This window comes from Thermocrispum agreste DSM 44070, assembly GCF_000427905.1.
GTDB lineage: Bacteria > Actinomycetota > Actinomycetes > Mycobacteriales > Pseudonocardiaceae > Thermocrispum > Thermocrispum agreste.
The window spans coordinates 690,778-747,384 of sequence record NZ_KE386603.1; the positions used below are offsets into that span (position 1 = coordinate 690,778).

At 69.8% G+C, this 56,607-nt stretch carries 57 protein-coding genes and 3 pseudogenes (2 of these 60 cut by a window edge); 44 read left to right on the forward strand and 16 right to left on the reverse strand.

Annotated features, from left to right (window positions below; genetic code table 11):
- The 18 genes and pseudogenes from ffh to YWY_RS0113355 form a co-directional block, all read left to right on the forward strand.
- On the forward strand, positions 1–371 hold the end of the coding sequence (ffh, locus tag YWY_RS0113270) for a signal recognition particle protein (RefSeq protein ID WP_028847998.1). Its footprint begins 1,189 nt before the window's first position; the window shows 371 of its 1,560 coding nt (coding positions 1,190–1,560); its start codon lies beyond the left edge, outside the window; the stop codon is at positions 369–371.
- Between the two features lie 31 nt (positions 372–402).
- On the forward strand, positions 403–1,491 hold the full coding sequence (locus YWY_RS0113275; protein ID WP_211227531.1) for an amidohydrolase family protein: 1,089 nt from the start codon (positions 403–405) through the stop codon (positions 1,489–1,491).
- Complete coding sequence (locus YWY_RS0113280) at positions 1,488–2,249, forward strand: CPBP family intramembrane glutamic endopeptidase (protein ID WP_028848000.1); 762 nt, start codon at positions 1,488–1,490, stop codon at positions 2,247–2,249. The genes YWY_RS0113275 and YWY_RS0113280 overlap by 4 nt, the downstream gene beginning before the upstream one ends.
- A gap of 175 nt (positions 2,250–2,424) precedes the next feature.
- On the forward strand, positions 2,425–2,988 hold the full coding sequence (rpsP, locus tag YWY_RS0113285) for a 30S ribosomal protein S16 (RefSeq protein ID WP_028848001.1): 564 nt from the start codon (positions 2,425–2,427) through the stop codon (positions 2,986–2,988).
- Positions 2,985–3,224: an RNA-binding protein gene (locus YWY_RS0113290; RefSeq protein WP_028848002.1), complete on the forward strand. Its 240-nt coding sequence runs from the start codon at positions 2,985–2,987 to the stop codon at positions 3,222–3,224. The genes rpsP and YWY_RS0113290 overlap by 4 nt, the downstream gene beginning before the upstream one ends.
- Before the next feature lie 29 nt (positions 3,225–3,253).
- Positions 3,254–3,760: a ribosome maturation factor RimM gene (gene rimM / locus YWY_RS0113295; protein WP_028848003.1), complete on the forward strand. Its 507-nt coding sequence runs from the start codon at positions 3,254–3,256 to the stop codon at positions 3,758–3,760.
- 2 nt (positions 3,761–3,762) lie between these two features.
- The gene (gene trmD, locus YWY_RS21940) at positions 3,763–4,530 is read left to right on the forward strand and encodes a tRNA (guanosine(37)-N1)-methyltransferase TrmD (RefSeq protein ID WP_051310213.1); all 768 of its coding nucleotides are present in this window, start codon (positions 3,763–3,765) and stop codon (positions 4,528–4,530) included.
- Positions 4,531–4,703: 173 nt separating this feature from the next.
- Positions 4,704–5,063, forward strand: coding sequence for a 50S ribosomal protein L19 (gene rplS / locus YWY_RS0113305; protein ID WP_028848004.1), 360 nt, complete (start codon positions 4,704–4,706; stop codon positions 5,061–5,063).
- A 32-nt stretch (positions 5,064–5,095) separates the two neighbouring features.
- Positions 5,096–5,911 carry a signal peptidase I gene (gene lepB, locus YWY_RS21945; protein WP_156899235.1) on the forward strand — a complete coding sequence of 272 codons (816 nt, stop codon included), beginning with the start codon at positions 5,096–5,098 and terminating at the stop codon, positions 5,909–5,911.
- Between the two features lie 247 nt (positions 5,912–6,158).
- Positions 6,159–6,896, forward strand: a pseudogene (gene lepB / locus YWY_RS21950) (signal peptidase I); the annotation flags it as partial.
- An 11-nt stretch (positions 6,897–6,907) separates the two neighbouring features.
- Complete coding sequence (locus YWY_RS0113320) at positions 6,908–7,732, forward strand: ribonuclease HII (protein WP_028848005.1); 825 nt, start codon at positions 6,908–6,910, stop codon at positions 7,730–7,732.
- A complete protein-coding gene (locus YWY_RS0113325) occupies positions 7,729–8,052 on the forward strand; it encodes a DUF2469 domain-containing protein (RefSeq protein ID WP_028848006.1) in 324 nt (107 codons plus the stop codon). Before YWY_RS0113320 ends, YWY_RS0113325 begins: the two co-directional genes overlap by 4 nt.
- A gap of 899 nt (positions 8,053–8,951) precedes the next feature.
- On the forward strand, positions 8,952–9,353 hold the full coding sequence (locus tag YWY_RS0113335; RefSeq protein WP_051310276.1) for a YraN family protein: 402 nt from the start codon (positions 8,952–8,954) through the stop codon (positions 9,351–9,353).
- On the forward strand, positions 9,353–10,870 hold the full coding sequence (locus YWY_RS0113340) for a YifB family Mg chelatase-like AAA ATPase (protein ID WP_028848008.1): 1,518 nt from the start codon (positions 9,353–9,355) through the stop codon (positions 10,868–10,870). The genes YWY_RS0113335 and YWY_RS0113340 overlap by 1 nt, the downstream gene beginning before the upstream one ends.
- 20 nt (positions 10,871–10,890) lie before the next feature.
- The gene (dprA, locus tag YWY_RS21955; RefSeq protein WP_084609239.1) at positions 10,891–12,105 is read left to right on the forward strand and encodes a DNA-processing protein DprA; all 1,215 of its coding nucleotides are present in this window, start codon (positions 10,891–10,893) and stop codon (positions 12,103–12,105) included.
- A 442-nt stretch (positions 12,106–12,547) separates the two neighbouring features.
- Positions 12,548–12,709, forward strand: a pseudogene (locus tag YWY_RS24155) (site-specific integrase); the annotation flags it as partial.
- Positions 12,710–13,177: 468 nt separating this feature from the next.
- Positions 13,178–14,065 (forward strand): tyrosine recombinase XerC, encoded by an 888-nt coding sequence (locus YWY_RS23760; RefSeq protein ID WP_245566689.1) that lies wholly within the window; start codon positions 13,178–13,180, stop codon positions 14,063–14,065.
- A complete protein-coding gene (locus YWY_RS0113355) occupies positions 14,037–14,972 on the forward strand; it encodes a FliA/WhiG family RNA polymerase sigma factor (protein ID WP_084609241.1) in 936 nt (311 codons plus the stop codon). Before YWY_RS23760 ends, YWY_RS0113355 begins: the two co-directional genes overlap by 29 nt.
- Before the next feature lie 21 nt (positions 14,973–14,993).
- On the opposite strand, the gene YWY_RS23765 is transcribed toward YWY_RS0113355, so the two are convergent.
- A complete protein-coding gene (locus YWY_RS23765) occupies positions 14,994–15,557 on the reverse strand; it encodes a M23 family metallopeptidase (RefSeq protein WP_156899256.1) in 564 nt (187 codons plus the stop codon).
- A 951-nt stretch (positions 15,558–16,508) separates the two neighbouring features.
- Between YWY_RS23765 and rpsB the strand changes: the two genes are divergently transcribed.
- The 5 genes from rpsB to YWY_RS21965 all read left to right on the forward strand — a co-directional run bounded on the left by rpsB (position 16,509) and on the right by YWY_RS21965 (position 20,483).
- Entirely contained in the window at positions 16,509–17,324 is an 816-nt protein-coding gene (rpsB, locus tag YWY_RS0113360; RefSeq protein ID WP_028848010.1) for a 30S ribosomal protein S2, read from the forward strand.
- A 30-nt stretch (positions 17,325–17,354) separates the two neighbouring features.
- On the forward strand, positions 17,355–18,170 hold the full coding sequence (tsf, locus tag YWY_RS0113365) for a translation elongation factor Ts (protein WP_028848011.1): 816 nt from the start codon (positions 17,355–17,357) through the stop codon (positions 18,168–18,170).
- Positions 18,171–18,253: 83 nt separating this feature from the next.
- The gene (pyrH, locus tag YWY_RS0113370) at positions 18,254–19,012 is read left to right on the forward strand and encodes a UMP kinase (protein WP_028848012.1); all 759 of its coding nucleotides are present in this window, start codon (positions 18,254–18,256) and stop codon (positions 19,010–19,012) included.
- A 12-nt stretch (positions 19,013–19,024) separates the two neighbouring features.
- Positions 19,025–19,582 (forward strand): ribosome recycling factor, encoded by a 558-nt coding sequence (frr, locus tag YWY_RS0113375; protein WP_028848013.1) that lies wholly within the window; start codon positions 19,025–19,027, stop codon positions 19,580–19,582.
- A 49-nt stretch (positions 19,583–19,631) separates the two neighbouring features.
- Entirely contained in the window at positions 19,632–20,483 is an 852-nt protein-coding gene (locus tag YWY_RS21965) for a phosphatidate cytidylyltransferase (protein ID WP_245566672.1), read from the forward strand.
- 41 nt (positions 20,484–20,524) lie between these two features.
- On the opposite strand, the gene YWY_RS21970 is transcribed toward YWY_RS21965, so the two are convergent.
- The gene (locus YWY_RS21970; protein ID WP_038045064.1) at positions 20,525–20,977 is read right to left on the reverse strand and encodes a PadR family transcriptional regulator; all 453 of its coding nucleotides are present in this window, start codon (positions 20,975–20,977) and stop codon (positions 20,525–20,527) included.
- Between the two features lie 316 nt (positions 20,978–21,293).
- Between YWY_RS21970 and rlmN the strand changes: the two genes are divergently transcribed.
- A complete protein-coding gene (rlmN, locus tag YWY_RS0113390) occupies positions 21,294–22,421 on the forward strand; it encodes a dual-specificity RNA methyltransferase RlmN (protein WP_038045065.1) in 1,128 nt (375 codons plus the stop codon).
- A gap of 307 nt (positions 22,422–22,728) precedes the next feature.
- Complete coding sequence (locus YWY_RS25045) at positions 22,729–23,202, forward strand: helix-turn-helix domain-containing protein (protein WP_084609245.1); 474 nt, start codon at positions 22,729–22,731, stop codon at positions 23,200–23,202.
- Between the two features lie 893 nt (positions 23,203–24,095).
- Here the strand turns inward: YWY_RS25045 and YWY_RS0113400 are convergent.
- Complete coding sequence (locus YWY_RS0113400) at positions 24,096–24,686, reverse strand: ClpP family protease (RefSeq protein ID WP_028848015.1); 591 nt, start codon at positions 24,684–24,686, stop codon at positions 24,096–24,098.
- Entirely contained in the window at positions 24,686–25,300 is a 615-nt protein-coding gene (locus tag YWY_RS0113405; RefSeq protein ID WP_028848016.1) for a ClpP family protease, read from the reverse strand. The genes YWY_RS0113400 and YWY_RS0113405 overlap by 1 nt, the downstream gene beginning before the upstream one ends.
- A gap of 759 nt (positions 25,301–26,059) precedes the next feature.
- Between YWY_RS0113405 and YWY_RS0113410 the strand changes: the two genes are divergently transcribed.
- Together YWY_RS0113410 and YWY_RS24800 are read left to right on the forward strand one after the other, a co-directional pair.
- Positions 26,060–26,851, forward strand: a complete 792-nt coding sequence (locus tag YWY_RS0113410) for a siderophore-interacting protein (RefSeq protein ID WP_038045066.1) — start codon at positions 26,060–26,062, stop codon at positions 26,849–26,851.
- 169 nt (positions 26,852–27,020) lie between these two features.
- Positions 27,021–27,149 (forward strand): hypothetical protein, encoded by a 129-nt coding sequence (locus YWY_RS24800; protein ID WP_281168991.1) that lies wholly within the window; start codon positions 27,021–27,023, stop codon positions 27,147–27,149.
- A gap of 570 nt (positions 27,150–27,719) precedes the next feature.
- On the opposite strand, the gene YWY_RS0113420 is transcribed toward YWY_RS24800, so the two are convergent.
- On the reverse strand, positions 27,720–28,631 hold the full coding sequence (locus tag YWY_RS0113420; protein WP_028848018.1) for an EamA family transporter: 912 nt from the start codon (positions 28,629–28,631) through the stop codon (positions 27,720–27,722).
- A 51-nt stretch (positions 28,632–28,682) separates the two neighbouring features.
- Here YWY_RS0113420 and YWY_RS0113425 point away from each other — a divergent pair, with 51 nt between their 5' ends.
- Positions 28,683–29,180 carry a MarR family winged helix-turn-helix transcriptional regulator gene (locus YWY_RS0113425; RefSeq protein ID WP_038045068.1) on the forward strand — a complete coding sequence of 166 codons (498 nt, stop codon included), beginning with the start codon at positions 28,683–28,685 and terminating at the stop codon, positions 29,178–29,180.
- A gap of 16 nt (positions 29,181–29,196) precedes the next feature.
- On the opposite strand, the gene YWY_RS0113430 is transcribed toward YWY_RS0113425, so the two are convergent.
- Entirely contained in the window at positions 29,197–30,483 is a 1,287-nt protein-coding gene (locus YWY_RS0113430; RefSeq protein WP_028848020.1) for an ArsB/NhaD family transporter, read from the reverse strand.
- The gene (locus YWY_RS0113435; RefSeq protein ID WP_028848021.1) at positions 30,480–30,962 is read right to left on the reverse strand and encodes a CBS domain-containing protein; all 483 of its coding nucleotides are present in this window, start codon (positions 30,960–30,962) and stop codon (positions 30,480–30,482) included. Before YWY_RS0113435 ends, YWY_RS0113430 begins: the two co-directional genes overlap by 4 nt.
- Before the next feature lie 251 nt (positions 30,963–31,213).
- Here YWY_RS0113435 and YWY_RS0113445 point away from each other — a divergent pair, with 251 nt between their 5' ends.
- Together YWY_RS0113445 and YWY_RS0113450 are read left to right on the forward strand one after the other, a co-directional pair.
- The gene (locus YWY_RS0113445; RefSeq protein ID WP_028848022.1) at positions 31,214–32,170 is read left to right on the forward strand and encodes a HAMP domain-containing sensor histidine kinase; all 957 of its coding nucleotides are present in this window, start codon (positions 31,214–31,216) and stop codon (positions 32,168–32,170) included.
- Between the two features lie 8 nt (positions 32,171–32,178).
- Positions 32,179–32,823 carry a response regulator gene (locus YWY_RS0113450; RefSeq protein ID WP_038045300.1) on the forward strand — a complete coding sequence of 215 codons (645 nt, stop codon included), beginning with the start codon at positions 32,179–32,181 and terminating at the stop codon, positions 32,821–32,823.
- 7 nt (positions 32,824–32,830) lie between these two features.
- On the opposite strand, the gene metX is transcribed toward YWY_RS0113450, so the two are convergent.
- The 4 genes and pseudogenes from metX to YWY_RS0113470 form a co-directional block, all read right to left on the reverse strand.
- Entirely contained in the window at positions 32,831–33,970 is a 1,140-nt protein-coding gene (gene metX, locus YWY_RS0113455; RefSeq protein WP_028848024.1) for a homoserine O-acetyltransferase MetX, read from the reverse strand.
- Positions 33,967–35,265, reverse strand: a complete 1,299-nt coding sequence (locus tag YWY_RS0113460) for a bifunctional o-acetylhomoserine/o-acetylserine sulfhydrylase (RefSeq protein ID WP_028848025.1) — start codon at positions 35,263–35,265, stop codon at positions 33,967–33,969. The genes metX and YWY_RS0113460 overlap by 4 nt, the downstream gene beginning before the upstream one ends.
- A 177-nt stretch (positions 35,266–35,442) precedes the next feature.
- Positions 35,443–35,880 (reverse strand): annotated as a pseudogene (locus YWY_RS21980) (hypothetical protein).
- A 60-nt stretch (positions 35,881–35,940) separates the two neighbouring features.
- Complete coding sequence (locus YWY_RS0113470; protein ID WP_028848026.1) at positions 35,941–36,195, reverse strand: DUF2631 domain-containing protein; 255 nt, start codon at positions 36,193–36,195, stop codon at positions 35,941–35,943.
- Between the two features lie 142 nt (positions 36,196–36,337).
- On the opposite strand from YWY_RS0113470, the gene dxr reads away from it, so the two are divergent.
- The 8 genes from dxr (at position 36,338) to map (ending at position 44,587) form a co-directional block, all read left to right on the forward strand.
- The gene (dxr, locus tag YWY_RS0113475) at positions 36,338–37,510 is read left to right on the forward strand and encodes a 1-deoxy-D-xylulose-5-phosphate reductoisomerase (protein ID WP_028848027.1); all 1,173 of its coding nucleotides are present in this window, start codon (positions 36,338–36,340) and stop codon (positions 37,508–37,510) included.
- Between the two features lies 1 nt (position 37,511).
- Positions 37,512–38,750: a M50 family metallopeptidase gene (locus tag YWY_RS0113480; RefSeq protein WP_028848028.1), complete on the forward strand. Its 1,239-nt coding sequence runs from the start codon at positions 37,512–37,514 to the stop codon at positions 38,748–38,750.
- A gap of 70 nt (positions 38,751–38,820) precedes the next feature.
- A complete protein-coding gene (ispG, locus tag YWY_RS0113485) occupies positions 38,821–39,978 on the forward strand; it encodes a flavodoxin-dependent (E)-4-hydroxy-3-methylbut-2-enyl-diphosphate synthase (protein ID WP_028848029.1) in 1,158 nt (385 codons plus the stop codon).
- A 363-nt stretch (positions 39,979–40,341) separates the two neighbouring features.
- Positions 40,342–40,491, forward strand: coding sequence for a hypothetical protein (locus tag YWY_RS24930; protein ID WP_211227532.1), 150 nt, complete (start codon positions 40,342–40,344; stop codon positions 40,489–40,491).
- A gap of 4 nt (positions 40,492–40,495) precedes the next feature.
- A complete protein-coding gene (locus YWY_RS24935; protein WP_028848030.1) occupies positions 40,496–40,840 on the forward strand; it encodes a hypothetical protein in 345 nt (114 codons plus the stop codon).
- A gap of 126 nt (positions 40,841–40,966) precedes the next feature.
- The gene (locus YWY_RS0113500) at positions 40,967–41,821 is read left to right on the forward strand and encodes a GNAT family N-acetyltransferase (RefSeq protein ID WP_028848031.1); all 855 of its coding nucleotides are present in this window, start codon (positions 40,967–40,969) and stop codon (positions 41,819–41,821) included.
- 59 nt (positions 41,822–41,880) lie between these two features.
- Entirely contained in the window at positions 41,881–43,674 is a 1,794-nt protein-coding gene (locus YWY_RS0113505; protein ID WP_038045069.1) for a penicillin-binding transpeptidase domain-containing protein, read from the forward strand.
- 61 nt (positions 43,675–43,735) lie between these two features.
- Positions 43,736–44,587: a type I methionyl aminopeptidase gene (map, locus tag YWY_RS0113510; RefSeq protein ID WP_038045070.1), complete on the forward strand. Its 852-nt coding sequence runs from the start codon at positions 43,736–43,738 to the stop codon at positions 44,585–44,587.
- A 54-nt stretch (positions 44,588–44,641) separates the two neighbouring features.
- On the opposite strand, the gene YWY_RS0113515 is transcribed toward map, so the two are convergent.
- On the reverse strand, positions 44,642–46,033 hold the full coding sequence (locus tag YWY_RS0113515) for a mycothione reductase (protein ID WP_028848034.1): 1,392 nt from the start codon (positions 46,031–46,033) through the stop codon (positions 44,642–44,644).
- 118 nt (positions 46,034–46,151) lie between these two features.
- Here YWY_RS0113515 and YWY_RS21990 point away from each other — a divergent pair, with 118 nt between their 5' ends.
- The gene (locus tag YWY_RS21990; protein WP_051310216.1) at positions 46,152–46,976 is read left to right on the forward strand and encodes a S1 family peptidase; all 825 of its coding nucleotides are present in this window, start codon (positions 46,152–46,154) and stop codon (positions 46,974–46,976) included.
- Positions 46,977–47,006: 30 nt separating this feature from the next.
- The gene (locus YWY_RS0113525; protein WP_038045071.1) at positions 47,007–47,444 is read left to right on the forward strand and encodes a GNAT family N-acetyltransferase; all 438 of its coding nucleotides are present in this window, start codon (positions 47,007–47,009) and stop codon (positions 47,442–47,444) included.
- Here the strand turns inward: YWY_RS0113525 and YWY_RS0113530 are convergent, their stop codons facing one another.
- Complete coding sequence (locus YWY_RS0113530; protein WP_028848036.1) at positions 47,445–48,614, reverse strand: 8-amino-7-oxononanoate synthase; 1,170 nt, start codon at positions 48,612–48,614, stop codon at positions 47,445–47,447.
- Positions 48,615–48,684: 70 nt separating this feature from the next.
- Between YWY_RS0113530 and YWY_RS0113535 the strand changes: the two genes are divergently transcribed.
- Positions 48,685–49,389, forward strand: a complete 705-nt coding sequence (locus YWY_RS0113535; protein ID WP_038045308.1) for a PIG-L deacetylase family protein — start codon at positions 48,685–48,687, stop codon at positions 49,387–49,389.
- 16 nt (positions 49,390–49,405) lie between these two features.
- Here YWY_RS0113535 and YWY_RS21995 read toward each other — a convergent pair whose 3' ends face one another.
- A complete protein-coding gene (locus YWY_RS21995) occupies positions 49,406–50,953 on the reverse strand; it encodes a DEAD/DEAH box helicase (RefSeq protein ID WP_084609247.1) in 1,548 nt (515 codons plus the stop codon).
- A gap of 525 nt (positions 50,954–51,478) precedes the next feature.
- On the reverse strand, positions 51,479–51,700 hold the full coding sequence (locus tag YWY_RS0113545) for a hypothetical protein (protein WP_028848038.1): 222 nt from the start codon (positions 51,698–51,700) through the stop codon (positions 51,479–51,481).
- A gap of 690 nt (positions 51,701–52,390) precedes the next feature.
- Between YWY_RS0113545 and YWY_RS0113550 the strand changes: the two genes are divergently transcribed.
- Positions 52,391–52,618 carry a hypothetical protein gene (locus YWY_RS0113550; RefSeq protein WP_028848039.1) on the forward strand — a complete coding sequence of 76 codons (228 nt, stop codon included), beginning with the start codon at positions 52,391–52,393 and terminating at the stop codon, positions 52,616–52,618.
- Positions 52,619–53,148: 530 nt separating this feature from the next.
- Complete coding sequence (locus YWY_RS0113555; RefSeq protein WP_051310217.1) at positions 53,149–54,054, forward strand: serine protein kinase RIO; 906 nt, start codon at positions 53,149–53,151, stop codon at positions 54,052–54,054.
- Between the two features lie 494 nt (positions 54,055–54,548).
- Here YWY_RS0113555 and YWY_RS0113560 read toward each other — a convergent pair whose 3' ends face one another.
- A complete protein-coding gene (locus YWY_RS0113560) occupies positions 54,549–55,286 on the reverse strand; it encodes a YaaA family protein (protein WP_028848041.1) in 738 nt (245 codons plus the stop codon).
- Between the two features lie 139 nt (positions 55,287–55,425).
- Between YWY_RS0113560 and YWY_RS0113565 the strand changes: the two genes are divergently transcribed.
- Positions 55,426–56,607, forward strand: the 5' portion of a protein-coding gene (locus YWY_RS0113565; protein WP_028848042.1) for a proline--tRNA ligase. 570 nt of this gene lie beyond the right edge of the window; the window shows 1,182 of its 1,752 coding nt (coding positions 1–1,182); it begins with the start codon at positions 55,426–55,428; the stop codon falls past the right edge of the window.

Below are 56,607 nucleotides of genomic sequence, written 5' to 3' on the forward strand. Positions count from 1 at the left end.
CCCGGCGACTGCGCATCGCGCGCGGATCCGGTGTGCAGGTGCGGGACGTCAACGACCTGGTCAACCGGTTCTTCGAGGCCCGCAAGATGATGCAGCAGATGGCGGGCGGATTCGGCCTCGGCGTCAGGCGGGTGAGCAAGACCCGCAAGGGCAAGAAGGGCAAGAAGGGCAAGAAGAAGGGACCAACCCAGCCCAAGGTGCGGGGCTTCCCCGGGATGCCGGGCGGACTGCCCGCCATGCCGGGCGGACTGCCCGGTGGCATGCCGGGAGGGATGCCGGACCTGTCGAAGCTGGGCGGCGGCATGAACGACCTGCCCCCGGGGTTCGACCCGGGCAAGCTGAAGCTGCCGAAGAAGACCGACGAGAACTGACCTTCCGAGTTGATTTCCAGGGGGCGTGCCGATGACGTCGTCGCTGCCGCCTTTGCACCTCTCCGGTGTCGTGCTGCCCGACGGAGTCCGGCGGGACATCTGGGTCGCCGACGGCCGGATCTCGTTCACTGAGGTGCCCGGGGCCCGCACCATCGCCACCGACGTGTGGATCCTGCCCGGCTTGGTCGACGCGCACTGCCACATCGGCATCGGGCCGGGCGGTCCGATCACCGACCTGGCCGAGGCGGAGCAGCAGGCGATCGTGGAGCGCGACGCCGGCGTGTTCCTCATCCGCGACTGCGGTGCCCCGCTCGACACCAGCGGGTTGCAGGGCCGGGCCGACCTGCCCAGGATCATCCGGGCCGGGCGGCACCTGGCCAGGCCGAAGCGCTATCTGCGGGGCTTCGCCATCGACCTCGAGGAGCCGGAGCGGCTGCCGGAGGTGGTCGCCGAGCAGGTGGCCTACGGCGACGGCTGGGTGAAGCTGGTCGGCGACTGGATCGACCGGGAGATCGGCGACCTCGCCCCGCTGTGGCCGGACGACGTGCTCGACCAGGCGGTGAAGGTGGCGCACGAGGCGGGCGGCAAGGTGACCGCGCACGTCTTCGGGGAAGCCGCCCTGCCCGGCCTGCTGGCCGCGGGCGTCGACTGCATCGAGCACGGCACCGGCCTGACCGACGAGACGATCGCGGAAATGGTGCGCCGCGGCATCCCGCTGGTGCCGACGCTGACCAACATCGCCAACTTCCCGGACATCGCGGCGCAGGCGGTGAAGTATCCGGTGTACGCGCAGCACATGCTGGACCTGCACCGCCGCAATCCGGACGTCATCGCGGCGTGCATCGACGCGGGCGTGGAGCTGTTCGCGGGGACCGACGCGGGCAGCGTGGTCGCGCACGGCCGCATCGTCGACGAGATCGAGCTGCTGCACGCCGCCGGCCTGAGCACCACCGAGGCGATCGGGGCCGCGTCCTGGCGGGCGCGGGAGTGGCTGGGCTACTCCGGCATCGTCGACGGCGGCGAAGCGGACCTGCTGGCGTTCGATGCCGATCCGAGGGAGGACATCGGCGTGCTGCGCCGTCCGGTGTGCGGCGTGTTGCGCGGCGCGGTGGTGCGGTGACCACCGAGCCGGGCGCGCCGGTGACCGGCGCCGAACGGCCGCCGAGCCACCGCTGGGGCTTCGGTGCTTTCCTGCTGGTCGAAGCCGTGCTGCTGGCCACTGCCGCGATGGTGTCCGCGCTGCTGCGGGAGGGCCGCCCCCCGGGGGCGCCGGTGCCGATGCGCGACATCCTCATCGGCACCATCACGCCGACCGTGGTGGCGGCCGGCGTGGCGTTGCTGATCACCGTGCTGCGCGGTAACGGCCCGCTCACCGACCTCCGCCTGCAGTTCCGCTGGGACGACGTGCGGACCGGGCTGCGGTTCGGCTTGATCGGCCTGGTGGTCACCACGATCGGCGTGGCGGTGTGGACCCAGATCGTCGGCAAGGAGAACGCCACGTCGGCGATCGGCACCCTGGTGCAGGACACCCGGCTGTCGGTGCAGGCCGCCGTCGTGCTGTTCCTCTACCTGTGGCTGGTCGGGCCCATCTGCGAGGAGATCATCTTCCGCGGGCTGCTGTGGGGCGCGGTGGAACGGCTGCACTGGGGCAAGGAACGCTGGGGGAGGGTGGCCGCGTTCGTGCTGTCCACCGGCGTGTTCGCGGCCAGCCACCTGGAGCCGCTGCGCACCAGCCTGCTGATCGTCATCTCGATCCCGATCGGCCTGGCCAGGCTGGTGACGGGCAGGCTGCTCGGCAGCATCGTCGCCCACCAGGTGAACAACTTCCTGCCCGCACTGGCCCTCCTGCTCACCGCGCTCGGCGCGATGCAGGTGTAGTGGGTACGGCTGTCATGCCCGATCGGGCCATCTGGCAGAATGTTTGCTTGCTGCTTCGGCCGGACCCTCTCACCGCGCCCGGAGCCTGAGAATCCTGCGACTGCAGCATCCGCCCCCACTCGGATCGCGCGCGGTCGACCAACCGAAGTGCGAACGAACGAGGAGTCCCACACACGTGGCCGTCAAGATCAGACTGCAGCGCCTTGGCAAGATCCGTAACCCCTACTACCGGATCGTCGTCGCCGACGCGCGCACCCGTCGGGATGGCAAGGCCATCGAGACGATCGGCAAGTACCACCCGAAGCAGGAGCCGAGCTTCATCGAGGTCGACTCCGAGCGGGCCCAGTACTGGCTGAAGGTCGGCGCGCAGCCGACCCAGCCGGTGCAGCGCATCCTGGAGATCACCGGCGACTGGCAGAAGTTCAAGGGCTTGCCGGGTGCCGAGGGCAAGCTGAAGGTCGCCCCGCCCAAGCCGTCCAAGGAGGAGATCTTCGCCAAGGCCCTCGAGGAGGCGGGCGGCCGCCCGGAGGCGGACGCCACCGAGGGCAAGAAGAAGTCCGGCAAGAAGGACAAGGCCGAGGGCAAGAAGGCCAAGGACGGCGACAAGGGCAAGGACGAGAAGAAGGCCAAGGACGCCAAGTCCGGCAAGGCCGAGGCGAAGAAGGCCGACGAGGCGGCCGAGGCCAAGGCCGACGCCGGCGAGCAGGCCGCTGCCGAGGGTAAGGCCGGCCAAGAGTGAGTTTCCTCGCCGATTCGCTCGAGCACCTGGTCCGGGGGATCGTGGACAACCCCGACGACGTCCGGGTGGAGCTGATCACCACCCGGCGGGGGCGCACCCTCGAGGTGCACGTGAACCCGGACGACCTGGGCAAGGTCATCGGCCGTGGTGGCCGCACCGCCACCGCGCTGCGCACGGTGATGAGCGGGATTGGCGGCCGGGGCGTGCGGGTCGACGTCGTCGACACCGACGGCTAGCCGTCCACCCGCTGGTGGGGAGGTCGCGCGTGGAGGTCGTCGTCGGCCTGGTCGCCAAGGCCCACGGCATCAGCGGGGAAGTGGCCGTCGATCCCCGCACCGACGTGCCGGAGGTGCGGTTCGCCGAGGATGCGGTGGTGCGCGCGCGGCTGCGCGACAAGCGGACCAGGCAGCTCACCGTCTCCTCGGCTCGCCCGCACGGCAGCAGGTTGCTGGTGCGCTTCGCCGAGATCGTCGACCGGACGGCCGCCGAGGGGTTGCGCGGGGCGCTGCTGCTGGCCGACACCGACGAGCTGCCGCCGACCGAGGACGAGGACGAGTTCTACGACCACCAGCTCAGCGGGCTGGCGGTCGAGCTCGCCGACGGTACCCCCCGGGGCACGGTGAAAGAGGTCGTGCACACGCCGGGTGGAGAGCTGCTCGCGGTGGATTTCGACGGGCGTGAGGTGCTGGTGCCGTTCGTGCGCGCCATCGTGCCGACGGTCGATCTGCGTCAGGGCAAGGTCGTGGTGGATCCGCCCGAGGGGTTGTTCTGACCGTGCGGATCGACGTGGTGACCATCTTCCCCGAGTACCTGCAGCCGCTGCGTACGGCGCTGCTGGGTCGGGCGCTGGACCGTGGCCTGATCAGCCTCGGGGTGCACGATCTGCGGAACTGGACCTACGACGTGCACCGTGCGGTGGACGACGCGCCGTATGGGGGCGGCCCCGGCATGGTCATGAAGCCGCAGGTGTGGGGCGAGGCGCTGGACGCGGTGTGCACCGAGCAGTCGCGGCTGATCGTGCCGACACCCGCCGGTACGCCGTTCACCCAGCAGATGGCCCGCAAGTACACCGAAGAGCAGCATTTGGTGTTCGCGTGCGGCCGTTACGAGGGGATCGATCAGCGCGTCGTCGAGGACGCTGCCCGCCGCATGCCGGTCGACGAGGTGTCGATCGGTGATTACGTGCTGGTCGGCGGCGAAGCGGCGGTGCTGGTGATGGTGGAAGCCATCGTGCGGCTGCTGCCCGGCGTGCTGGGCAATCCGACCTCGGCGGAACAGGACTCGTTCAGCGACGGCCTGCTTGAAGGTCCTTGCTACACCCGCCCCGAGGTGTGGCGTGGGCTGGCGGTGCCGGAGGTGCTGCGGTCGGGCAACCATGCGCGCATCGAGCGGTGGCGGCGGGACCAGGCGCTGCGCCGCACGGCCGCCCGCCGGCCGGAGCTGATCGCCAAGATCGCCGACCAGCTCGACGACACCGATCGCGCGGTGCTCGCCGAGTTCGCCAGGGAACGCAGGGCCGAGGAGGAAGCGAGGGGCGAGTGACGCTGCATCCACCCGGCTGCGGCGCGCTCGTGCAGGTCTGCCATACTTGGCAAGTTGCTGCACGCGGTCGACAGCCGCGGAGCGGAATCATTGCCGAATCAATCTTCCTGGCATGCGGCAGCCGAGGCTGGGCATGCCCGAGCACGAACCCGAGCACGAGGACGGACGAGACGATGAACACCCTGGACGCGCTGGAGGCTGAGTCGCTGCGGGACGACATCCCGAGCTTCCGGCCAGGAGACACGGTCAAGGTGCATGTCCGCGTCATCGAAGGAAACCGCGAGCGCGTGCAGGTCTTCGAGGGCGTCGTGCTGGCTCGCCGCGGTGGTGGCATCCGCGAGACCTTCACGGTGCGCAAGGTCTCCTTCGGTGTCGGCGTGGAGCGCACCTTCCCGGTGCACTCGCCGAACATCGCCAAGATCGAGGTCGCCAAGCGCGGTGACGTCCGCCGGGCGAAGCTGTACTACCTGCGCAACCTGCGCGGCAAGGCGGCCAAGATCAAGGAGCGGCGCGAGGCCCCGTCGGCTTCCTGACGCGGGGTGTGCTCCTCCCGTAATCTGAGTGCGTGGTCAATCTGGCGCGTCGGGGGAGCCGCAACGCTCGAGCCGAGACGAAAATCCTCCGCGCCCAGAGCTACACGTTCAACGACCCCAGCTGGGGGCCGCGGCCGAAGCGCGGCGCGCACCGGATCCGCCGGCCGCCGCGCAAGCGGTCGTTCTGGAAAGAGCTGCCCCTGCTGGTGGCGATCGCGTTCGGGCTGACGTTTCTGATCCAGACGTTCATCGCCCGGCCGTACATGATTCCGTCCGGGTCGATGGAACGGACGCTGCACGGCTGCCCTGGCTGCACCCCGGACCGGGTGCTGGTCGACAAGCTCACCTACCGGTTCACCGATCCGCAGCCGGGCGACGTGGTGGTGTTCAAGGGCCCGGACCCGTGGGTGGAGGGCGACCCGGTGGAGGAGAGCACCGGGGTAGCCGGTTTCCTGCGCGAGCTGGGGTCGATGATCGGATTGGCCCCGCCGGACGAGCGGGACTTCGTCAAGCGGATCGTCGCGGTCGGCGGCCAGACCATCAGCTGTTGTGACGCGAAGAACCGCGTGGTGGTCGACGGCAAGCCGTTGGACGAGCCGTACCTCTACTTCGAACCGGGCCGCGGTCACCGCCAGCAGGAGTTCCCCGAGATCACCGTGCCGGAAGGCTCGGTGTTCGTCATGGGCGACAACCGGAACAACTCCAGCGACTCCCGCGTGCAGGGCGGCGGTGGCGTCAACGGGACGGTGCCGGTGGAGAACATCATCGGCAAGGCCCAGGTCATCGTGTGGCCGCCCGCGCGGTGGGGAGGTATCAGCGACTACAACCCGCAGTCGGGTGCGGGATGAGCGGCAGCGCGCGGCCCGCGCGGGCAGCGATCGTGCCCGGCTCGTGACTCCCGGCGAGTGGCACTTGTGGCTCCCGGCGAGTGGCACTTTGGCTTCCGGCGAGCGGCACCTTCCGCGCCGGCCTTCTGGGGTGGAACGTCGCCCCGGATGAGCATGATCACATCCGGTGCGGGATTGCCCGCGATCACCGATCGTGGCCGTGGTGTCGCACGCGAGGGTGCCGTCCTACTCCCGTAATGTGGCGGTCGTGGATTATCACGGGTACGGCCCCGGCTTCCCCGGCCAGTCTCCGGAGGAACCGGAAGAGCAGCGCAAGGAGAAGAAGAAACGCTCGTTCTGGAAGGAACTGCCGATCCTGATCCTGGTCGCGATCGTGCTGACCTTCCTGATTCAGCAGTTCATCGCGCGGCCGTACATGATCCCGTCGGGGTCGATGGAGCTGACGCTGCACGGTTGCCCTGGGTGCACGCCGGACAAGGTGCTGGTGAACAAGATGGCGTACTGGTTCGGCGATCCCGAGCCCGGCGACGTGGTGGTGTTCCGCGGGCCGCCCGCGTGGGTCAACAACGTGCAGAGCAATCGCAGCGACGGCATCGTCGGCTTCTTCCAGGAGCTGGGGTCGATGATCGGGCTGGCGCCGCCGGACGACCGGGATTTCATCAAGCGCGTCATCGCGGTCGGCGGGCAGCGGGTACGGTGTTGCGACGAGCAGAACCGCATCGTGGTGGACGGCAAGCCGCTCGACGAGCCCTACCTGTACTTCCCGCCGGGCATGCAGCCCAAGCAGCAGGCGTTCGAAGAGTTCACGGTGCCGGAGGGGCACCTGTTCGTGCTGGGGGACAATCGCAACAACTCGAGCGACTCGCGTTTCCAGGGCGGCGGCGGAGTCCGTGGCACCGTACCGGTGGAGAACGTGATCGGCAAGGCGCAGTTCATCGTATGGCCGCCGGGACGATGGGGAGGCGTGAGCGACTACAACCCGCAAGGTGGCGAGTGATGGGGCGACACCGCAGGGCTCCGTGGTGGCCGGACCGGGCGTTGATCCGCCGGGACTCCGGCAAGTGGGCGCTGCAGCGTGCCCTCGACCGGCGCGGGCTCGGGCCGGTCGCCGGGGTGGACGAGGCGGGCCGCGGGGCATGCGCCGGGCCGCTGGTGGTCGCCGCCTGCGTGCTTCGTCACTCCGATGCGCGGAAGCTGCCCGAGCTCACCGACTCGAAGCTGCTGACGCCGGTGGCCAGGGAGCGGGTGTTCGAGCAGGTGAAGGAGCGCGCGGTCGCCTACGAGGTGGTGGTCGTCCCCACCCACGAGGTCGACCGCGACGGGGTGCACGCCGCGAACATCGCAGGCATGCGCCGGGCCATCGCGCGGCTGAACCCGCACCCGGGCTATGTGCTCATCGACGGGTTCCGGGTGCCCGGCTTGACGGCGCCCAGCGTCCCGGTGGTCAAGGGGGATCGGGCCGTGGCATGCGTCGCCGCGGCGTCGGTGCTGGCCAAGGTGACCAGGGACCGGATCATGATGGAGCTGCACGAGCGGTATCCGCAGTACGGCTTCGACGTGCACAAGGGGTACAACACAACGGAGCACTGCGCCGCGCTGACCGCCCACGGGCCGTGCGAGGAACATCGGTGGTCGTTCGCCAACGTGGCCATGGCGGGCATGCAGCACGGTATCGTCCCGCCCCGGCGGATCCAGCGCAGTGCGGCGTCGATCCGTAACGCAGCGTGCGCCTCCGAACCGCTGGGTGCCGCGATGTTCGAGGTGGGAGAGAATGGGAGCTTGGAGCTCGCCGAACAGCTAGGAGGAGCCGCAACCGGATGAGCGCGGAGGACCTCGAGAAGTACGAGACCGAGATGGAGCTGTCGCTCTATCGCGAGTATCGCGACATCGTCGGTCAGTTCACCTACGTGGTGGAGACCGAGCGACGGTTCTACCTGGCCAACTCGGTCGACGTGCAGGTGCGCGACGCCGCGGGAGAGGTCTACTTCGAGGTACGCATGTCGGACGCCTGGGTATGGGACATGTACCGTCCGGCCAGGTTCGTCAAGAACGTCCGGGTCATCACGTTCAAGGACGTCAACGTGGAGGAGCTGGAGAAGCCCGACCTGCGGCTGCCGGAGGACGGCGCCTTCCCGGCGTGAGCCGCCGGGCAGCGGCGACGTGCCGCGGGTGACGCTCGGGTGCGGCTTTTCCGGGAGCAGCTGGGCTCCGTCCTCGGCTTCGTCGAGTGCGAGCTCTTTCGCACCCAGTGCGTCTCTCTTCGGTGATCGGGCCGGGCTCGCCGTTACGACGTCACGTGCTCAATACCGCCGTCGTGGGTGAACTCGGATCATTGCGCTCGAGGCCGGGTGCGCTGCAGCGCTCAGTTCATGTGCTTCCGGCTGCACGGTACCGGTCGTAGTGCTCGGACGCTGTACGTTCACGTCGACCGTCTTGCACCTGTCCCGTGCTGGCGATCCGCTTCGTCGGCATCGTGGTTGGCCGATATTTCCGATGTTTCCGACGCCGGCCTCGTGCCCGTCGTAGAAGTTCTAGTTCTGTGGTGCGGGACCTCTGCCTCCTGAATAGGCGGCAACGCGGGCCGTACGGGCCGCGTCGCTCGCCGTCGGCGTCTTGTTTACGTCGTGCGGACTGTATGGGCCATGTCGCTCGCCGTCGGCGTTGTTCACCGTCGCGCGTGATGCTCACCGCATCCCGAGCGCCGGCGTCGTCGTTTGGGCCTCGGCGGTGGGTGTCGCCTAGGGGCTCGAGATGGGTGTCGCCGGCGCAGAACGTGGCTTCTGGGCCGTGGCCGGGCGGCCATGTCGTGAGCGGCCTGCCCCGTCGCGCGCGGAGTGGTTCGCAAGCGTCCGGTTGTCCGCGTGCGTTGGGGTGCTGGTCGGCGGTCACGGTGCGGGTGGTTCGCAAGGGTCCGGTTGTCTGCGTGCGTTGGGGCGCCGGTCGGCGGACACCGTGTGAGTTGTCCACAAGCGTCCGGTTGTCCACAGCTGCGCTTCGGTGTGCTGTTCTCGCCGCGGGCTGACAAGCATCGTGGATGGCGATGTCAGCGAACCTGGGGGTTGCGGTGGGTCCAGTCCACGAACGTGTCGAGCGGCAGCGGGAGCTGGCCAGGCAGGGCGAGCGGCTGGCCGCGGAGTATCTCGAGCGGCGCGGGTGCACCCTGCTCGCGCGCAATTGGCGGTGCCGTGAGGGCGAGCTGGACATCGTCGGATACGACGGCACGAGCGTGATCGTCTGCGAGGTCAAGACGCGGTCGGGCCTGCGGTGCGGCGCTCCGGCCGAGTCCGTCACGTCGAGCAAGATCGCGCGCATCCGGCGCGCGGCCAGCAAGTGGTTGAGCACGTTCGGGGTGCCGCCGGTGCCGGTGCGGTTCGACGTGGTGGCGGTGATCCTCGCCCCGGGGCAACGGCCGCGGATCCGGCACATTCCGGGGGCGTTCTGATGCCGATCGCGCGTGCCTGGTCGATGGCCGTGGTCGGGCTGGAGGGCAGGCTGGTCGAGATCGAAGCGGACATCGGAGCCGGCCTGCCCGGCACGAAGGTGGTCGGGCTGCCCGACGCAGGCGTTCGCGAGGCGAAGGACAGGGTACGTTCGGCGATCCGCAACTCGGGCTTGCCGTGGCCGACCAGTCAGCTGACCCTCGGCTTGTCCCCCGCGAACCTGCCCAAGGAGGGATCGGCCTACGACGTGGGGATCGCCGTCGCGGTCCTGGCTGCGTGCGGGGTCGTGCCCAGGGAGAAGCTCGCAGCCACCGTGCTGATCGGTGAGCTGGCCTTGGACGGGCGGGTGCGCCCGGTGCGCGGCGTGCTGCCGATCTTGCTGGCTGCCCGCGCGCAAGGGATACGGACGGCAGTCGTGCCGGAAGCCTCGTTGGCGGAAGCGGCGCTGGTCGACGGGATCGAGGTGGGTGGGGCCGCGGACCTGGTCGATGTCGTCGAATGGCTGCGCGATCTTCGGCCGCTGTCCGCCCCTCCGGACGCGGCGGCAAGTCCTGGACAGCAGCAGCCGCCGCCCGATCTCGCCGACGTCGCTGGGCAGTCGGACGCGCGGTGGGCGCTGGAGGTCGCCGCTGCAGGGGGTCATCACGTGTTGCTGATCGGCCCACCAGGCGTCGGCAAGACGATGCTGGCGCGGCGGTTGCCGGGCTTGCTGCCACCGCTGTCGGACGAGGAGGCCCTGGAAGTTGCCGCGGTGCAGTCCATCGACGGCACGCTCGATCCGTCCGCGCCGCTGGTGCGGACGCCGCCACTGGTGGCGCCGCATCCGTCGACCTCGCTCGCAGGACTGATCGGTGGCGGATCCGGGCTGGCCATGCCCGGCGCGGTGAGCAAGGCCCATCGCGGCGTGCTCCTGCTCGACGAAGCCTGTGAGCTCGGCTCGCACCGGCTGGAGGCGCTTCGGACGACGCTGGAGGAAGGCGAGGTGCGCTTGGCGCGTGCCCGGGGAGTGGTGGTGTATCCGGCCCGTTTCCAGCTGGTGCTGGCAACCAACCCGTGTCCGTGTGCCCCGGCGCGTGAGGAGGATTGCACGTGTTCGCCGCACGCCCGTCGGCGCTACCTCGGGCGGCTGTCCGGCCCGTTGCTGGACCGCGTGGACATCCGCGTGCGGCTGCGGCCAGTGTCGGCTGCGGAGTGTTACAGCTCCGAGCGCCGGGAGACGTCGGCGGAGGTGCGGGAACGGGTGATCGCGGCGCGTGAGCGTGCTCGCGTCCGTTGGTCGGCCTACGGATGGCGCACCAATGCCGAGGTGCCCGGCCCCAAGCTGCGCAAGGAGTTCGCTCTGCCAAGCGAAGCGACCGAGCTGTTGCGGCGGGCCCTCGCCAGGGGCCGGCTCACCGCCCGGGGTGCGGATCGGTGCCTGCGATTGGCGTGGACGCTGGCTGATCTGGCCGGCCTGGAGGTACCGACGAGCACCGAAGTCGCCATGGCGATGGATTTCCGCGAGAGGGTGCCGGGGTGAGGACGACTGTGGGTGCCGACATGAGGGTGACGGAGGAGCGCCTGGCGCGGGCCTACCTGCTGCGTGTCGCCGAGCCACCTGCGCCGGCGCTGGCCGCGTTCGCCGCCACGCACGGTCCGGTCGAAGCGGCCGAACGCGTGCGGCGACGCGACGTGCCCTCGACCGTGGCCAGGGAGACGGAAGCGCGGGCGCACTTGACGGTCAGCTCGGCCGACATCGAGCGAGCCGCCGCGGAGCAGGGCGCTCGGCTCATCACGCCCGAGGACGACGAGTGGCCCGAGTGGCCGCTGTTGTCGCTCACAGTGGCCGGCTCCCGCGGGGTCAGGGGAATGAGCGCGCCCATCGCGTTGTGGGCTCGTGGCAGGGGAAGCCTCGATCAAGCCGTCGGTCGTGCCGTGACCATGGTCGGTTCCCGCGCGTCCAGCGGATACGGGGAGCACATCGCGTCCGAATGGGCCTACGAGCTGGTTGGCGAGGGTGTCGCAGTGTTCTCCGGAGCGGCCTACGGCATCGACGCGGCGGCGCATCGCGGAGCTTTGGCCGGCGGGGGCACGACCGTCGCCGTGCTCGGCTGCGCGCTGGATGTCGGCTATCCCGCAGGCCAGGTCCGCCTTCTGGAGAAGATCGCCGAGCGCGGTCTCGTACTCAGTGAGTACCCGCCGGGTACGCCGCCCGCGCGGCACCGCTTCCTGGTCCGCAACCGGTTGCTGGCCGCGCTGAGCGCGGCGACGGTGGTGGTCGAAGCCGGGCTGCGCAGCGGTGCGCGGAACACGGCCAACACGGCTCGGCTGCTCGGACGGCCGGTCATGGCCGTGCCCGGCCCGCTCACGTCGGCCACCTCGGCGGGCTGCCACGACCTGATCCGGCACGAGCACGCCACCTTGGTCACGTCCTCCGCGGAGGTGCTGGAGGTGGTGGGGATGCTGGGAGCTGACCTCGCCGACCAAGCGGAGCCACCTGGCAGGGCGACGGACCAGCTGAGCGGGGACACGCTCCGGGTCCATGAAGCGCTGTCCCGGACACCGAAGTCCGTGGAGCAGGTCGCTGTGGACGCAGGCGTCGCCGAGCGGACGGTCCGGGCTGTACTCCCCGAGCTGGAGATCGACGGTTTTTGCGAGCGGACGGAGTCCGGCTGGCGGCTGGCGACCGCTCGGGGCGATCCCAAGGACCAGCCGGTGAGGCGTGAGAGCACTTCCGGACCGTCTGCCGGGACCCGCGTTCACTCCTGGTGTTGACGGTGTGCGCGCCGACGCCCACCGCGGCAGCCCGCGCTGCGGTCGCGAATCGTTGTGGCCGCTCCGGCGTCGGCTGGGTTTCGTCGCGGTCGTTGGTGTGCCGGGTGCGGGTGGTTGTGGCGGGTTCGGTGCGGGCTGGTTTGAGTTGCGGTCGTTGGTGTGCTGGGTGCGGGGAGCACGAGCTTCGTCGCTCGTCATGCGAGCTGGGCGGGGGAGGCTGTGGTGGGTTGGTCGGTGTGCCGTAGCTGGGCGGGGGAAGCTACGGTGCGTTGGTCAGCGCGGCTGCGGTGACCATCTGGTGCCCGTTCGCGCCGATAGGTCGGGTTGCGGGCAATCACTCGTTTGGGTGTCGGCAGTCGCGGCGTGGCTGGCAGGGCGCGACACGAAGATCGCGATGCTTGACGCCCGGCGGTGCTTCCCTCAGGTTGATCCCATGGGGAGCATGTCCCCGGCTGCGAAGCCGCACCTGAAGCAAGCGCGTGATGCGCTGCCCGCCACGTGCGGCCGGATCGTGGCCGAGTTCGAGCAATATCTCCGTGCCGAGCGTGGGATGTCGCGCCATACGGTCCGGGCGTACGTCGGGGACGTCGTGTCGCTCGTGGCTCATTTGCACGGCATCGACCTTTCTTCCGCGTTGGCAACGGACGACGGCTTCGAACAGGAGTCGAGCAGTGCTGGTCGCGGAGACGTCGAAGAGACACGCGGAGAAAGCCAGGCTTCCCCGCCCGGCGCAGAAAATGAAGGCCAGGCTTCTCCGCCCGGCGCACATGCGCCTGGTCCCGAGATGACGGCGTCCGACGTCGGATCTGCCAACTCGACGAGCAACGCGGCGGAGCCGCACATCAGATCGTTGGATTCCGAGGTCAGGGCGACACCATTCGGAATCACGCCGGCGAGAACCGAAACAGGGTCGCCGGAATCCCGTGTCGGGCCAGCGGGCTCCGATGGCGGGTCGCCGGAATCCGGTATCGGGTCGACAAGGGGCGGTATCGGGTCGACGGGGTCCGAGACGACGTCTGCGGGGGCTGGCACCGGGTCGGTGACTCGCGCGGCCAAGCCCTCCGGTGTCGGGCTGGCGGGGGCCGGTGTCGGGTCGGAGGCTCGCGCGGCCAAGCCCGCCGGCGTCGGGAGGTCGGCGGAGTCCGAGATCGGGTCGGCGCGGCCCGGTGACGACGCCGGCATCGAAGGCCTCGACATTCACGAACTGCGCGGCTGGCTCTCCCACCTGCGCACATCGGGGGCCGCGCGGACCACCTTGGCCAGGAAAGCCGCTTCGGTCAGGGCATTCACGGCATGGGCGACTCGGCGGGGTTATCTCGACGTCGACCCGGGCGAACGGCTCGAGGCACCGCGACCGCACCGCACGCTGCCGGCCGTGCTGAGCCAGGACCAGGCCGCCGACCTGATGCGGGCATCGGCGCTGGGCGCCGAGCAAGACGATCCGGTCGCGCTGCGTGATCACGCGATGCTGGAGCTGCTGTACGCCACCGGTATCCGCGTGGCCGAGTTGTGCAGCCTGAACATCGGCCAGGTCGACTTCGCCAACCGGTTGCTGCGGGTCATCGGCAAGGGCGACAAGGAGCGAGTCGTGCCGTTCGGGCAGCCGGCGGCCGAGGCCTTACGCGCGTGGTTGGACCGTGGCCGCCCAGCACTTGCGCCAAGCGAATCCAGTCACGACGATGCTCCCGTGTTCCTCGGGGTGCGCGGTCGCCGGATCGACCAGCGAACGGTGCGCAAGGTCGTGCGCGAAGCCACCTCGGCGGTCCCTGGCGCGGCACACATCGGGCCGCACGGCCTGCGGCACACCGCGGCGACTCACCTGTTGGATGGGGGTGCGGACCTTCGCAGCGTTCAGGAGTTACTTGGTCACGCTACGCTAGCGACCACCCAGCTCTACACCCATGTCACCGTTGACCGGCTGAAGGCGATACATGACCGAACGCATCCCAGGGCCAGGTGAGCGGTCCCGCGTCGCGGCGGCTCGCTCGGCCGTGGATTCCGATGCCGCTCCGAACCCCGAATCGCGCGACGTTCCCGGGCAGCTTCGCGACGACGTTCCGGCGCAAGTGCGTGCCGCGGCTGTCTCGCAGGACGACGGCGAAGTCCAGTCCGAGGAAGCCATCGACGCGCTGTGGCGTCAGTTCGTCGAGAATCCGACGCGGAGCCTGCGCGATCGCCTTCTGCTGCATTACGCGCCCCTGGTCAAATACGTGGCGGGCAAAGTGGGCACCGGGCTCCCTGCCCACATCGACACCGGTGACCTCATCGGATCGGGGATCTTCGGGCTGGTCGACGCGATCGAGAAGTTCGACCCCAGCCGTGGCTGGAAGTTCGAGACCTACGCGATGCAGCGCATCCGCGGTGCGATCCTCGACGACCTCCGGTCCCAGGACTGGGTGCCGCGCGCGGTGCGCAGCCGGGCCCGCGAAGTGGAACGAGCGATCGAACGGCTCAATGCCAGGCTCAACCGCACGCCGACCGACGAGGAGCTTGCCCGCGAGCTGGACATCACCGTCGACGAGCTGCGCGACCTCTACGGGCAGCTGCGGCTGACCAGCGTGGTCGCCCTCGAGGAACTTCTCTCACCCGGCCGTGAATCGGCCTCCCTGGTCGAGGCACTGCAGGACGAGGACGCGCCGGACCCGGTGTCCGTACTGGTCGACCGGGACAACCGGCGCCAGCTGGCCGACGCGATCGCCCAACTCCCCGAGCGCGACCGCACCATCGTGAGCCTCTACTACTTCGAAAGCCTCACGTTGGCGGAGATCGGCAAGGTGCTCGGCGTCACCGAATCACGGGTCAGCCAGCTGCACACCCGCGCGGTCCTGCGGCTGCGCGCCAAGCTCACCGAGCAGGCGTCCGTCTAGCCGCCTTCCCGGGACTGCCCCTCAGTCATCCGCGTCGCGTGGCCAGGGTTTGAGGCGGATCACCGACTGCGATCTCAGCAACTCGAGGGGATCGAGGTATTCCGGAGGCTTGTTCCGGCGAGCGCCCCAGTGAAGGCATACTCCGGGGCATCCTCGGTGGCTGGCCACCACTGTGCCGATGCGCTGACCCGCGTACACCTGATCGCCCGCGCTGACCTCCGGTCGTACGGGTTCGTACGTCGTGCGTATCGCGTCGTGGTCGATGGAGATGACGCCCCGGCCTGCCACCTGACCGGCGAAGACCACCACTCCTGCGCCGGCTGCAAGCACTGGTTGACCGATGCTCGCACCAAGATCGACCCCGCGATGACCAGCACCGTAGGGCGATTCGGGCGGGTCGAAACCGCGAACGACCGGTGGTGGGGGATGCAGCGGCCACACGAATCGTCCTTCGGCCGCAGACCGGACAGACCTGCGCGGGTCATGCGGGCTCACGACAGCCGACCTGGGCGGATCGTTGGTGCGGTCGGGATGGCCTGGTCCTGCGCCACCGTCCGGGGTCGCCGCGGTGCCCGCTGCAAGCATGGTCGTCCCCGGCGAGGCACTGGCTGCGCCAGCCGCGAACGACACCTCTCCAGCGAGGCGTTCGGCGCTGGGCCCCGCGCCCTCGCCGAGGTCGGTCGGCGATCGGGTGGTTTCGCCGACGGCAAGGGGTAGCCGAACAGCTTCGACGGATCCGGCGCCCGGCCGTGCGGTTTCGGCAAGTGCCACGGGCGGGCCGATGGCATCGGCGAAGCTCAGCGTCGCGGGGCCGGCCAGCGCCAATGCTGTGCCGAGGAGCAAGAACGCGGGCAGCATCGGGCGGCCACACCGGCTGGTGCATCCCGCGGCGCCACGCCGCGCGAAAGAGGCGGAAGAGTTCGTCATGCAGCGAGGATCGCCTGATGCTGCTGTCGACATCAGGATGTTCTCGGCTGCCCTGTGGACAACTTCGTGCTGTGGACAACTTCCCGACCAGCCCCCCGGGGCCGTCCGGCCAGGATCCGGCGGCGCTTCCGTGCCATCCTGATCTCCTCGTCCGTCCGGGCCGGGCCGGGCCGCCCGGACGGTGATGTCCGGCTGGCCGTTCGCCGGTCGGCGGAGCCCTGGCGCGCCGGTTTCGGGGTGTGCGGTCGGCTGCGGCGCGCTCTCGCGTGTCAGCTGCAGCCGAAGCCCGGTCAGTGCTGGTCGACTGCGTTGCTGGTGCCGGTGATCACCCGGCGTGGGGAGCGCGCGGTCGTGACGTTCGGCCAGCTCGGACGGCTTCCGGGGCGCCCGGTACACTGCAACAGGCGGCTCGCTGTGCGAGCTGACTTCGCGTGCGCGTGCACTGCCAGCACATGGCAACGGTGCTCTGCGGTCCCCGCCTCCGACGGTGGGGTCAGGGTGCCGGCACCGCACCAGGGCTGCCGTCCACCCGGGCGGCGGCGACAACCGACCCAGAGGGCCGGGCGTGCTTCGCCGGCCCCGCGAGCGAAAAGAAGGTGCATTCCGGCCATGGCCGTCGTCACCATGAAGCAGCTGCTGGACTCTGGTGTCCACTTCGGCCACCAGACCCGCCGTTGGAACCCGAAGATGAAGCGCTACATCTTCACGGAGCGCAACGGCATCTACATCATCGACCTCCAGCAGACGCTGTCCTACATCGACAAGGCGTTCGAGTTCGTCAAGCAGACCGTCGCGCGTGGCGGGACGATTCTGTTCGTCGGCACCAAGAAGCAGGCGCAGGAGGCCATCGCCAACGAGGCGCGGCGGGTCGGCATGCCGTACGTCAACCAGCGCTGGCTGGGTGGCATGCTCACCAACTTCCAGACCGTCCACAAGCGGCTGCAGCGGCTCAAGGAGCTCGAGTCCATGGAGCAGACGGGCGGCTTCCAGGGTCTGACCAAGAAGGAGATCCTGATGCTGACCCGGGAGAAGGACAAGCTGGAGCGCACGCTCGGCGGTATCCGGGACATGTCCAAGGTGCCGAGCGCGGTGTGGATCGTCGACACCAAGAAGGAGCACATCGCCGTCAGCGAGGCACGCAAGCTCAACATCCCGGTCGTGGCGATCCTGGACACCAACTGCGACCCGGACGAGGTCGACTACCCGATTCCGGGCAACGACGACGCGATCCGGTCGGCTTCGCTGCTGACCAAGGTGATCGCCGAGGCGGTTGCGGCAGGGCTGCTGGCCAGGGCGGGCGCGCGCAACGGCGCGGCCGAAGGTGACGACAAGCCCGAGGTGGCAAGCGACGAGCCGCTCGCGGAGTGGGAGCAGGAGCTGCTCACCAGCGACAAGCCCAGCGAGACCGCTGCCAGCACCAACTGACCGACAGCCACGAGAGGGACACACGGACACATGGCGAACTACACCGCGGCGGACGTCAAGCGCCTCCGCGAGCTGACCGGCGCCGGCATGATGAACTGCAAGAAGGCGCTGGAGGAGAGCGACGGCGACTTCGACAAGGCCGTCGAGTACCTGCGCATCAAGGGCGCCAAGGACGTCGGCAAGCGTGCCGAGCGCGCCACCGCCGAGGGCCTGGTCGCGGGCAACGGCGGCGCGCTCATCGAACTGAACTCCGAGACGGACTTCGTCGCCAAGAGCGAGGAGTTCGTCGCGCTCGCCGACAAGATCGTCGAGGTCGTCAAGGCCACCAAGGCCAACGACGTGGAGACGGTCAAGGCGGCCGAGCTGGACGGCGGCACGGTCGAGTCGGCCATCCAGGCGCTGTCGGCCAAGATCGGTGAGAAGCTCGAGCTGCGCCGGGTGGCGTTCTTCGAGGGCAAGACCGAGACGTACCTGCACCGGCGCGGTGCCGGCCTGCCGCCGGCCGTCGGTGTGCTCGTCGAGTACACCGGCGACGACGCCGAGGCCGCGCGCGGTGCTGCGATGCAGGTGGCGGCGCTGAAGGCCCGGTACCTGACCCGTGAGGACGTTCCGGCGGAGATCGTCGAGAAGGAGAAGGCGATCGCCGAGAAGACCGCCATCGAGGAGGGCAAGCCCGAGCGGGCGCTGCCCAAGATCGTCGAGGGCAAGGTCAACGCCTTCTACAAGGACAACGTGCTGCTGGAGCAGCCGTCGGTGACCGACAACAAGAAGACCGTCAAGCAGCTGCTCGACGCCGCGGGGGTGACCGTCAACCGGTTCGTCCGGTTCGAGGTCGGCCAGCCGTGACGTCAGGGCTGCGAGGCAAGTGAGTGACGCCTGTGCCCCGTCCCGACTCCTCGGGGCGGGGCACAAATGCGGTAGGAGGCGGTGTGGGCACTGACGGACGGGGCACGAGCGCACGAGGCTACCGCCGGGTGCTGCTCAAACTCGGCGGCGAGATGTTCGGCGGCGGCAAGGTGGGCGTGGACCCCGACGTCGTCCACACCGTCGCCAGGCAGATCGCCGAGGTGGTGCGCAGCGGCACCCAAGTGGCCGTGGTGATCGGCGGTGGGAACTTCTTCCGCGGCGCCGAGCTGCAGCAGCGCGGCATGGACCGCGACCGAGCCGACTACATGGGCATGCTGGGCACCGTGATGAACTGCCTGGCACTGCAGGACTTCCTGGAGAAGGAAGGCATCCCGACCAGGGTGCAGACCGCCATCACGATGGGCCAGGTCGCCGAGCCGTACATTCCTCGGCGCGCCGAGCGGCACCTGGAGAAGGGCCGTGTCGTGATCTTCGGTGGTGGTGCGGGCCTGCCGTACTTCTCCACCGACACCACGGCGGCGCAGCGGGCGCTGGAGATCGGCTGCGAGGTGGTGCTGATGGCCAAGGCCGTCGACGGCATCTACTCGTCCGACCCGCGCAAGGACCCCGATGCCACCATGTACACGACCATCACGCACGCGGAAGTGCTGGAGAAGGGCCTGAAGGTGGCCGACTCGACGGCCTTCTCGTTGTGCATGGACAACAACATGCCGATCATCGTGTTCAACTTGTTGGTCGAGGGGAACATCGCCCGCGCCGTGCGTGGTGAGAGGATCGGCACGCTGGTCGCTACCCCGGCCAGCCGCGAGCAGCTGGACTAATAAGGAGTCACCGTGATCGACGAGACCCTCCTCGAAGCAGAGGAGAAGATGGAAAAGGCCGTAGAGGTCGCCAAGGAAGACTTGACGTCGGTCCGCACGGGGCGCGCCGCGCCATCCATGTTCGCGCGCATCACGGTGGACTACTACGGGGCGCCGACGCCGCTGAACCAGTTGGCCAGCATCACCGTTCCCGAGGCTCGGATGGCGGTGGTCAAGCCGTACGACGCTTCCCAGCTGGAAGCGATCGAGAAGGCCATCCGGGAATCCGATCTCGGTGTCAACCCCACCAATGACGGCACGATCATCCGCGTGGTGTTCCCGCAGCTCACCGAGGAGCGCAGGCGCGAGATGGTGAAGGTCGCCCGCAGCAAGGGGGAGGACGCTAAGATCGTCGTGCGTAATCTGCGGCGTAAGGCCAAGGAAGAGCTGGAGCGGCTGAAGAAGGACGGCGAGGTCGGCGAGGACGACGTCTACCAAGCCGAGAAGCAGCTGCAGACGTTGACCGACCAGTACGTCAAGCAGATCGACGACCTGGTCAAGAACAAGGAAGCCGAGCTGCTCGAGGTCTGAGGTGCCTCGACAGCCGTTGGATTCCGAGCGCTCGGCTCGCGTGACTGACGTGAACGACTCCGCACAGGAGTCAGGTGGGTCGAAGCCGTCGCGTGCCGGACGGAACCTGCCGGCCGCGATCGGCGTCGGCGTGCTGCTCGGCGCGGCGATCCTGGTGTCGCTGCTGGTCGAACGCCGTCTGTTCATCGGCATCGTGTCGCTGGCGATGCTGGTCGGCAGCTGGGAGTTCAGCCAGGCGCTGCGGTCGGCAGCAGGCGTGCGGGTGCAGATCGTGCCGGTGCTCGTCGGTGGTCAGGCCATCGTCTGGCTCGCCTGGCCGTTCGGGACGACTGGCATCGCGGTGTCCCTGGTGTTCACCGTGCTTGCGTGCTTGCTCTGGCGACTGCCGCGCGGCACGGACGGATACCTGCGTGACGCCGGTGCGTCGGTGCTGGCGGTCGCGTACTTGCCGCTGTGCGGTGCATTCGCCGTGCTCCTGCTGCTGCCGGAGGACGGCGCCTACCGCATCATCACCTTCATGCTCGGGGTGGTGGCCTCCGACGTCGGCGGCTACGCGGCCGGTGTCCTCAAGGGCAGGCACCCGATGGCGCCGTCGATCAGCCCGAAGAAGAGCTGGGAAGGATTCGCCGGCTCGCTCGTCTCCGGTGTCGGGGTCGGCATGCTGACCATGCCCCTGCTGCTGGACGGGCACGTCTGGCAGGGGGCGCTGTTCGGCGCGGCGATGGTGCTCACCGCGACGGTCGGCGACCTGGTCGAATCGGTGATGAAGCGGGACCTGGGCATCAAGGACATGGGCACGCTGCTGCCCGGCCACGGTGGGCTGATGGACCGGCTGGATTCTATGCTGCCGTCCGCCGTGGTGGCGTGGGCGCTGCTGGCGTTGTTCCTGCCCGCACAATGACGAAGCACCCCTTGGCCGATGGGCGCGGCCAAGGGGTGCGATCACTCGTCTTCGGTGGAGACGTCGTCGTCCACCTCGGCGAGCATGTTGTACAGCTCGCTACGTAACTTGTTGATCATGGTCACGGCTTTGGACTGCTGCTCCGGCGTGCCGACCGTGGTGATCTGGAACAGCGCGCCGCGCAGGGCGGCAACTGCTTGACGCAGCGCGACCTCGTTGGGCTCCACGTCGTCGGCGATCTGCTTCCACGGCGGCTCGCCGAGGTTCTCGGCAGCCTGCTTGCCCTCCTCGGTCAGCTCGAACAGGCGCTTGCCGCCCTCGCCGCCGACATTGGCGATCAAGCCCTCGTCGGTGAGCAGCTGCAACGTCGGGTAGACCGATCCGGGGCTCGGTTTCCAGAACCCCCCGGTGCGCTCGGCGATCTCACTGATCATTTCGTAGCCGTGCATCGGGGACTCGGCTTCCGCCAGCAGAGCCAGGATGGCCGCCCGCACGTCGCCACGCCTGCCGCGGCCGCGCGCACCGCGGCCACGACGGGGCCCCCTACCGGGGAAGGGCGGGCCCAGAGGGTCGCCAAACGGTCCGCCAGGTCCGAAAGGCCCTCCGAAAGACCTCAGCCGCCAGGCGAGCGGATGGTCTCGATGCGGTGGGCGGTGGTGGTGATGAGGATGTCCGCTCATGGGATTGCTCCTTCCTGTGTTCGATACTTAACGATATATCGGAACAGATCGAGATGCAACATCGAGCTGTCGTGGGCCGCGGGCGGGGTCCGTCTGTGCTGGTCAGCGCGCCCATGGGACACTGGGGGACGTGCCTTCTCCGCTGCCCCTGGTTTTCGACGCGCCCAAGCGCGGTTTGCCGCCGCGCCATCTGGCCGACTTGTCGCTGGACGAGCGCAAGGAGGCGGTGGTGTCGCTGGGGGAGAAGGCTTTCCGTGCCAAACAGCTGTCTCACCACTACTTCGCGCGGTTGAGCGTCGATCCGGCGCAGATGACCGACATCCCGGCCTCCGCACGGGAGCGCCTGACCGCCGCGCTGATGCCGCAGCTGCTCACCGAAGTTCGGTCGGTGGCGTGTGACCATGGCATGACGCGCAAGACGCTGTGGCGAGCGCACGACGGGACGCTGATCGAGAGCGTGCTGATGCGCTACCCGGACCGGGCGACCCTGTGCATCTCCAGCCAGGCCGGGTGCGGGATGGCGTGCCCGTTTTGTGCCACCGGTCAGGGCGGACTGCAGCGCAACCTGTCCACCGCGGAGATCGTCGACCAGGTTCGCTCGGCCGCGGCGGTGATGCGGGACGGGCTGCTTCCTGGGCCGGACGGCAAGCCGTCGCCCGGCAGGCTGTCCAACATCGTGTTCATGGGGATGGGGGAGCCGTTGGCCAACTACCGCCGGGTGGTGGCCGCGGTACGGCGCATCACTGAACCGGCGCCGTCGGGGCTGGGGATCTCCCAGCGGTCGGTGACGGTTTCGACCGTGGGGTTGGCGCCGGCCATCCGCAATCTGGCCGACGAGGGACTGCAGGTCCGTCTGGCGGTGTCGTTGCACACCCCCGATGACGAGCTGCGTGACACGCTCGTCCCGGTGAACAATCGGTGGCCGATCGACGAGGTGCTGCGGGCTGCGCGGTACTACATCGAGCGCACGTCGCGGCGGGTCAGCATCGAGTACGCGCTCATTCGGGGCGTGAACGACCAGCCGTGGCGGGCCGACCTGCTGGCGAAGCGCCTGCGGGAGCATCTGGGCCACCTGGTGCACGTCAACGTCATCCCGCTCAATCCCACGCCGGGCTCGAAGTGGGACGCTTCGCCCAAGGAAGTCGAACGGGAATTCGTGCGCAGGGTCAACGCAGGTGGCGTGAACTGCACCGTTCGTGACACGCGTGGCCAGGAGATCGCTGCGGCTTGCGGGCAGCTCGCTGCCGAGCAGAACTGAAACCGGTCAGCAGAGCGGCGCTGTGGCGTGGGTCCGGAACGCGGGCGGTCCCACACTGTTGATCGACAGCCCTGTGCTCGCTGTACCCGACGGAGCCCATTCCGTCGTACTCGAGGCTGTGGAGGCAAGTGGGGCACGGTCGACAGGAGGGCTCATGGGCCCCGTCTGTCGGCATGGGGAGTTCTTGCCGGTGCTGTGGCGGCGCGACTGGGCCGCTCGTGACGTCAGTGCTGAGGGTGCGGCCGCATCGATTCTGCTGACAGCAGAACGGCGTCTCGGCCGTCCTGGGGAGTGTCAGGATGATCGCATGACCGAAGCGCGCATCAACCCTCCGTTGTCGCCGGTGCCGGAACATGGCGAGTCCGCTGCGCTGTGGCGTGAGCGGCTCGGCGAGACGCTGCGCGCTGTGCGAATCGGCCGCCGGGCGCGCTTGGTCGACGTCGCAGAGCGTGCCGGTATCTCACCGCAATACCTGTCCGAGATCGAGCGGGGGCGGAAGGAGCCCTCGAGCGAAATGATCGCTGCTGTGGTCGGGGCCCTGGGGGTGGACTTGGATCAGGTGCTCGAGGCCGTGCTCGAGCGCGCCGGCCGACGGAGTCGATCGGACAGCCGGGCCGAGGCGTTGAGGCGCCCGGCAACCGGGCAGGACGGCCGGGTGGCGGTGCTGCGGCGGGCGGTGCGTGCGCGACCAGCTGGTCGCTTCGGGGGTGCGCGGCCATCGATGACGACGCCGCCGATGACGCGTACTGCCGGGCCGATGGTCATGGCCATGGCCGCGTGAGTCGAGCGGACGACGACGGCGGCGGGACCGGGCAGCCAGGTCAGGGGAAAGCCAGCGCCCGGCGCGTGCGTGGAAGTGGGCGGGCAAATGCCACCGGCGGCGGGAACGGCGCAACAAGTGGCCGCCGTGGGCAGCCGCCGTTGCCCACGGCGGCGTCGCCGTCCCGTGACCGCGGTTTCCAAGCGAGCAGCCGCCGTCGGTTGTGGCCGACGGCGCCGGCAGGGGCGGCCGTCGACGGTGGCCGACGGTGTCGGCAGAGGCCAGCGGTGTCGGAAGGTCACGCCGCCGGGATTGCTGACCGTACAGCGGACCGCGCCATCGAAGCTGGTGTCGAGGCGTAGCGAAGGCTGCCACTGTTGGAGCGACGTGGCGTTGCAGGAGCCGGTGGTCGCCGACGGGCCGTCGCAGGACTAGGTGGTCGCCGATGAGTCCGTCATGCAGGGCTGGTGGCCGCTGATGGACCCGTTGCGTGCCCTTGTGGCTGCTGATGGACCCGTGTGCGGAGCTGGTGGCTGCTGCTGAGCCCGCCGCGCAGAGTCGGGGGCCGCAGACAGGGCCCCTCGCAGAGCTGTCGCTGACGGACCTCTCGCAGGGCTGTCGCTGACGGACCTCTCGCAGGGCTGTCGCCGATGGGGATCCCGTTACGCGCAGCTGGTTGCCGGTGGGCCCGCCATACAGAGCCATGTGACTGTGGACGGGATCCTCGCTGAGCGGGTGGCCGCCGACAGGGCCGCCGCAGAGTCGGCGGTTGCCGAGGGTGATGCCGCGGCGCCAGTGGCCGCCGACGGGCCCCTTGCAAGGCCGTCGCCGATGGGGCGTCGCAGAGCTGGGCGCGCCGGATGCGGCGTCGCAGGAGCCGGCAGCCGAGGCCAGCCGGTGCCCTCGTGGCCATGTCACGGTCGGTGGGTCAGCACCACGTCGGCCAGCCCGTACTCGACGGCCCCGGCGGCGTCGAAGACCCGGTCGCGATCGGTGTCGTGCCTCAGCTGCTCCACCGAGCGCCCGGTGTGCTCGCTCAGGATGGCCTCGAACTGCGCGCGCACCCGCACCACTTCGTCGGCCTGCAGGATGAGGTCCGGTATGGAGCCGCGCCCCTGGACCGCGGGCTGGTGCAGCACGACCCGCGAGTGGGGCAGGACCGCCCGATGTCCCGCAGCGCCGCCTGCCAGCAGTACCGCCCCGGCGGCGACCGCCTGCCCGACGCAGGTCGTGTGGACCGGCGCCTTGATGTAGGTCATGGTGTCGTAGATCGCCAGCATGGCCGATGGATCGCCGCCCTCGCAGTTGATGTAGAGGTCGATGCTCGCCTCCGGCGACTCCGACTCCAGGTGCAGCAGCTGGGCGATCAACGTGTTCGCCACCCCGGAATCGATCGGCGTCCCCAAATACACCACCCGCTCGGTCAGCAGGTGCGAGTAGACATCCATGATGCGTTCGGTGCCCGCGTTGCGGGTGATGACGTTCGGGATCGGGTAGCTGCTCATCAGTCCGCCACCATCCCGAACCGTGCGCGCCGCAGCGGGCCTTCGAGCTGGGCGAAATCGTCGACGATGTGATCGATGAACCCGTACTCGATCGCCTGTTGCGCGGTGAACCACCTGTCGTGCAGCGAGTCGGTGAAGATCCGCTCGACGTCCTGCCCGGTGTCCTCGGCGATGAGCCCGAGTACCGTGTCCCGCGTGTGACGCAGGTCGTCCGCCTGCACCTCCACCTCGACCGCTGAGCCTCCGATGCCTGCGGAACCCTGGTGCATCAGAATCCTGGCGTGCGGCAGCGCGTACCGCTTGCCCTTGGTCCCAGCCGACAACAGGAACTGACCCGCACTGCACGCCAGGCCGAGCGCCACCGTGGTGACATCGCACGGCACCAGCTTCATCACGTCCCGGATCGCGAGCATCGACGGCACCGAGCCGCCGGGCGAATGAATCCACAACGCGATGTCCTTGCCCGGGTCCTGGGCCGCGAGCAGCAGTATCTGGGTGATCAGCGCCGTGCCGTTGTCGTCGTCCAGCGGGCCGTCGAGGACCAGCACGCGCTGGCTCCGCAGGTCTTCGCGCATGCGCTTGTCGAAGATCCGCGTGCTTTCGTCGTTGCTCATACCTCGATCGTCCGGGGAGGGGACCTTCCCGCGCCGCTCGATCTGCTGTGGGCTGCTTCGCTGTGAGCAGAGCGCCTGCCGCGATCCGTTCGCCACGGCCGGGTGCCGGCGACCGCCACTGTTCGGGCAGCGGGTCCTGCACTGGTCTCATCCGGCTGCACGTGCAGTGGCGCCGGGTAGCGACTCTTTGCGGCTGCGTCGAGTGGTGACTCTTTGCAATGGCGCTGAACAGTGGCTGCGTGCAATGGCGCTGAACAGTGGCTGCGTGCGATGACGCCGGGCTGAGGCCCTTTGCGGCAGTGCCGGGCAGTGACCCTTCATAGTGGTGCCGGACGCCGATTCTGCGGCGGCTTCGGTAGCGGCCGGGCAGCGGCTTCGGTGATGGCTTGCAGTGGCTTCGGGCAGCGACCCGTGCAGTGGCTTCCGGTGGCAGCATGGGGTCCCGACGGCAACTCGGCACGCCCTCACCGGGGCTTTCGCCAGCAGTGTTGTGGCAACGGCCTCTGCCAGGGGCTTCATGACGGCGGTTGGTGTGAGCGGCTTGTGCGCGAACGGCTTGCTGGAAGCCATCTCAGCGGCCCGTCCGTAGCACGTGTGTCAACCGCCGTGTGGCGGGGAAGTCACCGGTGATGGGCGGCAAGGTCAAGGGCTCGCCAGGTGCCCACGAAGTGATGACGGCCACCGCGACACGTGGCGCGTCTTCGTCTAAGGTAAGGCTCAGCTAAGCCAAGTTAGGTGAGGCTAATCGATGGAGGTCACGTGACGGTACAAACGGTCCGGCGAGCCGCGGAGCGGGAGGCGCTGGCCATGCCGGCCGTTGTGGTCTCGACCACCTGGCTCACCGACCACATGGTCCGCATCAGGCTGTACGCCGACGACGTCGAGAAGTTCGACTACGCGGGGCCAGACCAGCTGGTGCGGCTGTTCTTCCCGCCTCGTCCCGATGCGGAGCTGCGTCTGCCGATCAGTGCCCGCTGGTGGCCCGAGGTGTGCGCGATGCCGGAGAGCATCCGCCCGATCGTGCGCAACTACACAGTGCGATCCGTCGACGTGGCCGCCGGGGAGCTGGACATCGACTTCGTGCTGCACGGGGACGACGGCCCGGCGTCGGCTTGGGCCCGTCGCGCCGTCCCTGGCGACAAGATCGGCATCCTCTTCGACGGGGCACGGTTCGATCCACCGCCCACCACGCGACGCATGCTGCTTGTCGGCGACGAGACGGCGCTTCCCGCCATCAGTGCCGCACTCGAGCAGCTGGACGCGTCGATCGAAGTACTGGCGCTGCTCGAGGTCGAGGATGCCGGTGCAGAACTCGAGCTTGCCCACCCGCCCGGCGCCGACATCCGCTGGCTGCACCGTGCGCCGGCCGGAGCCGCCCGTGGTGCCCTGGTGCTCGCCGAACTGCGCGCGGCCCGGCTGGAACCGCGGCACTGCTACGCGTGGGTGGCCGGCGAGTCGAGTCTGGCCACTTCCGTGCGCAGGCATCTGGTCAATGAGCGTGGCTTCGGCAAGGAGCAGGTGTACTTCTGCGGTTACTGGCGGCAGGACTGACACGCCTGGCCTGGTCCGATCGCGCTGCATGGGAGAACGCTCCGACGGCGCTGTATGCCGGGCTGGGCATGCCGCAGCAGAACAAGTGCAGAACAAGGGGACGGCTCCCACGGCGCCGCGGAACGGATCTCCCTGACCGGGTGTGGGCCGGGCAGGCGACCTTCGACGAGTGATCAGCTGGCTGGGGCTGCTTCTCGCCCACCGGGAGTACAACCTGCGCACTGGGTGGCTGAGTGACGACGTGCTCGCAGGGACAGCCTTGACGCTGGTGCAGAGCATCGAGCTGGTTTGCGGGTAGTGGGGTGTGATGTGCTGGCTGTGGTCGGCCCGGTCGCTGAGCGGTGGCCCGTTGTTGGGGCGTTGCTGGGGTGGGCGGTTGGCTGGTTGGTGGGCAGTGCAGCGGTCAGCTGGCGGTGGTGGACCCGGTCGTTGAGCGGTGCCCATTGTCGGGGCGCCGCTGGGGAGAAGTCGGCTGGTCTGCGGGCAGTGGGGCGCGATGTGGTAGCCCTGCCGCCGAAGGGTGATCCCTTGTCGGAGGTGCCCCTGTGGCGGGGGTCAAGCAGCTGGCTAGTGGACTGAAAGCGATGCGCAATGTGCTGGCTGCGGTCGGCCGTCGTTGAGGGTCGGCCCGTTGTCTGGACACGGGTGGGGAGCGAGCGGCTGGTCAGCAGCGAGGCGCGATGCGGTGGCTGTGGTCGGCCGTCGTTGAGCGGTGTCCCGCTCTCGGGGCGCCGCTGGGGTGGGCAGCTGGCTGGTCGGTCGGCAGCGAACCCGTGAGTCAGCGGTGGCTGGCCCGGTCGGTGACTGGCGATCCGCGTCGGGGCGCCGCAGGCGTGAGCAGTGGCCGGCCATCGCGGAGCAGGGGACGTCAGCCGGCGGTGGCCGGCTCGGCCGCGGTGCGACGATCCGCTCGCTGGGGCCGCCTCGGCCGCTGACCGGCGATCCGCTGACTGAACAGCAGCCCCACGACGATGAGAACCAACCCCACGACCTGCCGCACGCTGAGCATCTCCCCGGCGATCGCCGTACCCAGCAGCACGCCGGTCGCCGGATTGAGCAGGCCGATGAGTCCCACCGACGAGGCAGGCAGGTGCGCAAGACCGCTGAACCACGCCGCATAGGCGATGGCGGTGGCCACCACGGCGATGTAGACGTAACCGGCGATCGCCGCACCGTCGAGCGGCGGCAGCCATCCTTCGACGGCGACGGCCACCGGCGTCAGCAGCAGTCCGCCCGCCACCAACTGCCACGCCGTCGAGGTCAGCACGTCGACTTCGCCGTTCCACCGTTTGGCCAGGATGTAGCCGAGCGACGACATCAGCATCGCCGCGGCCGAGGCCGCCACCCCGGCCGGATCGACGTCGGTGACCGCGGTGAACACCATCAGGCACGCGCCGCTGATCCCGATCGCGGCCCCTGCCAGCGCCCTGGCCGTCGGCCGTTCCGCGGCAAGGGGCCAGGCCAGCAGCAACAGAACCGCGGGCGAGAGCGCCATGATGGTCGACGCGAGGCTGCTGGGCAGCGACTGCGCCGCGATGTAGATCAACACCATGAACGCGCCGACGTTGAGCGTGCCGAGCACCAGCGATTTCCACCACCACGACCCGCGTGGCCTCCCGGGTCGCAGGGCGAGCAGGATGAGACCACCGGGGAGGGCGCGCAGCATCGCGCCGAGGAGCGGATGGTTGGGAGGAATGTACTCGTGGGCGACGAAGTACGTGGAGCCCCACGCGATCGGGGCGATGGCGGTGACGAGGCTCCAGCGCACGGTATTTTCCACGGAAACCAGAGTAGCTTCCAAGGAAACTATCCCGCAGGCGCCTCTCGTCCGATGGACCACGTGGCGCGTATCCAGGCGGCTTGGGCTCGCGTCCGGCCGGACCTGGACGTCACCCCGATCGGTGTCATCGGCCGCTTGCACCGGGTCGGGATCCTGCTGACCGAGCAGCTCAAGGTGATCTACCGGCGATTCGGGCTCAGCGAGGGGGAGTTCGACGTGCTGGCCACGCTCCGCCGGGCGGGGGAGCCGTTCGAGCGCGCGCCCGGTGAGATCGCCGCGCACACCATGGTCACCACCAGCGCGGTGACCAAACGCATCGACCGCCTGGAGCGCGCCGGGCTGGTGACCCGCAGGCGCAGCGCCAAGGACGGCCGGGGCCGCGTCGTGGCACTGACCCCGGCGGGCCGCGACCTCATCGACCGCGCGTTCGTCGAACACGTCCGCAACGAGCAGCGGCTGCTGGCGGACCTCACCCCCGAGCAGGTCACCCAGCTGGAAAGGCTGCTCACCATCTGGCTGGAGAAGCTGGAACCGCCGCGCCCCGGCTGACGGCAGGCACCCGGCACTACGCGAAGTACCGCAACCAGACGTACAGCCACGCCAGCGCGGTGCTCCAGATGGTGACGATGATCCCGTACTTGGTGAACTGCCAGAAGCTGATCGGATGACCGCTTCGGGCGGCGATGCCGATAGCCACCACGTTCGCGCTCGCCGCGACCGCTGTGCCGTTGCCGCCGAAATCCGCCCCGAGTGCGAACGCCCACCACAACGCGTCGCTGATGGCCGGATCCGCGATGCCGTCGGTGATGCCCTGCACGATCGGTGCGAGCGTCGCCACGTACGGGATGTTGTCGAAGAACGCGCCGAACACCGCCGAGCCGAACAGCAGGCTTGTGGCAGCCAGCAAATAGTTGTCACCGAAGGCGGTGGCGGTGAACTCGCCGACGGCACCGATGACTCCGGTGTGCACCAGGCCGGCCACCATCACGAACAGCCCGAAGAAGAAGATCAGTGTGGGCCACTCGACCTCCTCGAGCACGTCGTTGACGTCCGCGTTGGTCACCAGCAGCATCAGGCCGGCGCCGACGAGCGCCACGATCGCCGGGTCCAGGCCGATCACCGTCTGCAGGCAGAAGCCCACCACCACCAGGGCGAACACCGCCAGGCAGCGGCGCAGCATGGCCATGTCGGTGATCGCCCGCCGTTCGTTCAGCGCCATCACCGCCGCCACCCGCTCCGGGTGGTACTCGAACGACTTGCGGAACAGCACCCGGGTGAGTAGCACGAACGCGGCGAAGATGGCCACCACGATGGGCGCCATGTGCACCAGGAAGTCGTTGAAGGTCAGCCCGGCTCGGCTGCCGATAATGATGTTCGGCGGGTCACCGATCAGCGTGGCCGCACCGCCGATGTTGGAGGCCAGGATCTCCGCGATCAGATAGGGCTGCGGCGAGATGCGCAGCCGGTTGCACACCACCACGGTCACCGGCGCGACCAGCATGATGGTGGTGACGTTGTCCAGGAACGGCGAGCCGACGGCCGTGATCAGCATCAGCATGACCATCAGCCGGTACGGCTTGCCGCGGGACTTCTTCGCCGCCCAGATCGCCAAGTAGTCGAACAGACCCGTCTGCTTGACGATCCCGACGATGACCATCATCCCGAACAGCAGGAAGATGACGTTCCAGTCGACGCCTTCGTGCTCGGAGAAGAAGACCTCGGAGCCCGGGATGAGACCGAGCACGGCCATCAGGCCTGCCGCGATCAGGACGACCTTGACCTTGTTGATCTTCTCGGTCGCGATGAAGACATAGGCGACGACGAAAATGGTGAGTGCCGCGACGGCACTCATTGGGCCGCTCCCGTTCCGCCGACCTCGTCCGGCCCGAAAACGGCGAGGCTGGTGATGAGCCGCTCCAAGGTGATGCCGCCGGTCAGCCTGCCGTGCGAGTCGACGACCGCGACCAGCGGGCTGTGCGCACGCGCCATCAGCGCGGCGACTTCCAGCAGGGTGGCATCGGCGCGCACGGTGATCGGTTTCGGCGCAGGCTTGGGGATGCAGTCACCGACCGTGCGCTCGCCGAGCTCCATCCAGAACTGATCGGCGTGTTCCTCGTCGATGGTCCTGGTCAGGGCCGGGTCCTCCTGGAACGCATCGGGCACGGCCAGCCGCAGCACCTGGGTGCCGGGCAGCACGAACGACGGGCGCTTCTTGTCGTCCACCACGACCAGGCCGGGCAGCCTGCGCACGGCCATCAGCCGGACGGCACGCGAAACGACGTCGTCCACGGTCACGGTGGGTACGTTCTGGGCGATGTCGCCAGCCTGCATGCGGGGTCTTCCGTCCGTTGCTCGTCACGGGCATCCCGGGGCAGCGTGCCGCCCGGGATCCCATTCAATCGTTAGCTGGGCGAAAGGTGTATCGGTGAGAGCACCCATACCCGTTCGGGTAAATCATGTATATCGGGCGCCGCCGGCCAGCGCAGGACGCGGGTCGCGCGCCGGCCAAACTGGGTGTCGCCCCGGATGGACAGCCGCCGAGCCACCGGCGAAGCTCGGCTTGACACCAAGGAGGGCCGCCCATGTCCCTGTTCGGGCGGATATTCCTGCTCAACGCGATCGTGCTGGTGGTGGCCGGTGCCGCGCTCCTGCTCGGACCCGTCACTGTATCCACACCCGTGCTGCTGACGGAAGTCCTGATCGTCGGAACCGGGGTGGCCGTGGTGCTGGTGGCGAACGCGCTGCTGATCAAGTTCGGCCTGGCGCCGCTGGACCGGCTGACCAGGGCGATGCGCACCGCCGACCTGCTCAAGCCGGTGCCGCGGTTGCCTGCCCGTGGCCGCGGTGAGGTCGCCGAGCTGATCCGCACCTTCAACGCGATGCTGGACCGGCTGGAGGCCGAGCGCGGGTTCAGCGCCGCCCGGGCGCTGTCGGCGCAGGAGGCCGAGCGGCGGCGGGTCGCCCAGGAGCTGCACGACGAGGTCGGCCAGACGCTGACCGCGGTCCTGCTGGAACTCAAACGAGTGGCCGACCACGCCGACGACGAGGTGCGCAAAGAGCTGCACCAGGTGCAGGAGACCACCCGCGCGAGCCTGGACGAGATTCGCCGCATCGCGCGTCGGCTCCGCCCCGGCGTGCTGGAGGAACTGGGGTTGACCAGCGCACTGAAGGCCTTGGCGTCGGAGTCGTCCGACCGGGCCGGACTCACCGTGCGGCACCGCATCGACCCGGACATCCCGCCGCTGGACCCGCAGGTCGAGCTGGTGATCTACCGCGTCGCACAGGAAGCGCTCACCAACACCACGCGGCACGCCAGGGCCACCCGCGCCGAACTGCACCTGCACGTGGAGAATTCCGCGGTCGTGCTGCGGGTACGCGACAACGGCCGTGGGATCGGCGACAGCGCCGAAGGAGCAGGCATCAGCGGCATGCGGGAACGCGCGCTGTTGATCGGCGCGCAGCTGCAGCTGGCCTCGCCGCCGGGCGGCGGCACCGAGGTGTGTCTGAGCGTCCCTGTCCGAGAACCGGAGCGCAGGTGATCACCACGATGTCGAAGATTCGCATCCTGCTGGCCGACGACCACCAGCTGGTGCGTCGCGGGGTGCGGCTGATCCTGGACGGCGAGCCGGATCTCACGGTGATCGCCGAAGCGGGCGACGGCGCGGAGGCGCTGGCCAAAGCCAAGCAGGAGCCCCCGGACCTGGCGATCCTGGACATCGCGATGCCGCGGATGACCGGCCTGCAGACCGCGCGCGAGCTGTCCCGGCAGTTCCCGGACATCCGCATCCTGATGCTGACCATGTACGACAACGAGCAGTACCTGTTCGAAGCGCTCAAGGCGGGGGCGTCGGGGTACGTGCTCAAGTCGGTCGCCGACCGGGACCTGGTGGAAGCCTGCCGGGCGGCCATGCGGGGCGAGCCGTTCCTGTATCCCGGGGCGGTCACCACGCTGATCCGCAGCTACCTGGAACGGGTGGGGGAGGACGAGCCGCCCAAGGTGATCACCGAACGCGAGGAGGAAGTGCTCAAGCTGGTCGCGGAGGGCCACTCGTCGCGGGACATCGCCGCGATGCTGCACATCAGCGTCAAGACGGTCGAGCGGCACCGGGCGAACCTGCTGCAGAAGCTCGGGCTGCGCGACCGGCTCGAGCTGACCAGGTACGCCATCCGGGCCGGGCTCATCGAGCCGTGACGCGGCCTCAGCCCAGCAGGTCCTTGATCAACGTGGCGACCTCGTCGATCTCGATGAGGAACGAGTCGTGCCCGTACGGCGACGAGATCACCCTGGCCGGGCCGGAGGTCGGAATGCCGTCGGCGAGCTCGTGCGACTGGTACAGCGGGTACAGCCGGTCGCTGTCGAAGCCCGCGACGATGGTTCGCGCCGTGACGCGTTGCAGCGCCTCTTTGACACCACCACGGTCACGCCCCACGTCGTGCAGGTTCATGGCGCGCGTCAGCACCACGTAGCTGCCCGCGTCGAACCGCCGGACGAGCTTGTTCGCGTGGTGATCGAGATAGGACTCCACGGCGAACCGGCCGCCGGCGAACGGGTCCTCGTCGCCCTGGGGCGAGCGGCCGAAGCGCACCGCCAGCTCCTGCTCGCTGCGGTAGGACAAATGCGCGATGCGCCGGGCGATGCCCAGCCCGGCGTGCGGACCGCCACCCGGCGGTGCGTCGTAGTAGTCGCCTCCCCGCCACTGTGGGTCGGACAGGATGGCGTGGATCTGCGGGCTCGCCCAGGCGATCTGCTCGGCGGACGCGGCGGCCGGGCACGCCAGCAGCAACAGAGAAGCCACCCGCTCGGGGTAGCTCACCGCCCACTCCAGCGCCCGCATGCCACCCATCGAGCCGCCGATCACCGCGGCCCAGCGTTCGATGCCGAGGTGGTCGGCCAGCGCCGTCTCGGCGTTCACCTGGTCGCGAATGGTGATCTGGGGGAACCGGGATCCCCACGGCCGCCCGTCGGGAGCCGGTGAGGCCGGCCCGGTCGACCCCTGGCAGCCGCCGAGCACGTTCGGGGCCACGACGAAGTACTCGTCGGTGTCCAGGGCATGACCCGGGCCGATCAGGCCGTCCCACCATCCTGGGGTGGGGTGGCCTGGCCCGGCTGGCCCGGCGACATGGCTGTCACCGGTCAGCGCGTGCTCGACCAGCACGGCGTTGGAGCCGTCCGCGTTGAGCTTGCCCCACGTCTCGTAGGCGAGCTGGTACTCGGGCAGGCAACGGCCCGTCTCCAGACGCAGTGGCTTGTCGTGCCGGAAGAACGACCGGCGACCGGGCGGATCCCCTGCCCGCCACGCACCGGTGACGGGCAGGGGATCGGTGTCCGCTGACGTCACAGCGCCGCCTTGGCGGCCCGGAAACCGGCCTCCAGGTCCGCCTTGAGGTCCTCGATGCCTTCCAGGCCGACCGACAGCCGCACCAGGCCCGGCGTCACGCCGCTGGACAGCTGCTCCTCCGGGGACAGCTGGCTGTGTGTGGTGCTGGCCGGGTGCACGATCAGGCTGCGCACGTCACCGATGTTGACCAGCTGGCTGTGCAGCTCGGTGCCGTCCACGAAGGCCCGGCCCGCCTCGGCGCCGCCGCGCAGCTCGAACGACACCACGGCGCCTGCGCCCTTGGGCAGGTACTTCTGCGCGGCCGCGTAGAACGGGCTGGACTTCAGGCCCGCGTAGTACACCCGCTCCACCTCGTCGCGCTGCTCCAGCCACTCGGCAAGAGCCTGGGCGTTGGCCACGTGCCGCTCCATCCGCAGCGACAGCGTCTCGATGCCCTGCAGGATGAGGAACGCGTTCAGCGGGGCGATCGCAGGCCCGGTGTCCCGCAGCAGCTGCACCCTGGCCTTGGCGGCGTACGCGCCGGGGCCCAGCGCCTCCCAGTACTTCAGGCCGTGGTAGCTGGGGTCGGGCTCGTTGAAGCCGGGGAAGCGCTCCGGGTCGGCACCGAAGTCGAACGTCCCGCCGTCGACCAGCACACCCGCGATGGTGGTGCCGTGCCCGCCGAGGAACTTGGTCGCCGAGTGCACTACCACGTCGGCACCGTGCTCGATCGGCCGCAGCAGGTACGGCGTCGGCACCGTGTTGTCCACGATCAGCGGGACGCCGACCTCGTGCGCGACGTCGGCCACGGCCCGCACGTCCAACACGTTGCCGCCCGGGTTGGCCAGCGTCTCAGCGAAGAACGCCTTCGTGTTGGGGCGGGCGGCGGCGCGCCACGCGTCCAGGTCGTCCTGGTCGTCGATGAAGGTGACCTCGACACCGAGCTTCGGCAGCGTGTAGTGGAACAGGTTGTAGGTGCCGCCGTACAGCGAGGGGCTGGACACGATGTGGTCGCCGGCGCTCGCGACGTTGAGGATCGCCGCCGTGGTGGCCGCCGACCCGGACGCGAACGCCAGCGCGGCCACGCCGCCCTCGAGCGCGGCGATCCGCTTCTCGAGCACGTCCTGCGTCGGGTTCATGATCCGGGTGTAGATGTTGCCCGGTTCGGCCAGGCTGAACAGATCCTCGCCGTGCTTGGTGTCGCGGAAGACGTACGACGTCGTCTGATAGATCGGAGTTGCCCGCGCGCCCGTGGTCGGGTCGGGCTCCGCACCTGCGTGGATCTGCTTGGTCTCGAACGACCAACCGTCGGACATTCGGCGTCTCCTCCAGTCGTGGCTGCAACTGGCGTCGACGCTAACGGCCGTTGCGCCCAGCACCTACCGCGTCCACGATGCGAGAAGCTATTTCCATCATTCGGGCGACCCGGGTCCGAGCGGTGCACGACTGGTCCGCATGGCGGGACAGCAAGCGAGTCAGGGCAGGCCGGCAGATCAGCCCGGCACGTCGGCCGGGGTCGCTTCGTGACCCGGTTCGCCCGGCGTGGGCCGGTGCGCTTTCAGCTGGGCCTCGTGCAGGTGGGTGTGGCCGTTGGTGAGCTTGCGGGCCTCCCGCTCGAACTCCCGGAACGGCTGGTAGTACGTCTCGTCGTAGTCCTCGACCACCTGGAAGGTCTACCGGCCCGGCAGCACGTTGCGGCCGACCAGCTCCCGCCGCAGGCGTTCGGCCAGCGCGGTGTGGCCGGCCTCGGCCAGCTCCTCGACGGCCTCGCCGACCTTGAAGTCGGCCGATCCGGTCAGCTGGTGGAACGCATACAGGTGCCCGCGGGCGACCTCCACGGTCTCGAGTGCTTCGGTGAGCTTCCCCACCGCGGACACGGTCCGCTCGTCGAGGCCGTCGGGCAGGGAATCGCTCAGGCGTGGATCAGTCATGCCTGGCCGGATACCCGCTGGCCCGGGGTTCGATACGCAGGCCAGGCACTGCGCAGGCGGCTACCGGCGCCAGGAGGTGCGCCGCCTGCGCAGGTCGAAGACCAGCAGGCCCGCGGTGATCGCGGCCAGGCCGACCAGATAGACGTCCTCCACCCGGCCGGTGTGGTTGCCGATCAGCATCAGCAGCAGCACGGCGACGATGGCCCAGCCCATCACCTGCACCAGGTTCGGGAAGCTGCCGTGCCACCCCCACTCGGCCGACGGCTCGTCCGCCGGGCTGACGTTGGACCTGGTCTCGAGTTCCTGTCCAGCCACCGGTGCTCCTCCTGCGTCCACCGCCCGTCGTGCGGGCGCTTTCCGCCCGAATGATCGCACACCGGGCGCCGGGGGTGTGCCCGGCGTCGGCCAGAATGAAGCGGTGACCACACACGGTGAGGACGGCCGCCGCAGCGTGCTGGTGCTCGGCTCCACCGGGTCGATCGGGACCCAGGCGCTGGAGGTCGTCGCGGCCAACCGGGACCGGTTCCGCGCGATCGGCCTGGCGGCGGGTGGCAGCAACCCGCGGTTGCTGGCCCGGCAAGCCGTCGAACACGGGGTGGAAGCGGTCGCCGTGGTCCGTCCCGCCGCGGTGGAGGAGGTGCGGCAGGCGCTGGCCGCCGAAGCAGAGCGGCGCCGGCCCGTCGCCGGGCAGGTGCGATTGCCGCGGGTCTTCGCCGGCGCGGACGCGTGCACGGAACTGATCGACGCCGTCCGCGCGGACGTCGTGCTCAACGCGGTGACCGGATCGCTGGGGCTGGCGTCGACGTTGAAGGCGCTGGAGACCGGGGCGACGCTGGCGCTGGCGAACAAGGAGTCGTTGATCGCGGGCGGGTCGCTGGTGCTGTCCGCCGCTCGCCCCGGCCAGATCGTGCCGGTCGACTCGGAGCACTCGGCGCTGGCGCAGGCGCTGCGGGGTGGCCGCCGCGAGGAAGTCGATGCGCTGGTGCTGACCGCTTCCGGCGGCCCGTTCCGCGGCCGCACCAGGGCGGAGCTGGCCGACGTCACGGTCGAGGAGGCCATGGCCCACCCCACGTGGGACATGGGCCCGGTGATCACCGTGAACTCCGCGACGCTGGTCAACAAGGGCCTCGAGCTGATCGAGGCGAAGTTGTTGTTCGACGTGCCCTACGACCGCATCGAGGTGGTGGTGCACCCGCAGTCGGTGGTGCACTCGATGGTGCGATTCGTGGACGGCTCGACGATCGCGCAAGCCAGCCCGCCGGACATGCGGTTGCCCATCGCGCTGGCGCTCGCGTGGCCGGAGCGGGTGCCCGGGGCGGCCGCCGCGTGCGACTGGAGCAAGGCCGCGACCTGGACTTTCGAGCCGCTGGACAACGATGCGTTCCCCGCCGTGGAGCTGGCCCGCGAGGCGGGCAAGATGGGCGGTTGCGTGCCCGCGGTGTACAACGCGGCCAACGAGGAGGCGGTGGCGGCCTTCCGGGCACAGAACGCCAGCTTCACGTCGATCGTGGACACTGTGTCGGAAGTGGTGAGCGCGGCCGACGAATGGCGGCGCGAGCCGCGGGACATCGAGGACGTGCTGGCGGCGGAACGGTGGGCTCGACGGCGAGCCAGAGGAAGGAACGCATAGCGTGGTCTACATCTTCGGCGTGATCCTGTTCGCGCTGGGTATCTGCGTCTCGATCGCTTTGCACGAGGCGGGGCACCTGGCCGCCGCGAAGATGTTCGGGATGAAGGTGCGGCGGTACTTCGTCGGCTTCGGGCCGCGGGTGTTCTCCTTCCGCCGGGGTGAGACCGAGTACGGCCTGAAGGCCGTGCCGCTGGGGGGCTTCTGCGACATCGCGGGCATGACCGCGCTGGACGAGGTGACGCCGGACGAAGCGCCGCGCGCGATGTGGCGCTACCCGGTGTGGAAGCGCACCGTGGTGCTGGCCGCCGGGTCGTTCACCCACTTCGTCCTCGGGTTCGTCGTGCTGTACCTGCTGGCGGTCAGCATGGGGCTGCCGAACCTCAACGGCACCCCGGAGCTGGCACAGGTCAGCTGCGCCAAGGACGCCACGACACCGGACGAGCTGCGCACCCTCACCTGCACCGCCGCCGACCGCGCGCCGGCCAAGGAAGCCGGGCTGCGGGAGGGCGACGTCATCGTCGCGGTGGACGGCAAGCCGGTGGACAACTACGGCGAGATCCAGGAGATCGTCCGCAAGCACACCGGGCCGCTGCAGCTGACCGTGGAGCGGGACGGCAGGCAGGTGCCGATCACCGTGGACGTGGTGCAGGTCAAGCGGCCCAAGTTCGACCCGGCGACCGGCAACCCGGTGGTGCGCGACGGCAAGCCGGAGCTGGAGTCGGTCGGCATGATCGGGGTCAGCTTCCCCCGCCAGTACGAATACGGCGCCTGGGAGGCGCTGCCCGCCGCGGTCGCGTTCACCGGCGACATGTTCGAAAAGACCTGGGAGGCGCTGCTGCGCTTCCCGGAGCGGATCCCCGCGGTGGTGGAGGCCATCTTCGGCGAGGAACGCGACCCGGACACCCCGGTCTCGGTGGTGGGCGCCAGCCGGATCGGCGGCGAGGCCGTCGAGGCGGGCCTGTGGGAGCTGTTCTTCCTGCTGCTGGCCAGCCTGAACTTCTTCGTCGGGGTGTTCAACCTGCTGCCGCTGCTGCCGTTGGACGGCGGGCACATCGCGGTGAGCTGGTACGAGAAGGTGCGGGACTGGCTGCGCAAGCTGCGCGGCAAGCCGGCAGGCGGCCCGGTCGACTACAGCAAGCTGTCCATGGTGACGATGGTCCTGGTCGTCCTCGGCGGCGCGGTGGTGCTGCTGACCGTCACCGCGGACATCGTCAACCCGATCCGGCTGTTCCCGAACTAGCCGCAACGGCCGGGGTGAGCTGGCTCCCCATCGCCGGTACCCGATCGGGGGCCGTCGGTATCGTGGGGGCGTGACCATCGACCTCGGAATGCCCGGCACGCCACCACCCGTGCTGGCGGAACGACGCAAGACGCGGCAGCTCATGGTCGGTTCGGTCGGCGTCGGCAGCGAGTACCCGGTGTCGGTGCAGTCGATGACGACCACGGTGACCGCCGACGTCAACGCCACGTTGCAGCAGATCGCCGAGCTGACCGCAGCCGGCTGCGACATCGTGCGGGTGGCCTGCCCGTCGGCCGACGACGCCGCGGCGCTGCCCGCGATCGCCCGCAAGTCGCAGATCCCGGTGATCGCCGACATCCACTTCCAGCCGAAGTACGTCTTCGCCGCCATCGAAGCCGGGTGCGCCGCGGTCCGGGTCAACCCGGGCAACATCAAGAAGTTCGACGACAAGGTCGCCGAGATCGCCCAGGCGGCCAAGGACCACGGCACGCCGATCCGCATCGGGGTCAACGCGGGCTCGCTGGACCCGCGGATCCTGCGCAAGTACGGCAAGGCCACCCCGGAAGCCCTGGCCGAGTCGGCGCTGTGGGAGGCGTCGCTGTTCGCCGAGCACGACTTCCACGACCTGAAGATCAGCGTCAAGCACCACGACCCGGTGGTGATGATCCGGGCCTACGAGATCCTGGCCGAGCAGTGCGACTACCCGCTGCACCTCGGCGTGACCGAGGCCGGCCCCGCGTTCCAGGGCACGATCAAGTCCGCGGTGGCGTTCGGCGCCCTGCTGCGGCAGGGGATCGGCGACACCATCCGCGTCTCGCTGTCCGCGCCTCCGGTCGAGGAGGTCAAGGTCGGGCAGCAGATCCTGCAGTCGCTGAACCTGCGGCCGCGCAAGTTGGAGATCGTCTCCTGCCCGTCGTGCGGCCGGGCCCAGGTGGACGTGTTCAAGCTGGCCGAGGAGGTCACCGCCGGGCTGGAGGGCCTGGAGGTCCCGCTGCGCGTGGCGGTGATGGGCTGTGTGGTGAACGGCCCCGGTGAGGCGCGCGAGGCCGACCTGGGCGTGGCCTCCGGCAACGGCAAGGGGCAGATCTTCGTCAAGGGCGAGGTCGTCAAGACGGTGCCCGAGCACAAGATCGTGGAAACCCTGCTCGAGGAGGCCATGCGCATCGCGGAGGAGGCCGCCGAGTCCGGCCGGGAAGGCACCGGATCCCCGGTCGTCACGGTCAGCTGACGGTCGTCAGTCCGCGCCCGCCGTGCCGCCGAGGGGTGGGCAGTGAGTTCGTGATACCCCGTCAGCACCCGGCGGTGCGGCCGCACGTGTCGCGATACGTCGGATACCGGCAGGACGAGGTGACGGTGCGGGTCCATCGCGGCCTGCCGTCGCGGCATGTCTCGGTGGTGATCAGCCCTGCCTGCCCGATCCGCTTCCGCGCGCCCCAGGCGACCGTACAAGCGGCGCTTGGTGCTGCACACCGGCCCGGTGCCGATCGAGTAGGGCCGCTCGCAGTGCGGCGTCCAGCTCGAGATCGATCCGCTCGGGGCGCCCGCGCTGTTCGGGCTGTCCGGCGCGGAGTTGCCCGGTGAGCTGGCCGACTTGGCCGAGACGGGCCGGGCCGAGCTGGCCGTTCTCCCCGAGCGGTTGCGGCAGGCTGCCACGTGGGCCGAGCGACTCGCCGTGCTTGAGGCGGTGCTGACGGCCGTCCTCCAGCGGGCCGCGCCCGGCAGGCGCACGCCGTCACAGTGATCGCGTGGGCGTGGCAGCGAGCCTGATCCGGGGCGTCACCGAGCCGCCGTCACCCGAGATCGCGTGGGCGTGGCAGCGGCTGCAGAACGGGGCCGTGGTGGTCGGTGAGCTGGCCGAGGACGTCGGCTGGAGCGAGCGACGGTCCCGGGAACGCTTCCGGGCCGAGATCGGCCTGGCGCCCAAGCAGGCCGCGCGTGTACTGCGTTTCGAACGCGCGACGATGCTGCTCTGCAGGCCGGGATGCCCAGGCGGAGCTGGCGGTGGCGTGCGGGTTCGACGACCAGGCGCACCTGACCAACGAGTGGCGCAGGCTGGCCGGTTGCACACCGGGCGCCTGGCTGGCCGATGAGGCACCGCAGCTGGCCGCGGAGCTGTCCGGCGCCGCTGCCCCGTTCCGGCGGTTTTGCCTGTTCGGCGGGGTCGTCAGCGGTGAAACGAGTGGGCGAAGGCCCGGAATGTCTGGCAGTCTGGACGAGTGCTGCGGTTGGCCGGAACCAGGGTGCTCAACGCGCGGGACGACGCCGCGATACGGGCCGCACTCGCCGCGGATCCGATCGTCAGCTGCATGGTGAGCTCGCGGGTCGAAGCAGTCGGCGTCGAACCGCGTCGGCTGGGCGGCGAACTGTGGACGCTGGACCGGCGCCCGCTGCGGTCCAGCTGGCTGGACGCGCTGTGCTTCTCCGGCCCGAATTTGATCCCGTTGCGCGGTGACCGGGCGGCGCTGCGGGCGTTCGCCGACCGGGCGCTGCGGCGGGCACGTCAGTGCTCGTCGCTGGTCGGCCCGGCCACCCTGGTCCTCGGCCTGTGGGAGGAACTGGCCATGGCATGGGGACCGGCCAGGGACGTACGCACCTCGCAGCCGCTGATGGCCATCGAGACCCCGCCCGCGGTCGAGCCGGATCCGCACGTGCGCAGGGTGGTGCCCAGCGAACTGGACACCTACCTGCCCGCGGCCATCGCGATGTTCATCGAGGAGGTCGGGGTCGACCCGCGGCTCGGCGACGGCGGTGCGAGCTACCGGTCCCGGGTCGCCGAGCTGATCTCCGCCGGCCGCGCGTTCGCGCGGTTCGAGGACGGCGAGGTGGTCTTCAAGGCCGAGATCGGCGCGCTGTCGGCGACCGTGGGGCAGATCCAGGGCGTGTGGGTGCATCCGGAGTGGCGCGGACGCGGCCTGGGCACCGCGGGCACCGCGGCGGTGGTGCAGCACCTGGTCGACGACCTCGGCCGGATCGCCAGCTTGTACGTCAACTCCTACAACGCCCCGGCGCTCGCCGCGTACCGCAAAGTTGGCTTCCGGCAGGTGGGCGAGTTCGCCACGGTGCTGTTCTGAACCGTTCGGACACGGTGACCGGAACGACCGCCGGTCATCGGGCATACTCCACGCTCGTGATGCGACGCACCCTGTGCTTGGCCCTCGCCGCCGTACTGATCAGCTCGCTGACGGCGTGCGGACTGTTCTCCTCCGCCGGCGCGGAGGACGCCGCTCGCGCGTTCGCCGCCGCGTACGGCGACCCGGCAGCGGCCGCACAGCTGACCGATGCGCCGAAGGCGGCCGAAGCCGCACTCCGGCAGGCGAAACAAGCGCTCGATGCCGAGGACGTCCAGGTCGCCGTCGAGGACGTCACCGAGGCCGACGGAGCGGCCACCGCCGGCTTCACGGTGACCTGGAAACTGCCGGATGACCGCACCTGGCGCTACCAGACCGAGGCCGAGCTGGTTCCGCACGGTGACGGATGGCAGGTGCGCTGGACTCCTGCGGTGCTGCACCCCAAGCTGGCCGCCCAGCACACGCTGGCGGTGGAGACCGAGACTCCCGAGCTCGCTCCGGTGCTGGACCGCAGCGGCGCGAACGTGCTCGAGCCCGGGTACGTCGTGTCGATCATGCTGTATCCGGACGAGGCCAGGCAGTCCGGCGGCGTGCACACGGTCGCCAAGTCGCTGGCCGCGTCGTTGAAACGCTTCGACCGGACGATCACCGAGCGGTCGATTCTGGCCGCGGCCCGCAAAGCCACCGGCAAGAACGCCTCGACCGTCGTCGCCGTGCTGCGCGAGCACGACTACCAGTCGGTGAAACCGGCCATCTACGACCTGCCCGGGGTCAAGTTCGTCCGGCAGACCCGGTTGCTGCCGCCGTCCCGCGACCTCGGATCCCAGCTGCTGCCCGCCATCCGCACCTTGGTCACCGACCGGGTCACCGGGGAGGCGGGCTGGCGGGTGGTGGCCAAGGACTCCCTCGGCGCCGAGGTGGCCGAACTGCACCGGGTGGACCCGAAGCCGGCCAAGGCGGTGCAAACCACGATCAGCCTGGACGTGCTCAGGGCGGCCGAGAAGGCCGTGGACCGCGAGCGCAAGCCGGCGGCCCTGGTGGCGCTGCAGCCGTCCTCCGGCGGCATCCTCGCGGTCGCCCAGAACGAGGCCGCGGACAAGCAGGGCGCGATCTCGCTCATCGGCCGCTTCCCGCCGGGCTCGACGTTCAAGATGGCCACCGCGCTTGCCGCATTGCGAGCGGGCGAGGTGTCCCCGCGCAGCAAGGTCGACTGTCCCGGCACGACGGTGATCGGTGGCAGGCTGGTGCCCAACGAGGGCCGCTTCCAGCTCGGCACCGTGCCGCTGGCACAGGCGTTCGCCAAGTCGTGCAACACCACGTTCGCCCGGCTGGCCGCGCGCCTGCCCGCCGACGCGCTCACCGAGGCCGCTCGTGACCTGGGCGTCGGCGCGGACTTCGTCATCCCCGGCATCACCACCATCACCGGGTCGGCGCCGCCGTCCGGATCGCTGGTGCAGCGTGCGGAGAACGGCTTCGGGCAGGGCAAGGTGCTGGCCAGCCCGTTCGGCATGGCCTTGGCGGCGGCCACGGTCCGGGCGGGCAAGACGCCGGTGCCCACCCTGGTGAAGGGCGAGAAGACGAAAGCCACCGGTCTGGGCCGGCCGCTGCGCAAGGAGCACGCCGCGGCCCTGCGCGACATGATGCGCCAGGTGGTCACGCAGGGCACGGCGACCGCGCTGCGGGGGCTGGGACCGGTGCACGGCAAGACCGGAACCGCGCAGTTCGGCGACGGCAAGCACTCGCACGGATGGTTTGCCGGATACCGAGGCGACGTGGCGTTCGCGGTGCTGGTCGTCGGCGGCGAGACATCGGCTCCCGCGGTCGAGATCAGCAAGGCGTTCCTGGCCGGCCTGTGACGTCTGCGCTGTGCCTGCCGCCCCGGCTTCGCCGCGCGACGCGCCGCAGTAAGGTCGAAGTATGCGTGAACCGTTGCAGCCCGGAGTGCAAAGCCCGCGTCGCCCTGTGCCGCCGCACATCGAACGCCCGGAGTACGTGGGCAAACCCGCTCCGCAGCGGGTGGAGGGCAACGGTGTGCGCACCCCCGAGGTGATCGAGGCCATGCGAGTGGCGTGCCGGATCGCCGCGCAGGCGCTGGAGGAGGGTGGCAAGGCGGTCAAGCCGGGGGCCACCACCGACGACATCGACAAGGTGGTGCACGAGTTCCTGTGCGACCACGGCGCCTATCCGTCCACGCTCGGCTACCGCGGTTACCCCAAGTCGTGCTGCACTTCGCTGAACGAGGTCATCTGTCACGGCATCCCGGATTCGACCGTGATCCAGGACGGGGACATCTGCAACATCGACGTCACCGCCTACATCGGTGGCGTGCACGGCGACACCAACGCCACGTTCCTGGCGGGCGAGGTGTCCGAGGAGGCCCGGCTGCTGGTCGAGCGCACCAAGGAAGCCACCATGCGGGCGATCAAGGCGGTGCGCCCCGGCAGGCAGCTGAACGTGATCGGCCGGGTGATCGAGTCGTACGCCAAGCGGTTCGGCTACGGCGTGGTGCGCGACTTCACCGGCCACGGCGTCGGCCCGGCCTTCCACACCGCGCCGACCGTGCTGCACTACGAGGAGCCGTCGGTGACCACGGTGATCGAGGAAGGCATGACGTTCACCATCGAGCCGATGATCACCTTGGGCACCATCGAGTACGAGATCTGGGACGACGGCTGGACGGTCACCACGAAGGACAAGAAGTGGACCGCCCAGTTCGAGCACACCATCCTGGTCACCGCGGAAGGAGCGGAGATCCTCACCCTGCCGTGAGCCGACCGGCCGCGGAGACGACGGCACGAAATGCGCTCCGCTGTCGGCCCTCGGCTACTTCAGCGGCAGGTTGAGCAGCGCGTTCTCCAGCACCTCCGGCATCGCCGGGTGAATCCAGTACTGGCCGCGCGCCATGCGCTTGGCGTCCAGTCCGAAACTCATCGCCTGGATCGCCGGCTGGATCACCGTCGGGGCCTGCGGCCCGATGATGTGCACGCCGAGCAGCCTGCCGGACTCCGGGTCGGCCAGCACCTTGGCGAAACCGGTGGTGTCCTCCATCGCCCAGCCGTAGGCGATGTCCGCATAGGCCTGGGTACCGACGACGTACGGCACGCCTTCGGCCTTCAGCTGCTCCTCGGTGCGGCCGACCGAGGCGATCTGCGGGGACGTGAACACCGCCTTCGGAATGTGAGCGTGGTTGGCGGCGATCGGGTCGTCCGGGTGCAGCAGGTTGTGCTGGACCACGCGAGCTTCGTGGTTGGCCACGTGCTTGAGCTGGTCCGGTGAGCTGATGTCGCCCAGCGCGTACACGCCGTCGACCGACGTCCGCTGGTACTCGTCGACCCACACCCGGCCGTCCACCGTCTTGATACCGCCCGCTGCCACGTCGAGCAGGTCGGTGTTCGGCTTCCTGCCGACGGCGATCAGCAACTGCCCGGCCTCGACGGTTTCCGGGCCGCGTGCCGTGGACAGCTCGACGGCCACGCCGTTCTCGCTGGGCCGGACGGCCTGCGCGTGCGACTCCAGGCGCAGATCCCACTTCCGCGCGGCGATCTGGGTGATCCGCTCGCTGATCGCGCCGTCCTGGTCGCGCAGGATGCGGTTGGTCCGCGCCACCATGGTGACCTCGACCCCGAACGACGACATGATGTGCGCGAACTCGGCGGCGATGAAGCCACTGCCCAGGATCACCACGCTGTCCGGCAACTTGTCCAGCCGCATGATGGTGTCCGAGGTGTGGTAGGCGACCTGATCCAGCCCGGGCAGGTCCGGCACGATCGGGCGGCTGCCCGCCGCCAGCACGATGCGCTCGGCGGTGATCTGCTGCGGGCTGCCGCCGTCGTTGGGCGTGACTTCCAGCCGGCGCAGACCGGTGAAGCGGGCCGTGCCCTCGAACACCGTGACGTTGGCGTTGTCCGGGTGCTCGATGCGGTAGGTCCGCCCGCCCTCGGCGATCGGATCGATGCGGCCGAAGATCCGGTCCCGCACGTCCGCCCAGCGCACCCCGGACAGCTCGGCGTCGACGCCGAGCCGGTGGCCGTTCGCCGCCGTGGACGCCACGTCGGCGGTGTGCACGAACATCTTGGTCGGGATGCATCCCACGTTCAGGCAGGTGCCGCCGAACGTGCCCTTCTCGACGATGGCCACCTTCATGCCGGCGAACCGCTGGTCGAGGATGGAATTGCCGGACCCGGTGCCGATGATCACCAAATCGAAGTGCTGCACGTGATAGTCAACCGTCTTGGGACGGTGAGTGTTCCCTGGTGGCTCACTGGAGTGAACTCGGTGGCGAAGTCCGATTCGTTGAGCGTGCGAACAGGCGCCGAGCCCTAGGGTCGCCCTCATGCGAGGGAGAACGTGCTCCGTCGGCGTGCTGGCGGTGGTGACGTCGCTGCTGAGTGTCGTGCCGGGCAGCGCCGAACCGGGTGGGACGTCGCAAGCGGAGATCGTCGGCGGGCAGCAGGCACGGATTCGCGACTACCCGTACGTGGCGTACTTGGCGGACAGGCGGGGGCGTCAGTTCTGCGGAGCGGCATTGTTCGCGCCGGCCAGGGTGGTGACGGCGGCGCACTGTGTGGCCAACGTGGACGCCGATGCGCTGATCGTGGTCGCCGGACGCGAGGACACCCGTACCGATGCCGGGCGCGAGGTCGGTGTGCGCCGGATCTGGGTGCACCCGCGGTTCCGCAATGCGGTGCGCGGATACGACGTGGCCGTGCTGGAACTTGCCGGCCCGTTGCCGTATCGGCCGGTCCGCCTGGCGGGCGAAGCGGACGACGATCTGTACCAAGCGGGCCGGAAGGCGACCGTGCTGGGCTGGGGTTACACCGCGGAGGGCGGTCAGTCGTCGCCGGTGCTGCGCAGCGCCGAGGTGCCGGTGCGTTCCGACCGAGTCTGTTCGCAGGCGTATGTGCAGTACGTTCCCGAGGTCATGGTCTGCGCGGGCTACGACGACGGAGGCGTCGACGCCTGCCAGGGCGATTCGGGTGGCCCGCTCGTGGTGCGCGGGAAACTGATCGGCCTGGTCTCGTGGGGTGAGGGCTGTGCGCGGCCGGGCAAGCCCGGGGTGTACACGGAGGTACGCGCCCTTGTCGAGGACATCGTCAGGGCCGACGACGGCGACGGAGCGAAATCCGGAGCAGGTCTGCTCGGTGTCTCCGTCCGCTGACGTCCGGCCCGATGTGCCAGGATGCGGCGCATGACCATCGTTGCGGCTCGCGGGGACCAGCTCACCGCCGCCCAGCTGTATGCGCTGCTACGGCTGCGGGTCGACGTGTTCGTGGTCGAACAGCAGGCCGCCTATCCCGAGCTGGACGGGCTGGACCTGCTTCCGGTCACGCTCCATCTGTGGCAGCCGGGCGACGGCGGCCGAGTGGACGGATGTCTGCGGTTGCTCGACGAGGGTGACGTGGTGCGGGTCGGCCGGGTGTGCACCGCGCAGGCGGTCCGGGGCACCGGGCTCGGCGCGCGGTTGATGGAGGCCGCCATGCGGCACATCGCCGATCGCGAGTCGGTGCTCGAGTCCCAGACCACGGCGACCGGGTTCTACGCCCGCTTCGGCTATCGGATCGACGGCGAGGAGTACGTCGAGGAGGACGGCATCCCGCACGTGCGGATGCGCAGGCCGGGTGGCTGACTACCGGCGCGGCGCCGTCGTGACGATCACGTCGACCGCACGGTCGATGTCCGCCTCGGTGAGCGTGGCGCGGGCGGTCAGGCGCAGCCGCGAGATGCCGTCCGGGACCGACGGGGGACGGAAGCATCCCACCCGGACTCCTTGTTCGGCGCAGCGCGCTGCCCAGGCCACCGCGTCGTCGGGTGACGGCGCGCGGACGGACACCACTGCGGCGTCGGGGGTGCTCACGCGCAGCCCCGCGTCGGCAAGCCGTTGCGACAGCCGGCCGGCCACTTCGAGCACCTGCTGCGGCCGGCCGGGTTCGTCGCGCAGCACGCCGAGCGCGGCCAAGGCGGCGGCAGCGCTCCCCGGTGCCAGCCCGGTGTCGAAGATGAACGACCGCGCGGTCTCGACCAGGTGCCGGATCACCCGCTTCGGCCCCAGCACAGCGCCGCCCTGGGAGCCGAGTGACTTGGAAAGCGTGATGGTCGTGACGACATCCGGCGCGCCGGCCAGTCCCGCGGCGTGGACCGCGCCGCGGCCACCGTCGCCCAGCACACCCAGGCCATGCGCATCGTCCGCCAGGAGGGCGGCACCGTGCTCCCGGCACGCGGCGGCCAGCTCCGACAGGGGGGCCAGGTCGCCGTCGACGGAGAACACCGCGTCGGTCACCACCAGGGCCCGGCGATGCCGCCGCGTGCGCAGCGCGTGCGCCACGGCTTCCGGGTCGTTGTGCGCCACCACGGCGATGTCGGCGCGTGACAGGCGGCAGCCCTCGATCAACGACGCGTGGATGTAGCGGTCGGTGACGATGGCGCTGTCCCGCCCGGTGAGCGCGGTGACCGCGCCCAGGTTGGCCATGAACCCGGAGGAGAACACCAGGGCGGCCTCGGCGCCGCAGAACCGGGCCAGTTCTCGTTCCAGTTCGGCGTGCAGCTCGGTCGTCCCGGTCACCAGGCGCGACCCGGTGGAGCCTGCGCCCCACCGCAGTGCCGCCGCTGCGGCGGCTCCCGCGACGCGCTTGTCCGTGGCAAGGCCGAGGTAGTCGTTGCTGGCCAGGTCGAGCACACCGGCCGCGCGTTCGGTGGCCGACCGCGGCCGGAGCCTGCGCACCAGCCCGGCTTCGGCCCGCTTGCCAGCCTCGTCGTCCAGCCAGTCGAAGACGTGCTCGCCATCACTGCCTTGTGTCACTTGGGCAGTGTCGCACCTGGGGACTAGTTTCGGTCCGAGGAGGTGGGGGCATGTGAGCGAGCTCGCCGCGATGCCGTCGGATTTCACCAGGGCGCTGGCCGTCGTGGCGCACCCGGACGACATGGAGTACGGGGCGGCAGGCGCGGTCGCGCGCTGGACCGCGGAAGGCAAGAAGATCGCCTATCTGCTGCTGACCCGGGGAGAAGCAGGCATCGACACCATGGAGCCGGCCGAGGCCGCCCGGGTGCGCGAGCGCGAGCAGCGGGAGAGCGCGGCCATCGTGGGTGTGACCGACGTGGAGTTCCTGGACTATCCGGACGGGGTGCTGGAGCCGTCGCTGGCGTTGCGGCGGGACATCGCGGCCGCCATCCGCAGGTACCGGCCCGAGCTGGTGATCACCAACAACTTCCGGGAGACCTGGCCGGGCGGTGCGCTCAACATGGCCGACCACCGGGTGGCGGGCCAGGCGACGCTGGACGCGGTGCGCGACGCGGCCAACCGCTGGGTGTTCCGCGAGCTGCTGGAGGACGGCCTGGAGAAGTGGGACGGGGTGCGCTGGGTGGCGCTGCCCGGTTCACCGCACCCGACCCACGCCGTGGACATCACCGGCAGTTTCGAGGCTTCGGTCGCCTCGCTGCGCGCCCATGCGGCCTATCTGGCCGCGTTGGAGGGCGAGCTGGCCGACCCGGAACCGTTCCTGCGCGACATGGCCGAACAGGCAGGCGCGCAGTTCGGCTGCCCGCTGGCGTGCTCGTTCGAGCTGCTGACGATGTGAGCCGGGGCAGCCGCCGTCAGCGACGACCCCGCCGCTGCGGTGCCTTCCGGTTGCTGGTGCGCCGGTCGGCCGGGTCGCGCAGCGGCACACCGGACGGGTGCTGCGCGCCGGTGATCCGCGCCAGCTCGGTGTCGCCGGGGCGCACCGGGATGATGGCGGGCCGCACGCCCGCCTGCTGGGCGATCCGGCGCACGGTGTGCTTCTGCTCCGGCGTCATCAGCGTGACGACCGTGCCTGCGGCCCCGGCTCGTGCGGTTCGGCCCGCGCGGTGCAGGTAGTCCTTGGCGTCGTTCGGCGGGTCGACGTGCACGACCAGGCTCACGTCGTCGACGTGGATTCCGCGCGCGGCGACGTCGGTGGCCACCAGGGCGGAGCACCGGCCGTCCTTGAACTCGGCGAGGACGCGGTTGCGCTGCCCCTGTGTCTTGCCGCCGTGCAGCGCCGCGGCCGGAACCCCCACGTTGCGCATCTGCCTGGCGACGCGGTCGGCGTGGTGCTTGGTGCGTACGAACAGGATGGTGCGGCCGGGGCGGGCGCCGATGGCAGCGGCCACGGCTTGCTTGTCGGTGTGCGCGACCTGGAAGACGTGATGATCCATGGTGCCGACGCTCGCGGTGACCGGCGCGACGCTGTGCTCGACCGGATCGGTGAGGTAGTCGCCGACCAGCGTGCCGACCGCGCCGTCCAGCGTGGCGGAGAAGAGCAGCCGCTGGCCCGACGCCGGGGTCAGGTCGAGGATCTCGCGCACCTGCGGCAGGAAGCCCATGTCCGCCATCCGGTCGGCCTCGTCGACGGCGACCATGGCGGTCTGCGACAGCGCACAGGTTCCCTGGCGGACGTGGTCGGCCAGCCGTCCTGGGGTGGCGATGACCAGGTCGACGCCGCGCCGTAGCACCTGGGCCTGACGGTCGAACGACATGCCGCCTACCACCGTGCGGACCCACAGCCCGGTGGCCTTGGCCAGCGGCGTCAGCGCGTCCGCGACCTGCATGGCCAGCTCCCGGGTGGGCACCAGAACGAGTGCCCGCGGCCTGCCGGGCACGGCCTTGCCGCCGTGCAGCCGGGCCAGCAGGGCCAAGCCGAAGGCCAGGGTCTTGCCGGAGCCGGTCTGCGCCCTGCCGAGCACGTCACGCCCGGCGATGGCGTCCGGCAGCGTCGCGGCCTGGATCGGGAACGGTGCGTGGATGCCCTGGGCGTGCAGCGCCCGCAGCAGCGGAGCCGGGAGTGCGAACGATTCGAACGTGCCGGAACTGGTCAGGTTGTCACCGGCCTTGCCGAGCGCGATGGCGTCGATGCCGGGTGTGCTCGGCCGGTGACCGTGTGCGGTGGGTCGCTGCGTAGTACGGTCCGGCCGTTGCGGGCGGTAGTCGCCGCGGTCAGGCCGGTGTTTGCGGTGGCGCGGCTTGCTCGCGCGCGGAGCGTGCTCGGGAGCCGTGGCCTGTCGTTGGTGATCTCGGGATCCTGCGCGGTCGTCGGCGCGGAAACGGCCGTTACCCCCGGTGCGTCGAGGCTTGGCGCCGCCGTAGGAAGAGCGCGCGCGGGTGCGGAAGTTCTGCTGTGCCATGTGAGCCTTTCGGTGGGTGGTACGTCACCGTCAGGCTCCGGGCGCGCGAACGCCGTGAGCGAGGATGGGACGGACCCGACGCGATCTGCGTCGTCGATGAACATCCTCACGCTACCTGAGTCCGCTGAGGAGCGCCCGCTGGGCATGACCGGTGTCACCTCGGGCGCGTAGTCATGGCGACGCCGGTCGTGCGGACAGGGCGGCAAGAGCCGCACACAGGGAGCGGAATGGTGTCGTGGGCGCGGCGGGCGCGGGGCTGAAGCTTGCCACCTCGGCCGCCTGCGGGAGATGTGATCGGGCTATGCCGAGGCGAGCCGGCCGTCGGCCGGCACGAGTTCGCCGCTGGCGCGCGTCGCGGGCACCGATCCGTCTGGACACACGACGTGCTCGTACCGCGGTCCAGATGCCACCTTGGCTCGGGGCTGCTATGTGGCCGCCAGGGGCGCGTGGCGGACCGTCGGTACCCCGCGAGCGGCAGGCCGTCGGCCGGTTTGGCATGCCCGGCCGACGGCCGAGGGACGCGCATCAGGCCACGTACAGCTCGATCAGTCCGTCGCCTCGCTGCTTCAGTGAGCAAAGGTGCCACCAGCCTTGCTGGACGCCGAAATGGCAGTATGCGGTGGCGTCGGAAACGGCACGGAAAGTCCCCACGTACCTCGCAGCCGTGGTTGCCGCCGACGCAGCCGGTGCGGCAACACCCAAAAGCGCCCCTGCCAGGGCGACCGTGGCGAGGATTCGCTTCACCATGCTCGTTCCCCTCTGGTCGTTCGGGGTGTTCGGTGGAGCGCTCGGTGCTCCACGCAACACGCACGTGAAGGATTCTCCGATTTGGTTGATGTCTCCATGGGTTTGTCACGAACGGGCACAGTGCGTGTGCACATTGGCCGGGCTGCCCCAGGGAGGGTTGATCAGAGGGGGCCGAATCGCACAAACGGCGTGCTGCCGGAATCCGTACGTGAAGGCTGACGAACCGGCGATCGGACGACGATACGGACGCTTCCGGTAAGCGGGAAAGCGAAGGGACGCGGTCGTCTGTGCCGATGCGGCTGAACCAAGATGGGAAGTCCGGCTGTGCGACGGAGTAGGCGGATGCTGTTCGCCGGGGTCGGCAGTCCGGGCTGGGGGTTCGGGTGTGTGTGTCGGAGTAGGCGGATGCTGCTTGCCGGGGTCGGCAGTCCCGGCCGGAAGCCCGGCGTGCGACGGAGCAGGACATGCCGGCTGTTCCAGCGGGCAGGGAACGAATCGCGCGTGAAGCGGATTTTCGTTGCGTTCGCCATGGCTGGTGCTCTCGCCGGCGTTGCCGCTCCGACGCAACCGCCGCCACACACCGTGGGCACGATCGACGCCTGCCCGGCTGAACCACACCGACGCGCTGACCGTGCCTGGTGCGGAACACATCGACCGTTGGCGATCGTGAATCGGAGGGAACGTCACGCGATGAAGCGGATCCTTGCCGCTGCCGCCATGGCCACCGCATTCACCGGCATCGCCGCCCCGGCCGCATCGGCCGCGACCGAGCACGCCACCGCGGAGCGGCTCGTGGGTTACTACCAGAGCCAGCGGGAAGCGGAATTCGTGTGCGTCATGGGGCAGCTGGCGGGAGCCTGGACGAAGTGCTGGTACTACCACTACCCGAGCGGCCGCATCGCGCTGTACGTGGAGTGACAGCACGCCGGAATCCACCACCCTTCGTGCTGCCGGCCGGGACCGACCCGGCCGGCAGCGTGCGTTTCGCACACACCAGCGCCCGGCGATTCCCGCCCGAACACACACCAGCATCTGGCGATTCCCGCCCGAACACGTGCCAGCATCCGGCGATTCCCGCCCGGACCCGTCACCTGTCCGGACGACGGCACCGCCGGGCGCCGTGCTCATCACCCGGGTCCCCGATCCGTTGCGGGGTCGTCCCTATCCGCACGGTGAGAGCCCGCGCAGGCACCAGCGAACTGGAACCACACCGTCCGGCTCGCCGGAAGAAAATCGATTGCCCACCAGCCCCCTCCGGCGCACACTCGCTGGAGTCAGGCAGAACGCGACGAGAGCGAAGGAGGTGCCCGATGTCGACGAAGGTTCCGGGCAGCTCCCTGCCCGTCCCGTCTGCCCCGGCAGCGGTCTGAGCACCGGCCCCGGGGCCCGATCCGAAGGACCCCGGAAACGTGTACGACCACGAGGATTTCCCACCCCACCAGCGCCCGATGCGGAGCCGTGCCCGCCGCAGGCGGCTGCCCGACCGGCTCCAGCCGTCGCTCCGCGGCCGGCTGACCGAGAACGAGAAGGCCCGCCTGGCGCGGGTGCGGGAGGACGCCGAAGCCGACCCCGTCGTGCCTGGCCGCGCGGACCGCTGGAGCACCTGGGACCGGGCCGAGCAGGGCCCGCCGCCCCGGCCGGACTGGGTGGTCACCGAGCTGGCCGCCGTCGACACCGACCTCGGCGTGCTCAAGTCCGGCAAGGAGGCCGACGTCCACCTGCTGCGCCGCGGTGTCCCCGGCGGCAGGCAGATGCTGGTCGCCGCCAAGCGCTATCGCAGCAGTGACCGGCGTGACTTCCATCGCGACGCCGCGTATCTGGAAGGCAGGCGCATGCGCCGGTCGCGGGAGATGCGGGCGATCGCCAAACGCACCTCGTTCGGCCGCAACGTGATCGCCGAACAGTGGGCGGTGGCCGAGTTCTCGGCGCTGTGCACGCTGTGGTCGATCGGGGCGCCGGTGCCGTATCCGGTGCAGCGTGACGGCACCGAACTGCTCATGGAGTTCGTCGGCGACCAGGACGGCACCGCGGCACCTCGGCTGGCGCAATTGCGGCCCGATCGCGAGCAGCTGCACCAGCTGTGGCTGCAGCTGGTCGCCCTGCTGGACCTGATGGCGGGCGCCGGCCTCACCCACGGCGACCTGTCGGCGTACAACCTGCTGGTGCACGACGGGCAGCTGGTGCTCATCGATCTGCCACAGATCGTGGACGTGGTGATCAACCCGAACGGTGAACGCTTCCTGGAACGCGACGTCCGCAACGTCGCAGCCTGGTTCCACCGCCGCGGGCTGCCGGAATCGGTCACCGACGTGGACAGCCTCGTGGCGGATCTGCTTGACGTGGCACGCGGCTGAACCGGCCGCCCAGGCGCGGGCCGAGGTTCGGCAGCTCGCGGCTTGGTGAAGGGCACGACGACCGTTCCGCGCAGGCGCGTGCCGAGGCGGCCCAGGACCATCCGAAGGCCGGGCGACGGCGTGCCCATCTCGCCCCGGGCCACCGCTGGATCCGCGCTGGTCCGGCACGCGTGAACGGGGACTGGACGGCACCCCAGCTACCCCCGCGATCGGATCGGTGACGTCTGCGTGTTCGTGATCGCCGGACACCGGCAGCCGGCCTCATTCGGTCGAACACCGGCAGCTCGCCCGGGGCACCGCTGCCTGCCGGTGAATTCCCGGCCGGCAGCCGGAATCATGTGCCTGGACTCGACGTCACGCCACGCCAAGTCCGACCCGGCCACTCGGGTAGTGGTAGTACCAGCAATGCGGCCAATTCCCCGCGATCGAACCCCTCACGCACACCAATTCCGCGTCCCATCGGCTGGTGTCGATACCGGCCAAGTCCGCCCGCCTCAGCCGGTGTGCAGCTCCAGCTCGCGCTCGCCGGTCCGGCGCAGATCCAGGCCGGCACTGCGGGCGATGGACACCACGTCGTCCACCGTGCCGGCCGCACGCGGGGATGTCGCCAGCACGGCGGCGAGCCTGCCTTTGTACGCCTTGTTGAAGTGGCTGACTGTCCTGCCGTCCGGCCCCACCACGCGCACCGTCACCGCTTGCGGCATAGGAGCCAGGGCAGCGTACCCGCCCGACCGCAGGTCCAGCACCGGCTCCGGCAGCGCAGCCAGCACCGGAGTCAGCGCGGGCCGCCACAGCGTGCGCAGCGAGCCGACACCCGGCAGTTTGCTGCTCGCGGACAGCCGGTAGGACGGGATCGGGTCGCTCGGTCGCAGCACCCCGAACAGCGCCGAGGCGATCGCCAGCCGCTGCTCCGCCCTGGCCCGTTGCGCGCGATCGAAGTTCTTGGCACCGAGCGCGTCGTAGAGCACGCCGGTGTAGCGGCTCAGCGCGGGCGCTGTGGGGGAGGTCCACAGCTGGGCGTTCTTGGCGATCTCCGCGTCCTGCTTGGCGCTGAGCCCGAGCGCGGCACGGCTGGCGGGTACGTCCGCGGCGAGCTCCACCACGGTGTCGATCAGCTTGCGACGGGTCGGGGTCAGTTCGGGAGCCGACAACACGTCGAGATCAAGCGGCGCACCGTCGGTCCCGCCGCTGCCGGACGACTTCGACTCCGAGGGAGGCAGCATGATCAGCACACCGGTGAGCCTAGGCGGCCGCGCCAGCCGCGGGTGACGGGACAACCGGTTGCGACCTGCGAACGCGGGCCGACTACCCTGCGTTCATCCGCAAAAGTTCCAGTGCACTACCACTGCCTCGTCGCGAGGAGCGCAAGCCGTGATCACCCGGATGTCGACACTGTTCCTGCGGACCCTGCGTGAGGACCCGGCGGACGCCGAGGTGCCGAGCCACAAGCTGCTCGTCCGGGCTGGATACGTACGCCGCGTCGCGCCGGGCGGCTACGCGTGGTTGCCGCTCGGGATGATGGTCTTGCGGAACATCGAGCAGGTCATCCGCGAGGAGATGGCGGCCATCGGCGCCCAGGAGATCCAGTTCCCCGCGCTGCTGCCGCGCGAGCCGTACGAGAAGACCGGGCGGTGGACCGAGTACGGCCCGAACATCTTCCGGCTCAAGGACCGCAAGGGCGACGACTACCTGCTCGGCCCCACGCACGAGGAGCTGTTCACACTCATCGTCAAGGGCGAGTACTCCTCGTACAAGGACTATCCGGTCATCCTCTACCAGATCCAGACCAAGTACCGCGACGAGGCCCGGCCGCGTGCCGGTGTGCTGCGCGGGCGCGAGTTCCTGATGAAGGACTCGTACTCGTTCGACCTGGACGACGAAGGCCTGCAGCGCAGCTACCAGCTGCACCGGGACGCCTACATCCGGATCTTCGACCGGCTAGGGCTGAAGTACGTGATCGTGTCCGCCATGTCCGGTGCCATGGGCGGTTCGGCGTCCGAGGAGTTCCTGGCCGACGCCCCGAACGGCGAGGACACCTACGTACGCAGCACCGAGGGGGACTACGCGGCCAACGTCGAGGCGGTGGTGACCCCGGCGCCGCCGAAGCAGCCGATCGACGACAAGCCGCCCGCCCAGGTGCACCACACGCCGGACACCCCGACCATCGAGACCCTGGTCGAGTTCCTGAACACCAAGACGGACCTGGGCAGGACGTTCACCGCCGCGGACACGCTGAAGAACGTCATGGTGAAGACCCGCCAGCCGGGCAGCGACGAGTGGGAGCTGTTGGGCGTCGGCGTGCCCGGTGACCGCGAGGTGGACATGCGGCGCCTGGAGGCCACGCTGTACCCGGCCGATGTCGCCGTGCTGGAGGAGGAGGACTTCGCCAAGTACCCGTTCCTGGTGAAGGGCTACATCGGCCCGCGGGCGCTGCAGGAGAACGGCGTCCGGTACCTGGTCGACCCGCGCGTGGTGGAAGGCACAGCGTGGGTGACCGGCGCGGACAAGCCGGACCACCACGTGGTGGACCTGGTGGTCGGCCGGGACTTCACC

Bases quoted from the DNA above. Each gene is read 5' to 3' on its own strand.
- YWY_RS0113555 (WP_051310217.1), top strand. From the start codon at position 53,149: ATGCGGAGCCGTGCCCGCCGCAGGCGGCTGCCCGACCGGCTCCAGCCG.
- YWY_RS0113340 (WP_028848008.1), top strand. From the start codon at position 9,353: ATGCCGATCGCGCGTGCCTGGTCGATGGCCGTGGTCGGGCTGGAGGGC.
- YWY_RS0113425 (WP_038045068.1), top strand. From the start codon at position 28,683: ATGGACCACGTGGCGCGTATCCAGGCGGCTTGGGCTCGCGTCCGGCCG.
- tsf (WP_028848011.1), top strand. From the start codon at position 17,355: ATGGCGAACTACACCGCGGCGGACGTCAAGCGCCTCCGCGAGCTGACC.
- YWY_RS0113405 (WP_028848016.1), bottom strand. From the start codon at position 25,300: ATGAGCAACGACGAAAGCACGCGGATCTTCGACAAGCGCATGCGCGAA.
- YWY_RS0113435 (WP_028848021.1), bottom strand. From the start codon at position 30,962: ATGCAGGCTGGCGACATCGCCCAGAACGTACCCACCGTGACCGTGGAC.
- dprA (WP_084609239.1), top strand. From the start codon at position 10,891: ATGAGGGTGACGGAGGAGCGCCTGGCGCGGGCCTACCTGCTGCGTGTC.
- YWY_RS0113335 (WP_051310276.1), top strand. From the start codon at position 8,952: ATGTCAGCGAACCTGGGGGTTGCGGTGGGTCCAGTCCACGAACGTGTC.
- map (WP_038045070.1), top strand. From the start codon at position 43,736: ATGCGTGAACCGTTGCAGCCCGGAGTGCAAAGCCCGCGTCGCCCTGTG.
- YWY_RS0113355 (WP_084609241.1), top strand. From the start codon at position 14,037: ATGACCGAACGCATCCCAGGGCCAGGTGAGCGGTCCCGCGTCGCGGCG.
- rplS (WP_028848004.1), top strand. From the start codon at position 4,704: ATGAACACCCTGGACGCGCTGGAGGCTGAGTCGCTGCGGGACGACATC.
- YWY_RS0113275 (WP_211227531.1), top strand. From the start codon at position 403: ATGACGTCGTCGCTGCCGCCTTTGCACCTCTCCGGTGTCGTGCTGCCC.
- YWY_RS0113325 (WP_028848006.1), top strand. From the start codon at position 7,729: ATGAGCGCGGAGGACCTCGAGAAGTACGAGACCGAGATGGAGCTGTCG.
- YWY_RS0113525 (WP_038045071.1), top strand. From the start codon at position 47,007: ATGACCATCGTTGCGGCTCGCGGGGACCAGCTCACCGCCGCCCAGCTG.
- YWY_RS0113505 (WP_038045069.1), top strand. From the start codon at position 41,881: ATGCGACGCACCCTGTGCTTGGCCCTCGCCGCCGTACTGATCAGCTCG.
- YWY_RS0113400 (WP_028848015.1), bottom strand. From the start codon at position 24,686: ATGAGCAGCTACCCGATCCCGAACGTCATCACCCGCAACGCGGGCACC.
- YWY_RS23765 (WP_156899256.1), bottom strand. From the start codon at position 15,557: ATGCTTGCAGCGGGCACCGCGGCGACCCCGGACGGTGGCGCAGGACCA.
- YWY_RS0113430 (WP_028848020.1), bottom strand. From the start codon at position 30,483: ATGAGTGCCGTCGCGGCACTCACCATTTTCGTCGTCGCCTATGTCTTC.
- YWY_RS0113320 (WP_028848005.1), top strand. From the start codon at position 6,908: ATGGGGCGACACCGCAGGGCTCCGTGGTGGCCGGACCGGGCGTTGATC.
- YWY_RS21990 (WP_051310216.1), top strand. From the start codon at position 46,152: ATGCGAGGGAGAACGTGCTCCGTCGGCGTGCTGGCGGTGGTGACGTCG.
- YWY_RS0113450 (WP_038045300.1), top strand. From the start codon at position 32,179: ATGTCGAAGATTCGCATCCTGCTGGCCGACGACCACCAGCTGGTGCGT.
- YWY_RS0113535 (WP_038045308.1), top strand. From the start codon at position 48,685: ATGCCGTCGGATTTCACCAGGGCGCTGGCCGTCGTGGCGCACCCGGAC.
- YWY_RS0113460 (WP_028848025.1), bottom strand. From the start codon at position 35,265: ATGTCCGACGGTTGGTCGTTCGAGACCAAGCAGATCCACGCAGGTGCG.
- YWY_RS0113545 (WP_028848038.1), bottom strand. From the start codon at position 51,700: ATGGTGAAGCGAATCCTCGCCACGGTCGCCCTGGCAGGGGCGCTTTTG.
- YWY_RS25045 (WP_084609245.1), top strand. From the start codon at position 22,729: ATGACCGAAGCGCGCATCAACCCTCCGTTGTCGCCGGTGCCGGAACAT.
- YWY_RS0113550 (WP_028848039.1), top strand. From the start codon at position 52,391: ATGAAGCGGATCCTTGCCGCTGCCGCCATGGCCACCGCATTCACCGGC.
- YWY_RS0113445 (WP_028848022.1), top strand. From the start codon at position 31,214: ATGTCCCTGTTCGGGCGGATATTCCTGCTCAACGCGATCGTGCTGGTG.
- YWY_RS21995 (WP_084609247.1), bottom strand. From the start codon at position 50,953: ATGGCACAGCAGAACTTCCGCACCCGCGCGCGCTCTTCCTACGGCGGC.
- rpsB (WP_028848010.1), top strand. From the start codon at position 16,509: ATGGCCGTCGTCACCATGAAGCAGCTGCTGGACTCTGGTGTCCACTTC.